Source organism: Microbacterium binotii (genome assembly GCF_021398715.1).
Lineage (GTDB): Bacteria > Actinomycetota > Actinomycetes > Actinomycetales > Microbacteriaceae > Microbacterium > Microbacterium binotii_A.
Genome location: NZ_CP090347.1, coordinates 2,487,139 through 2,544,061 on the forward strand (window position 1 = coordinate 2,487,139; position 56,923 = coordinate 2,544,061).

General features: G+C 70.5%; 50 protein-coding genes and 1 riboswitch (2 of these 51 running past the window's edge). Of the genes, 28 read left to right on the forward strand and 22 right to left on the reverse strand.

What is annotated here, in order from left to right; all coding sequences use genetic code 11:
* From LXM64_RS12300 to trpS, 3 genes are all read left to right on the forward strand, one after another.
* Positions 1–1,180: the 3' portion of a YihY/virulence factor BrkB family protein gene (locus LXM64_RS12300; RefSeq protein WP_234073442.1), read on the forward strand. Its footprint begins 47 nt before the window's first position; only the last 1,180 of its 1,227 coding nucleotides appear in the window; its start codon lies beyond the left edge, outside the window; the stop codon is at positions 1,178–1,180.
* 107 nt (positions 1,181–1,287) lie between these two features.
* Positions 1,288–2,136 (forward strand): exodeoxyribonuclease III, encoded by an 849-nt coding sequence (locus tag LXM64_RS12305; RefSeq protein ID WP_234073443.1) that lies wholly within the window; start codon positions 1,288–1,290, stop codon positions 2,134–2,136.
* Positions 2,137–2,177: 41 nt separating this feature from the next.
* Positions 2,178–3,182 (forward strand): tryptophan--tRNA ligase, encoded by a 1,005-nt coding sequence (trpS, locus tag LXM64_RS12310; protein ID WP_267955102.1) that lies wholly within the window; start codon positions 2,178–2,180, stop codon positions 3,180–3,182.
* Between the two features lie 336 nt (positions 3,183–3,518).
* On the opposite strand, the gene LXM64_RS12315 is transcribed toward trpS, so the two are convergent.
* On the reverse strand, positions 3,519–4,358 hold the full coding sequence (locus tag LXM64_RS12315) for a hypothetical protein (RefSeq protein WP_234073444.1): 840 nt from the start codon (positions 4,356–4,358) through the stop codon (positions 3,519–3,521).
* Positions 4,359–4,765: 407 nt separating this feature from the next.
* Complete coding sequence (locus tag LXM64_RS12320) at positions 4,766–5,497, reverse strand: FadR/GntR family transcriptional regulator (protein ID WP_234073445.1); 732 nt, start codon at positions 5,495–5,497, stop codon at positions 4,766–4,768.
* A gap of 134 nt (positions 5,498–5,631) precedes the next feature.
* Here LXM64_RS12320 and LXM64_RS12325 point away from each other — a divergent pair, with 134 nt between their 5' ends.
* The 10 genes from LXM64_RS12325 (at position 5,632) to LXM64_RS12370 (ending at position 16,194) form a co-directional block, all read left to right on the forward strand.
* Positions 5,632–6,888 carry an alpha-hydroxy acid oxidase gene (locus LXM64_RS12325; RefSeq protein ID WP_137416313.1) on the forward strand — a complete coding sequence of 419 codons (1,257 nt, stop codon included), beginning with the start codon at positions 5,632–5,634 and terminating at the stop codon, positions 6,886–6,888.
* 21 nt (positions 6,889–6,909) lie between these two features.
* Positions 6,910–7,476 (forward strand): GNAT family N-acetyltransferase, encoded by a 567-nt coding sequence (locus LXM64_RS12330; protein WP_234073446.1) that lies wholly within the window; start codon positions 6,910–6,912, stop codon positions 7,474–7,476.
* A 31-nt stretch (positions 7,477–7,507) separates the two neighbouring features.
* The gene (locus LXM64_RS12335; protein WP_234073447.1) at positions 7,508–8,371 is read left to right on the forward strand and encodes an Fpg/Nei family DNA glycosylase; all 864 of its coding nucleotides are present in this window, start codon (positions 7,508–7,510) and stop codon (positions 8,369–8,371) included.
* 279 nt (positions 8,372–8,650) lie between these two features.
* Positions 8,651–9,706: a bifunctional diaminohydroxyphosphoribosylaminopyrimidine deaminase/5-amino-6-(5-phosphoribosylamino)uracil reductase RibD gene (gene ribD, locus LXM64_RS12340; RefSeq protein WP_234073448.1), complete on the forward strand. Its 1,056-nt coding sequence runs from the start codon at positions 8,651–8,653 to the stop codon at positions 9,704–9,706.
* Positions 9,706–10,335 carry a riboflavin synthase gene (locus LXM64_RS12345; protein ID WP_234073449.1) on the forward strand — a complete coding sequence of 210 codons (630 nt, stop codon included), beginning with the start codon at positions 9,706–9,708 and terminating at the stop codon, positions 10,333–10,335. The genes ribD and LXM64_RS12345 overlap by 1 nt, the downstream gene beginning before the upstream one ends.
* Positions 10,332–11,603 (forward strand): GTP cyclohydrolase II, encoded by a 1,272-nt coding sequence (ribA, locus tag LXM64_RS12350; RefSeq protein ID WP_234073450.1) that lies wholly within the window; start codon positions 10,332–10,334, stop codon positions 11,601–11,603. Before LXM64_RS12345 ends, ribA begins: the two co-directional genes overlap by 4 nt.
* On the forward strand, positions 11,600–12,073 hold the full coding sequence (gene ribH / locus LXM64_RS12355) for a 6,7-dimethyl-8-ribityllumazine synthase (RefSeq protein WP_234073451.1): 474 nt from the start codon (positions 11,600–11,602) through the stop codon (positions 12,071–12,073). The genes ribA and ribH overlap by 4 nt, the downstream gene beginning before the upstream one ends.
* A 50-nt stretch (positions 12,074–12,123) precedes the next feature.
* Entirely contained in the window at positions 12,124–12,477 is a 354-nt protein-coding gene (locus LXM64_RS12360; protein WP_234073452.1) for a Fe-S protein, read from the forward strand.
* Between the two features lie 197 nt (positions 12,478–12,674).
* The gene (locus tag LXM64_RS12365) at positions 12,675–14,114 is read left to right on the forward strand and encodes an MFS transporter (RefSeq protein WP_234073453.1); all 1,440 of its coding nucleotides are present in this window, start codon (positions 12,675–12,677) and stop codon (positions 14,112–14,114) included.
* Positions 14,115–14,298: 184 nt separating this feature from the next.
* The gene (locus tag LXM64_RS12370; protein WP_234073454.1) at positions 14,299–16,194 is read left to right on the forward strand and encodes an ABC transporter ATP-binding protein; all 1,896 of its coding nucleotides are present in this window, start codon (positions 14,299–14,301) and stop codon (positions 16,192–16,194) included.
* 18 nt (positions 16,195–16,212) lie between these two features.
* On the opposite strand, the gene LXM64_RS12375 is transcribed toward LXM64_RS12370, so the two are convergent.
* Positions 16,213–18,093, reverse strand: coding sequence for a phosphoenolpyruvate carboxykinase (GTP) (locus tag LXM64_RS12375; protein WP_234073455.1), 1,881 nt, complete (start codon positions 18,091–18,093; stop codon positions 16,213–16,215).
* A gap of 124 nt (positions 18,094–18,217) precedes the next feature.
* On the opposite strand from LXM64_RS12375, the gene LXM64_RS12380 reads away from it, so the two are divergent.
* The gene (locus LXM64_RS12380) at positions 18,218–19,654 is read left to right on the forward strand and encodes a helix-turn-helix domain-containing protein (protein ID WP_234073456.1); all 1,437 of its coding nucleotides are present in this window, start codon (positions 18,218–18,220) and stop codon (positions 19,652–19,654) included.
* Between the two features lie 70 nt (positions 19,655–19,724).
* On the opposite strand, the gene LXM64_RS12385 is transcribed toward LXM64_RS12380, so the two are convergent.
* From LXM64_RS12385 to LXM64_RS12395, 3 genes are read right to left on the reverse strand one after another with little or no spacing between them, the layout of a single operon-like run.
* Positions 19,725–21,011 carry an acyl-CoA dehydrogenase family protein gene (locus tag LXM64_RS12385; protein ID WP_234073457.1) on the reverse strand — a complete coding sequence of 429 codons (1,287 nt, stop codon included), beginning with the start codon at positions 21,009–21,011 and terminating at the stop codon, positions 19,725–19,727.
* A complete protein-coding gene (locus LXM64_RS12390; protein ID WP_234073458.1) occupies positions 21,008–22,234 on the reverse strand; it encodes an acyl-CoA dehydrogenase family protein in 1,227 nt (408 codons plus the stop codon). The genes LXM64_RS12385 and LXM64_RS12390 overlap by 4 nt, the downstream gene beginning before the upstream one ends.
* Before the next feature lie 12 nt (positions 22,235–22,246).
* Positions 22,247–23,668 carry an LLM class flavin-dependent oxidoreductase gene (locus LXM64_RS12395; protein ID WP_234073459.1) on the reverse strand — a complete coding sequence of 474 codons (1,422 nt, stop codon included), beginning with the start codon at positions 23,666–23,668 and terminating at the stop codon, positions 22,247–22,249.
* A 209-nt stretch (positions 23,669–23,877) separates the two neighbouring features.
* Here LXM64_RS12395 and LXM64_RS12400 point away from each other — a divergent pair, with 209 nt between their 5' ends.
* The 4 genes from LXM64_RS12400 (at position 23,878) to LXM64_RS12415 (ending at position 28,150) form a co-directional block, all read left to right on the forward strand.
* Positions 23,878–25,191: an ABC transporter substrate-binding protein gene (locus LXM64_RS12400; protein ID WP_234073460.1), complete on the forward strand. Its 1,314-nt coding sequence runs from the start codon at positions 23,878–23,880 to the stop codon at positions 25,189–25,191.
* Positions 25,184–26,101 (forward strand): carbohydrate ABC transporter permease, encoded by a 918-nt coding sequence (locus LXM64_RS12405; protein ID WP_234073461.1) that lies wholly within the window; start codon positions 25,184–25,186, stop codon positions 26,099–26,101. Before LXM64_RS12400 ends, LXM64_RS12405 begins: the two co-directional genes overlap by 8 nt.
* Entirely contained in the window at positions 26,094–26,936 is an 843-nt protein-coding gene (locus tag LXM64_RS12410; RefSeq protein ID WP_234073462.1) for a carbohydrate ABC transporter permease, read from the forward strand. The genes LXM64_RS12405 and LXM64_RS12410 overlap by 8 nt, the downstream gene beginning before the upstream one ends.
* A 242-nt stretch (positions 26,937–27,178) precedes the next feature.
* The gene (locus LXM64_RS12415; protein WP_234073463.1) at positions 27,179–28,150 is read left to right on the forward strand and encodes a type IV toxin-antitoxin system AbiEi family antitoxin domain-containing protein; all 972 of its coding nucleotides are present in this window, start codon (positions 27,179–27,181) and stop codon (positions 28,148–28,150) included.
* 155 nt (positions 28,151–28,305) lie between these two features.
* Here LXM64_RS12415 and LXM64_RS12420 read toward each other — a convergent pair whose 3' ends face one another.
* Entirely contained in the window at positions 28,306–29,778 is a 1,473-nt protein-coding gene (locus LXM64_RS12420; RefSeq protein WP_234073464.1) for an NAD-dependent succinate-semialdehyde dehydrogenase, read from the reverse strand.
* Between the two features lie 289 nt (positions 29,779–30,067).
* On the opposite strand from LXM64_RS12420, the gene LXM64_RS12425 reads away from it, so the two are divergent.
* On the forward strand, positions 30,068–30,505 hold the full coding sequence (locus tag LXM64_RS12425) for a MarR family winged helix-turn-helix transcriptional regulator (protein ID WP_234073465.1): 438 nt from the start codon (positions 30,068–30,070) through the stop codon (positions 30,503–30,505).
* A complete protein-coding gene (locus tag LXM64_RS12430) occupies positions 30,502–31,170 on the forward strand; it encodes an NAD(P)H-dependent oxidoreductase (protein ID WP_234073466.1) in 669 nt (222 codons plus the stop codon). The genes LXM64_RS12425 and LXM64_RS12430 overlap by 4 nt, the downstream gene beginning before the upstream one ends.
* 135 nt (positions 31,171–31,305) lie before the next feature.
* Here LXM64_RS12430 and LXM64_RS12435 read toward each other — a convergent pair whose 3' ends face one another.
* The 4 genes from LXM64_RS12435 to LXM64_RS12450 form a co-directional block, all read right to left on the reverse strand.
* The gene (locus LXM64_RS12435; protein ID WP_234073467.1) at positions 31,306–31,950 is read right to left on the reverse strand and encodes a pyridoxamine 5'-phosphate oxidase family protein; all 645 of its coding nucleotides are present in this window, start codon (positions 31,948–31,950) and stop codon (positions 31,306–31,308) included.
* Positions 31,947–32,732 carry a creatininase family protein gene (locus LXM64_RS12440; protein WP_234073468.1) on the reverse strand — a complete coding sequence of 262 codons (786 nt, stop codon included), beginning with the start codon at positions 32,730–32,732 and terminating at the stop codon, positions 31,947–31,949. The genes LXM64_RS12435 and LXM64_RS12440 overlap by 4 nt, the downstream gene beginning before the upstream one ends.
* Positions 32,729–34,051 carry an FAD-binding oxidoreductase gene (locus LXM64_RS12445; RefSeq protein ID WP_234073469.1) on the reverse strand — a complete coding sequence of 441 codons (1,323 nt, stop codon included), beginning with the start codon at positions 34,049–34,051 and terminating at the stop codon, positions 32,729–32,731. Before LXM64_RS12445 ends, LXM64_RS12440 begins: the two co-directional genes overlap by 4 nt.
* Before the next feature lie 136 nt (positions 34,052–34,187).
* Positions 34,188–35,402 (reverse strand): amidohydrolase family protein, encoded by a 1,215-nt coding sequence (locus LXM64_RS12450; RefSeq protein ID WP_234073470.1) that lies wholly within the window; start codon positions 35,400–35,402, stop codon positions 34,188–34,190.
* A 118-nt stretch (positions 35,403–35,520) separates the two neighbouring features.
* Between LXM64_RS12450 and LXM64_RS12455 the strand changes: the two genes are divergently transcribed.
* A complete protein-coding gene (locus tag LXM64_RS12455) occupies positions 35,521–36,498 on the forward strand; it encodes a PDR/VanB family oxidoreductase (protein WP_234073471.1) in 978 nt (325 codons plus the stop codon).
* Positions 36,499–36,513: 15 nt separating this feature from the next.
* Here the strand turns inward: LXM64_RS12455 and LXM64_RS12460 are convergent, their stop codons facing one another.
* The 3 genes from LXM64_RS12460 to glyA form a co-directional block, all read right to left on the reverse strand.
* A complete protein-coding gene (locus LXM64_RS12460; protein ID WP_234073472.1) occupies positions 36,514–37,824 on the reverse strand; it encodes an amidohydrolase family protein in 1,311 nt (436 codons plus the stop codon).
* 153 nt (positions 37,825–37,977) lie between these two features.
* Positions 37,978–38,862 (reverse strand): bifunctional methylenetetrahydrofolate dehydrogenase/methenyltetrahydrofolate cyclohydrolase, encoded by an 885-nt coding sequence (locus tag LXM64_RS12465; protein WP_234073473.1) that lies wholly within the window; start codon positions 38,860–38,862, stop codon positions 37,978–37,980.
* Positions 38,863–39,000: 138 nt separating this feature from the next.
* Positions 39,001–40,275 (reverse strand): serine hydroxymethyltransferase, encoded by a 1,275-nt coding sequence (gene glyA / locus LXM64_RS12470; RefSeq protein WP_234073474.1) that lies wholly within the window; start codon positions 40,273–40,275, stop codon positions 39,001–39,003.
* A gap of 36 nt (positions 40,276–40,311) precedes the next feature.
* Positions 40,312–40,395: riboswitch (ZMP/ZTP riboswitch) on the reverse strand.
* Between the two features lie 95 nt (positions 40,396–40,490).
* Between glyA and LXM64_RS12475 the strand changes: the two genes are divergently transcribed.
* From LXM64_RS12475 to LXM64_RS12490, 4 genes are read left to right on the forward strand one after another with little or no spacing between them, the layout of a single operon-like run.
* Positions 40,491–41,984: a beta-N-acetylhexosaminidase gene (locus LXM64_RS12475; RefSeq protein WP_234073475.1), complete on the forward strand. Its 1,494-nt coding sequence runs from the start codon at positions 40,491–40,493 to the stop codon at positions 41,982–41,984.
* Positions 41,981–43,129 carry an N-acetylglucosamine-6-phosphate deacetylase gene (gene nagA / locus LXM64_RS12480; protein ID WP_234073476.1) on the forward strand — a complete coding sequence of 383 codons (1,149 nt, stop codon included), beginning with the start codon at positions 41,981–41,983 and terminating at the stop codon, positions 43,127–43,129. Before LXM64_RS12475 ends, nagA begins: the two co-directional genes overlap by 4 nt.
* Before the next feature lie 41 nt (positions 43,130–43,170).
* A complete protein-coding gene (locus tag LXM64_RS12485) occupies positions 43,171–43,545 on the forward strand; it encodes a YrdB family protein (RefSeq protein ID WP_234073477.1) in 375 nt (124 codons plus the stop codon).
* Positions 43,542–44,906: an FAD-binding oxidoreductase gene (locus tag LXM64_RS12490; RefSeq protein WP_419144838.1), complete on the forward strand. Its 1,365-nt coding sequence runs from the start codon at positions 43,542–43,544 to the stop codon at positions 44,904–44,906. Before LXM64_RS12485 ends, LXM64_RS12490 begins: the two co-directional genes overlap by 4 nt.
* 66 nt (positions 44,907–44,972) lie before the next feature.
* Here LXM64_RS12490 and nagB read toward each other — a convergent pair whose 3' ends face one another.
* From nagB to LXM64_RS12520, 6 genes are all read right to left on the reverse strand, one after another.
* Positions 44,973–45,752 (reverse strand): glucosamine-6-phosphate deaminase, encoded by a 780-nt coding sequence (gene nagB / locus LXM64_RS12495; RefSeq protein ID WP_234073478.1) that lies wholly within the window; start codon positions 45,750–45,752, stop codon positions 44,973–44,975.
* A complete protein-coding gene (locus tag LXM64_RS12500; RefSeq protein ID WP_234073479.1) occupies positions 45,745–46,671 on the reverse strand; it encodes an ROK family protein in 927 nt (308 codons plus the stop codon). The genes nagB and LXM64_RS12500 overlap by 8 nt, the downstream gene beginning before the upstream one ends.
* Positions 46,668–47,510: a carbohydrate ABC transporter permease gene (locus LXM64_RS12505; RefSeq protein ID WP_234073480.1), complete on the reverse strand. Its 843-nt coding sequence runs from the start codon at positions 47,508–47,510 to the stop codon at positions 46,668–46,670. The genes LXM64_RS12500 and LXM64_RS12505 overlap by 4 nt, the downstream gene beginning before the upstream one ends.
* Complete coding sequence (locus tag LXM64_RS12510) at positions 47,507–48,472, reverse strand: carbohydrate ABC transporter permease (protein ID WP_234073481.1); 966 nt, start codon at positions 48,470–48,472, stop codon at positions 47,507–47,509. Before LXM64_RS12510 ends, LXM64_RS12505 begins: the two co-directional genes overlap by 4 nt.
* Before the next feature lie 124 nt (positions 48,473–48,596).
* Positions 48,597–49,865 carry an extracellular solute-binding protein gene (locus LXM64_RS12515; protein ID WP_234073482.1) on the reverse strand — a complete coding sequence of 423 codons (1,269 nt, stop codon included), beginning with the start codon at positions 49,863–49,865 and terminating at the stop codon, positions 48,597–48,599.
* A gap of 63 nt (positions 49,866–49,928) precedes the next feature.
* A complete protein-coding gene (locus LXM64_RS12520) occupies positions 49,929–51,125 on the reverse strand; it encodes an ROK family transcriptional regulator (protein ID WP_234073483.1) in 1,197 nt (398 codons plus the stop codon).
* A 176-nt stretch (positions 51,126–51,301) separates the two neighbouring features.
* On the opposite strand from LXM64_RS12520, the gene LXM64_RS12525 reads away from it, so the two are divergent.
* Positions 51,302–52,753, forward strand: a complete 1,452-nt coding sequence (locus tag LXM64_RS12525; RefSeq protein WP_234073484.1) for a L,D-transpeptidase family protein — start codon at positions 51,302–51,304, stop codon at positions 52,751–52,753.
* A 59-nt stretch (positions 52,754–52,812) separates the two neighbouring features.
* On the opposite strand, the gene LXM64_RS12530 is transcribed toward LXM64_RS12525, so the two are convergent.
* Positions 52,813–55,029: an NADP-dependent isocitrate dehydrogenase gene (locus LXM64_RS12530; protein ID WP_234073485.1), complete on the reverse strand. Its 2,217-nt coding sequence runs from the start codon at positions 55,027–55,029 to the stop codon at positions 52,813–52,815.
* Between the two features lie 180 nt (positions 55,030–55,209).
* On the opposite strand from LXM64_RS12530, the gene LXM64_RS12535 reads away from it, so the two are divergent.
* Together LXM64_RS12535 and LXM64_RS12540 are read left to right on the forward strand one after the other, a co-directional pair.
* Positions 55,210–55,662 carry a GNAT family N-acetyltransferase gene (locus tag LXM64_RS12535; protein WP_234073486.1) on the forward strand — a complete coding sequence of 151 codons (453 nt, stop codon included), beginning with the start codon at positions 55,210–55,212 and terminating at the stop codon, positions 55,660–55,662.
* 234 nt (positions 55,663–55,896) lie between these two features.
* Positions 55,897–56,739, forward strand: coding sequence for an endonuclease domain-containing protein (locus LXM64_RS12540; protein WP_234073487.1), 843 nt, complete (start codon positions 55,897–55,899; stop codon positions 56,737–56,739).
* A 103-nt stretch (positions 56,740–56,842) separates the two neighbouring features.
* On the opposite strand, the gene LXM64_RS12545 is transcribed toward LXM64_RS12540, so the two are convergent.
* On the reverse strand, positions 56,843–56,923 hold the end of the coding sequence (locus tag LXM64_RS12545; protein WP_419144839.1) for a cation-translocating P-type ATPase. Its footprint extends 2,634 nt past the window's final position; the window shows 81 of its 2,715 coding nt (coding positions 2,635–2,715); its start codon lies off the right edge, out of view; it ends in the stop codon at positions 56,843–56,845.

A 56,923-nucleotide genomic window follows, 5' to 3' on the forward strand; every position in this document is an offset into this window, starting at 1 on the left:
TCAAGACGAGAGCTCCCTGCGGGAGCGGTGGGATTCGGCGCAGGCGAACCTGCGCGAACGTCTGGATGAACCGATCGAGAAGGCAACGGCGCTGACCCGTCGCACCCTCGCCTGGTTCCCCATCCGCGTCTGGCGGCACTTCCTCCAGCACAACGGGTTCCTGCTGGCCGCGGGCGTCAGCTACCAGTCGCTGTTCGCGATCTTCGCCGGCATCTATCTCGCTGCCGCTGCGGTCGGGCTCTGGTTGGGCGGCGACGACGCGGCGGTGCACCAGCTGATCGACATCGTCAACAGCTACATCCCCGCCCTCATCAGCGAGAACGGTCTCGTCAAGCCGAGCCAGGTGGAGGCCGTCGCCTCGCAGAGCAGCGGCGGCCTGCTGCCGGTGACCGGAGCCATTGCACTCGTGGTGGTCATCTGGACGGCCATCGGGTTCATCACCTACACCCGCCGCGCGGTGCGCGACACGTTCGGCCTGCCCTTCGACTCCCGCAGCTACCTGGTGCTCAAGGCCCGCGATCTCCTGGCGGCCGCACTGTTCGGCATCGCACTGCTGGCCGGCTGGGTGCTCGTGCAGATCACGACGTGGGCACTGGATCTGCTGGCGAGCATCCTCCAGTGGCAGCCGGACTCCTCGTGGTCGACGATCCTCGCGCGGGCGCTCAGCCTCGTGGTCGCGTTCCTCGTCAACGCCGTCGCGCTCGCCCTGCTCTTCCGTTTCCTGACCGGCACGTCGCTGCGCTGGCGGCGGATCTGGCCCGGGTCGATCCTCGGCGGCGCGGCACTCGCCCTGCTGCAGGTGGGCGCGGGGCTCCTCCTGCGCTACACGCCGAGCAACCCGCTCATCGCGACCTTCGCCATCTTCATCGGCTTCCTCCTGTGGTTCCGCATCACCGGCATCGTGATCCTCGTGGCGGCGGCGTGGATCGCGGTCTCCACCTCCGACCGCGACCTGCCGCTGGTCGAGCTCAGCGACGCCGAGCGGGAACGGCTCGAACGGCGCGCGCTGCGTATCGCCGCCCACGTGCGTCTGCGCGAGGCGAAGAAGGCCCTCGCCTCGGCGCCGTGGTGGCGCAGGCCACGTCTGGCGCGTGCCGTGAAACAGGCCCGACGGGATGTGGCGGCGCTCGGCCGCGACGAGACCGACACCGCCGCCCGCCTGCGCGACCTGCTCGACTGACCGGCGTGTGGCCGACGTCGCCACGCACGTCACCTCGAGCAGGTTCGCGGGGCGGTACGGCTGCGCAGACCGGTCGCATGTCGGTGGTGCCGGATACGCTGAAAGGCGTGTCACGAACCCTCCGCATCGCCTCTGTCAACGTCAATGGAATCCGCGCCGCGGTCAGAAACGGCATGGCCGGCTGGCTCGACAGTGCGGGGGTCGATGTCCTGACGCTCCAGGAGGTGCGCGCCGAGCTCACCCACCTCGAGAGCGCGCTGCCGGGCTGGGAGCTCGTGCACGACGAGTCGCTGAGCAAGGGGCGCTCCGGGGTGGCGGTGGCCAGCCGCATCCCGATCACCGCATCCCGCATCGAGCTCGGTGACGAGGGCGTCGACTCGCGCGGCCGCTGGATCGAGGCCGACGTCGAGGTCGACGGCGAGCAGCTCACGGTTGTCAGCGCCTACGTGCACTCCGGCGAAGACGGCACGCCCCGCCAGGACGCGAAGTACGGATTCCTCGACGCGATGAGTGTCCGTCTCGGCGAGCTGGCGCAGGACGATGCGCTGGCGCTGGTGACCGGCGATCTCAACGTCGGGCACCGCCCGCTCGACATCAAGAACTGGCGCGGCAATCAGAAGAAGGCGGGATTCCTCCCCCGCGAGCGCTCGTACTTCGACCGCTTCTTCGGCGATGCCGGGGCTCTCGTGACAGGCGTCGACGGAGTCGAAGGCATCGGGCTCGGCTGGGTGGATGTCGGGCGCCGTTTCGCCGGTGAGGTCGACGGCCCGTACACGTGGTGGTCCAACCGCGGACAGGCGTTCGACAACGACACGGGCTGGCGCATCGACTACCACATGGCCACTCCCGCCCTCGCGACGCGCGTCGCCGACTACCGGGTCGCGCGGGCCGCATCCTATGCCGAACGGTGGAGCGACCACGCGCCCGTGGTGGCCGACTACCGTCTGGGCGTCTGAGAGGCGACGGCGCACCGCATCCGGGTCCGTAGAATCGACGGGTGAGCAAAGCGCGCCTGTACTCCGGAATGCAGCCTTCGGCCGACTCCCTCCAGATCGGCAACTACATCGGGGCCCTGCTGCAGTGGCGCGACCTGCAGGAGTCCTACGACGCGTTCTTCTCCGTCGTCGACCTCCATGCGCTCACGCAGCCGAACGACCCGGCAGAGCTCCGTGCGAAGACCCGGCGCACCGCCGCCCAGTACATCGCCGCCGGTATCGAGCCGTCGAAGTCGGCGCTGTACGTGCAGTCGCACGTTCCCGCGCACGCCGAGCTGGCATGGGTCCTGTCGACGATCACCGGCTTCGGTGAGGCGGGGCGCATGACGCAGTTCAAGGACAAGTCGCAGCGGTACGGCAGCGACGCGACCAACGTGGGCCTTTTCACCTACCCCGTGCTGATGGCGGCCGACATCCTGCTGTACCAGACCAACGTGGTGCCCGTCGGCGACGACCAGAAGCAGCACGTCGAGCTGACCCGCGACCTGGCCGAGCGCTTCAACGCGCGGTACGGCGAGACCTTCACCGTGCCGACCCCCGTGATCCGACAGGACACGGCCCGCATCTACGACCTGCAGAATCCGACCTCGAAGATGTCGAAGTCGGCGGAGTCCGACGCGGGTGTGCTGTGGCTGCTCGACGACCCGGCGGTCAACGCGAAGAAGATCATGCGCGCGGTGACCGACTCCGAAGGCGTCGTGCGGTACGACCGCGAGACCAAGCCCGGCGTGTCGAACCTGCTCGTGATCTTCGCCGCCCTCACGGGCCGGCAGATCCCCTCGATCGAGGACGAGTTCGCGGGCCGCGGCTACGGCGACTTCAAGAAGGCGCTGGCGGAGGTCGTCGTGTCGGAGTTCGGCCCGGTGCGCGAGCGCGCCCTGGCCATGCTCGACGACCCCGCCGAACTCGACCGCGCCCTGGCCGTCAATGCGCAGAAGGCCTCGGCCGTCGCTGAGCAGACCCTCGGCGACGTCTACGACCGCATCGGCCTCCTCCGCCGCAGCTGACCCCTGCCGCCCCACCCGGGCGGCCGTGTGGTCCGCTGGCCCGAACTCCTGCAGAACCGCCCCGCAGGCCCGGCCCGACCGGCGAAAGCGACGGATTGCAGGAGTTCGGGCCGACGGCGGCGAGCCCCGGGTAACCGGAGTGGGCACGCGCTCGTCGCCGCATGCCCAGCGCCGTGATGGCCGCATCCGGTCCGAACTCCTGCAGAACGGCGCCGCGGGCCCGGCTGGACCGGCGAAAGCGACGGATTGCAGGAGTTCGGACACCTCACGCCGTCGAGCGGCGGATGCGGGCGACGACACAGTCACCCGCGGCCACCGCACCACGAGGAATGGCGTTCAGTCGCTCGCTCTGCTGCGACCCCCGCCCCGCCGACGAGCGAGTACCGCGCGGAGGGCGGCGCGCACCGCATCCGGACGGTGGAAGATGTCCTCCGCCAGGATGCGGATCGTCACGTAACCCAGCTCGGCCGCAGCGAGGTCGCGGCGCCGGTCTCTGATCTGTTGCGAGAGGTCGCCGTGGAACGCGCGGCTGTCACACTCCACGATGAGCCAACCGTCGACGAGCAGATCCACCCTCCCCACGCCCGGAAGGCTGACCTGCAGCGCAGGACGGTATCCCAAACTCCGCAGCATCAACCGCACGAGCGTCTCTGAGCCCGCTTCGGCCCGCGCGTCGATGAGCTTGCGCAGTGATCGGTAGCGCCGCGGAAGTCGGTCGAAGACGGCGTCGAGATCGACCGCGTCGATCAAGCCCAGGTGCAACGCGCTGTCGAGACTCGCGACGGCGACCCGGGGCGACTGACAGCGACACGCCTGAGCGAGCGCCTCCACCAGATCGGCTTGGAGATCCCCGCGGGCGCACGTGGACTCACGCCAATGCGCCCGGATACCGCGGTGACGACGCGGCAGGCGCGAGTCCGTACGGTCGAACTGCAAATGGGTTTCATCAGGAGACAGGGTGAAAACACCCAGAGCGCCCAGCAGTGACACGCAGTCGAGACGGCCGCCCCAGCGGGCAGCGAGGAGGTGCGACTCATGCAGACCGCCCCAGACGTACCGACCCCGTCGCACCCGGATGAGGTCGCCGCAGTCGAGCGCGTGCCGAATCGTCGCACGGGTGTAGCCACGGAGGCGAAGCTCCGCGGTGCGCAGGTATGACGGCGAGGCCAGCAGCATGCCGACAGCCTCACGGAGCTGACAGACCCATCCGCGAGAAGAGGAGCCGGCGCGAGCAACTCGCCGTGAGCCTCGGCCGGTGGAGGACTCTCCCAGCGCGGAGCCGAATCGATCGCAGAGCCCGCTCGGCCCGAACTCCTGCAAAACCCTCCGCGCGGGGCCGGCGGGAGCAGCGGACGCCCGATGTGCAGGAGTCCGGTACGCAGCAGTGGAGCGGAAGGAACGGCGGCACCGAACGCGCACCCGTTAGGAGCCCGCTGGGCCCGAACTCCTGCAAAACCCTCCGCGCGGGGCCGGCGGGAGGAGCCGACGCCCGATGTGCAGGAGTTCGGGTCGCGATCCGGCGCCGCGAGCGATGCGTGCCCGACCAGGCCGGTAGACGTGGCGGGGGTAGGACGTGGCGGGGGTCAGCCGCCGGCGAGGGCGTCGACGGCGAAGCGGATGTGGCGCTCTGCGAGGTCGGCGGCGGCGGCACCGTCGTGCCGCTCGATGGCGTCGAGCAGCTCGACGTGCTGCGTGTGCAGGATCGCGGCCAGTCCCTCCCAGTCCCGGTAGTCCCGGAGGGCATCGAGGATGCGGCTGCTCAGCGACTCCCGGATCGCCACGGTCATCGAGGCGACGAGCCTGTTACCGCCGGCCTGTGCGATCGCGACGTGGAAGGCCGTGTCGGTGTCGTTGTACTCCGCAGGGCCGAGCCCGGCGACGGCGCCCGCGTCGAGCGCCGTGCGGATCGCGGCGATGGCCTCGGCATCCGCGTTCCGCGCGGCGAGTTCGGCGCTCGATCGTTCGAGCACGATGCGTGCCTCGATGACGTCGGGATAGGGGTAGTTCGCGAGAGCGGCGTGCAGCCGAAGGAATCGGGTCAGCGCGGCGTCCGGCAGCGCAGCCACGAACGTGCCCGCGTCTGCGCCCGCACCGACCTGGGCGCGCAGAACGCCCTGCCCCTCGAGGACGCGCACGGCCTCGCGGACGCCCGCGCGGCTCACGCCCAGACGTGCGGCGAGCTCGCGCTCCGAGGGGAGCGGGTCATCGACCTGCAGCGACCCCGACATGATCTGGTCCTCGATGGCCTGGATGACGAGTTCGTGCGCGCGACTGCGCTGCACGGGTGCCCATTCCGGGGTGCGCTGATCTGTCACCGGAGTATCCTCTCGCCTTCGAGCCGAACGCACCCGGCGGGTTGACGTCGCCGAGGCCGGGGTCTACTGTACCGCAGAGGTCAGACCAATCGATACGCCCTCTGCGCCGCGTACTCCCACCTCGAAGGACGATCATGAGTCCCGTCAGCCGACAGCTCCCCGATCCGCGCGAACTGCTCGAGCTCATGCAGTTCAAGACACCCGATCTGAACGCCAAGCGTCGCCGCCTCTCCGCAGCGCTGACGATCGACGACCTGCGCCGCATCGCGAAGCGCCGCACCCCGAAGGCCGCCTTCGACTACACCGACGGTGCGGCGGATGCCGAGATCTCGCTGCAGAGGGCTCGCCAGGCGTTCCGCGACATCGAGTTCCACCCCTCGATCCTGCGCGACGTGTCGCGGGTCGACACCAGCACGATGATCTTCGGCGGTCCCTCCGCGCTCCCGTTCGGCATCGCACCGACCGGCTTCACGCGCCTCATGCAGACCGAGGGCGAATACGCCGGCGCCGCTGCCGCCGGTGCCGCCGGCATCCCCTTCACCCTCTCGACGCTCGGAACGACCTCGATCGAGAACGTGAAGGCCACCAACCCGAACGGCCGCAACTGGTTCCAGCTCTACGTCATGCGCGACCGGGACATCTCCTATGGCCTCGTCGAACGGGCGGCCAAGGCGGGCTTCGACACCCTGTTCTTCACCGTCGACACCCCCGTCGCGGGTGCGCGTCTGCGCGACAAGCGCAACGGGTTCTCCATCCCGCCGCAGCTGAGCATCGGCACGATCGTCAATGCGATCCCCCGCCCCTGGTGGTGGTTCGACTTCCTCACCACGCCCAAGCTCGAGTTCGCGTCGCTGACCACCACGGGCGGCACCGTCGGCGAACTGCTCAACAACGCGATGGACCCGTCCATCTCCTTCGAGGACCTCGACATCATCCGTTCGCTCTGGCCCGGGAAGATCGTCATCAAGGGCGTGCAGAACGTCCCGGATGCGCGCAAACTCGTCGATCTGGGCGTCGACGGCCTCGTTCTGTCCAACCACGGCGGGCGCCAGCTCGACCGCGCCCCGATTCCCTTCCATCTGCTGCCTGACGTCGTGCGCGAGGTCGGACGGGACACCGAGATCGCGATCGACACGGGCATCATGGACGGCGCCGACATCGTCGCCTCGATTGCGATGGGGGCGAAGTTCACCCTCATCGGCCGCGCGTACCTCTACGGCCTCATGGCCGGCGGGCGGGCGGGCGTCGACCGGGCGATCGCCATCCTCGCCGAACAGGTCGAGCGCACGATGAAGCTGCTCCAGGTGAGCGAGCTCGCCGAGCTGACACCGGCTCACGTGACCCAGTTGCAGCGTCTCGCACCGCGCGCGACAAGCGACGTAAGGGTCTGACGCGCACGGTAGCGTGACGGAATGCTGCCCGTCACCCTTCGCACCGCGCGGCTCGAGCTGTCGGTGCCGACCGCATCCGACGCTCCGGCCATCTACGACGCGTGCCAGGATCCTGCCATCGGGCACTTCACGACCGTCCCCTCGCCGTACCTGCGCGCGTACGCCGACGAGTTCGTGGCGCAGACGGCCGAGCGCTGGGACGACTTTTCGGACGCCACGTGGGCCATCCGTCGCGACGGCGCACTGTCGGGGATGATCGGCCTGCACCATCTGCAGGAGACCGGATCGGCGGAGCTCGGTTTCTGGGTGGCGGCCGAGGCGCGCGGTCAGGGCATCGTGCGGGAGGCGTCGGAGGCCGTCATCGACTGGGGCTTCTCGACCGACGCGCTCGCGCTCGAGCGTCTGGAGTGGCGCGCCGCCGTGGGGAACACGGCATCCGCTCGGGCGGCTCGGGCACTGGGCTTCCGGTTCGAGGGGACTCTGCGCCGAGCTCTGCGCAACGGCCACGGCGAGCGCAGCGACGGCTGGATCGCGAGCCTGCTCGCGACGGATGATCGCACGCCGCAGGAGTGGCCGATAGCCCTCTGACGCCGTCGGCGGTGCGTGGCAGGATGTCGCCATGCCCGAGATGCCGGAGGTCCAGGGACTCGTCGACTTCCTCGGCGCGCGCCTGACCGCTCTGGAGATCACTCAGGCACGGGTCAGCGCGATCTCGGCGCTGAAGACCTACGACCCGCCGATCGACGCCCTCGTCGGTGCCCACGTCGCATCGGTCGCCCGCCGCGGCAAGTTCGTCGACATCGCGACGGATGCCGGAGCGCACCTCGTGTTCCATCTCGCGAAGGCGGGCTGGCTGCGCTGGCACGACACCCTGCCGACGACAGTGATCAAACCGGGCCGCTCCCCCATCGCACTGCGGGTGGGCTTCGCCGACGGTTCGGGGTTCGATCTGACCGAAGCGGGAACCAAGAAGTCGCTCGCCGTGTGGGTGGTGCGCGACCCCGCTGATGTCCCCGGCGTCGCCCGGCTCGGTCCGGACCCGCTGGAGCCCGCCTTCACGCGCGACGCCCTGGCGGCGCTTCTCGCGGGACGCCGCACGCAGATCAAGGGGGTCCTGCGGGATCAATCGATCATCGCCGGGATCGGCAACGCCTACTCCGACGAGATTCTCCATGTCGCCCGGCTCTCGCCGTACGCGTTGGCAGCCACGCTCGACGCCGCCGAGATCGACACCCTGCACACCGCGACGATCGACACGCTGCGCGATGCGGTCGAGGCCGCATCCGGCAGGCCTCCCGCCGAGCTGAAAGACGCGAAGCGGCGCGGGATGCGGGTGCACGGCCGCAAGGGCGAGGCGTGCCCCGTGTGCGGCGACATCGTGCGGTCGGTGTTCTTCGCCGACAACTCGCTCGAGTACTGCGCCACGTGCCAGACCGGCGGCAAGGTACTGGCGGATCGGCGGCTGTCGCGTCTGCTGAAATGAGCGGCGTGACGGTGCATGTCCGGGAATGAAACGGACCATCCGGCGTTGACTAGACTCAGTGCAGAACGTGCTCCGGGGTCGGTGAGAATCCGAACCGGCGGTGACAGTCCGCGAGCGTGATCCTCCGTGAGGAGGGGATCGCCGATCCGGTGGAACTCCGGGACCGACGGTGATGCGACGCAGGTCGCGAGTCCGGATGGGAGGCGCACGAGCGCTCAGCGGTGTGTCCGCGAGCGCCGCGACGGCTACCCGGAGCCCGCCGATCAGGAGGCCCGAGACATGCCGGTGAGCGAGACCGAGGAACGCGCGATGGCGCGAGCGCTGGAGCTTGCCCGGCGAGGCCCCGTCGGCGTGAACCCGCAGGTGGGCGCTGTGCTCCTCTCCCCCGACGGCGACGTGATCGCCGAGGGCTGGCACCACGGCGCCGGAACGGCCCACGCCGAGGTCGACGCGCTGTCTCAGGCGGACCCGGATGCGGTGCGCGGCGCGACCGCCGTGGTCACCCTGGAGCCGTGCAACCACACCGGCCGGACCGGCCCGTGCGCACTCGCGCTCATCGAGGCGGGTGTCGCCCGGGTCGTCTACGCGATGAGCGATCCCACCCCGACCGCATCCGGCGGCGCCGAGCGCTTGCGCGCGGCCGGCGTCGAGACCGAGTCCGGCGTGCTCGCGGACGAGGCGCAGGAACTGCTCGCCTCGTGGGCGGAAGCGCAGCGACTGGGGCGGCCGCACGTCACCCTGAAGTGGGCGCAGAGTCTCGACGGCCGCGCGGCGGCAGCAGACGGCTCCAGCCAGTGGATCACCGGCCCCGAGGCTCGCGAGGACGTGCATCGTCGGCGCGCGGGTGCCGACGCGATCATGGCCGGCACCGGCACCGTCCTCGCGGACGACCCGGCGCTGACCGCACGCACACCCGACGGCGAACTACGGCCGACGCAGCCGCGACCCGTCGTGGTCGGCGAACGCGACATCCCCGCCGACGCCGCCGTGCGCCACCATCCGAAAGAGCCCTGGCATCTGCGCACGCGCGATCTGCACGAGGTCCTGGCCACCCTGCACGAACGCGGTATCCAACGGGTGTTCGTGGAAGGTGGCCCCCACCTGCAGAGCGCTCTGCTGCGGGAGGGCCTCGTGGACGAACTGCTCACCTACGTCGCCCCGGTGCTCCTCGGCGGCGACCGCGTCGCCCTCGACGACCTCGGCGTCGCCGACATCTCCCAGGCGCGCCGCCTGCAGCTGATCGAGACCCGCCGGCTCGGCGACGATCTGCTGCTCATCTCGCGGCCCGCCGCATCCGCAGAAGAATCCGCCTCCGATCGAGAAGGAGCCCACTGATGTTCACCGGGATCGTGGAAGAGATCGGCACCGTCACGCACACGGAGCCCTCGGGCGACGGCGTGCGCCTGACGGTCACCGCCCCTCGAGCGGTATCGGATGCGGCGCATGGCGACTCGATCTCCGTCTCGGGCGTGTGCCTCACGGTCATCGATCAGGGCGAGGACTGGTTCACCGCCGACGTCATGCGCCAGACGCTCGACGTCACCGCGATCGGCGGTGTCGTCGCGGGAACGCCCGTCAACATCGAGCGCGCGACGGCCGCCGGCGGACGCCTGGGCGGCCACATCGTGCAGGGCCACGTCGACGGCACGGGCCGCGTGCTGGAGGTGCGCCCCGGCACCGAGTGGCGGGTCATCCGTATCTCGCTGCCCCGAGACCTGGCCCCGCTCGTGGTCGACAAGGGATCGATCGCCCTCGACGGCGTCTCCCTCACGGTCAGCGCCGCGAGCGACCCGTCGGCCGAAGACGCCTGGTTCGAGGTGTCGCTGATCCCCGAGACCCTCGCCGCCACCACCCTCGGCGAGCGTGTCGCGGGCGACGTCGTCAACCTGGAGACCGACATCCTCGCGCGCCACGTGCAGCGACTGCTGGCCTTCGCCCCCGCAACGGAAGGTGGCTCGCGATGAGTCTGAGTTCCATTCCCGAGGCCCTGCAGGCCCTCGCCGCCGGTCGCCCGGTGATCGTCGCCGACGACGAGAACCGTGAGAACGAGGGCGACGTGATCCTCTCCGCCCAGCTCGCGACCCCCGAGTGGATCGCGTGGACGGTGCGCTGGTCGAGCGGCTTCATCTGCGCGCCCATGCCCGCGGAGTGGGCGGACCGGCTCGATCTTCCCCCCATGGTCGAGGTGAACCAGGATGCGCGCGGCACCGCGTACACCGTGAGCGTCGACGCCGCATCCGGCGTCACGACGGGTATCAGCGCCGCAGACCGGGCGCACACGCTGAACGTGCTGGCGGATCCCGCCTCCGCCCCCTCCTCGGTGAACCGGCCGGGCCACATCCTGCCGCTGCGCGCGGTGGACGGCGGTGTGCGCGAGCGCGGCGGCCACACCGAGGCGGCTGTCGACCTCATGCGCCTGGCGGGGCTCGAGCCCGTCGGCGCGATCGCGGAGATCGTCGACGAGGACGGCAGCATGATGCGCCTTCCCGGTCTCATGGCCCTCGGCGAGCGCGATGGCATCCCCGTCATCACGATCGAACAGCTCGTCGGCTACCTCGACGAGGTGGACCCGCGCGAGGAGCCCTCGGCCGCTGCGTCGCACCGTCGGCGCGTGAGCCTGCGCGCCGAGGCGACGGTGCCCACCTCGCACGGCGAGTTCCGCTTCCTGGCCTACAAGGACCGCGTGACGGGCACCGATCACCTGGCCGTCGTCAAGGGAGAGCTGGACGACGCGCCCCTCGTGCGCGTGCACTCCGAGTGCTTGACCGGCGAGGCGTTCGGTTCGCTCAAGTGCGAGTGCGGCCCGCAACTGGATGCGGCGCTCGACCGCATCGAGAAGGACGGCGGCGTCGTGGTGTACATGCGCGGCCACGAGGGCCGCGGCATCGGTCTCATCAACAAGCTGCGCGCGTACAACCTGCAGGAGCGGGGCCTCGACACGGTCGATGCCAACCTGGCGCTCGGCCTGCCCGCCGATGCGCGCGACTACGCCGCGGCCGCCGGCATCCTGGCCGACCTCGGCGTCGAGCGCGTGCGGCTGCTGACCAACAACACCGACAAGGTCACGCAGCTTCGCGCCCTCGGCCTCGACGTCGTCGAGCAGGTTCCGCTGCTCGTGGGCGTCGGCCCCAACAACCACCAGTACCTCGCCACCAAGCGCGACCGGATGGGACACATCATCGCGGACGAGGACCTCACCGAAGCGCTCGCGCAGATGAAGGAGAACCGATGAGCGGCCACGGCGCCCCCCAGCAGACCGAGATCGACGCCCGGGGCCTTCGTGTCGTCATCGTCGCCGGCACCTGGCACGAGACGATCAGCGACGGACTGATCGCCGGCGCGGAGCGGGTGCTCGCGGCATCCGGCGCCGACTACTCGCTCGTGCGGGTCGCGGGCTCCTTCGAGCTCCCCGTCGTCGCCAAGGCGGCGTTGGAGTCCGGCGCCGACGGGGTCATCGCCCTCGGCGTCATCATCCGCGGCGGCACGCCCCACTTCGAGTTCGTCTCCTCCGCGGCCACCGACGGCCTGACCCGCGTCGCTCTCGACACCGGCAAGCCGGTCGGCTTCGGGGTGCTGACCCTCGACGACGAGAAGCAGGGACTCGATCGCGCGGGGCTCTCGGGCTCGAAGGAGGACAAGGGCGCGGAGGCGGCGGATGCGGCGCTGCGCACGGCCCTCACGCTGCGCGAGATCCGCGGCTGAACGACCGCGGAGCACCAACCTTCAGTAATACATAAGGTATGGTGGCGGGCATGGAGATCCTGCGTCACATCGTCGTCCTCGTGCACCTCGTCGGCTTCGCCATCCTCTTCGGAGCATGGGTCGTGGAAGCTGCCAGCCGCCGCATCCGCGTCACCCGGCTCATGAGCCTGGGCATGACCATCGCCGCGGTCGCCGGCCTCGCCCTCGCCGCACCGTGGGGCATCGAGTACGAGCTGAACTACGTCAAGATCGGCGTGAAGCTCGTCGTGCTGCTGGTCATCGCCGCGCTTCTGGGCATCGGTTCGGCCCGTCAGCGCCGCACCGGCTCGCTGCCCGCCGCGATCTTCTGGCCGATCGGCATCCTCACCCTGGCCAACGCCGCCATCGCCGTCCTCTGGCGCTGAGAGGTTCGCGTCCCGGCCCGCCACGGCGCCGGGACGCGAACCTGGGCGTAAGCTGGATGTTCGTGCGCCGGCCACACCGCCGACGCCCCGGTGACCCAGCGATGTGACGCCCGGTGCACCACCCCCGCCCGAGCACTCGCCGCCGGCGCGTTCCCACGAGGACGCCTCTCGCTCTTCCGACAGGTCTGTCCTCCCCCATGTCTTCTGCCACCGCAACGGCTCCCGCGAACTCCCGCGCCCGCGTCATCACCGCGAGCCTCGTGGGAACCACCATCGAGTTCTACGACTTCTACGCCTACGCGACCGCTGCCGTCCTCGTCTTCCCGATCCTCTTCTTCCCGACCGGAGACGACACCACCTCGCTGCTCGCCTCGTTCGGTGTCTTCGGCGCGGCGATGGTCGCACGCCCGATCGGGGCGTTCGTCTTCGGCCACTTCGGCGACCGCTTCGGCCGCAAGGCGACGCTCGTCGCCTCGCTGCTCACGATGGGTGTGGCGACCTTCCTCATCGGATGCCTGCCGACGTATCAGGTGGTCGGGTGGTGGGCGGCGCTGCTGCTGCTCGTGCTGCGTCTGGCGCAGGGCTTCGCGCTCGGCGGCGAGTGGTCGGGGGCGGCGCTGGTCGCGACGGAGAACGCTCCGAAGGGCAAGCGGGCCTGGTACGGCACCTTCCCGCAGCTCGGTGCGCCGATCGGCTTCATCATCGCGAACACCATCTTCCTCGCGATCAACTTCGCACTCCCGCATCCCGACGGGACCGCGCAGCGCTCCGAGGCGTTCCTGGCCTGGGGATGGCGCGTGCCGTTCCTGTTCTCGGCCGTCATGGTGATCATCGGCCTCTGGGTGCGCCTGCGCCTGGTCGAGTCCGACACGTTCCAGAAGGCGGAGAAGAAGGGCGCGCTGCGCAAGTTCCCCCTCGGCGAGGTCATCCGCGGCCACTGGCGTCCCCTCATCCTGGGCACGTTCATCATGCTCGCGACCTACGTGCTGTTCTATCTCATGACGAACTTCACCCTGACCTACGGCACCAAGCCGACCCTCGCGGGGGCGGAGGCGGCCGCACAGGCATCGGGCACGGCGTTCGACGCCGGCGTGTACGTCGCGGGTCAGGGCTTCGGGTACATCGACTTCGTGATCATGCAGATCATCGGCGTCGTCTTCTTCGGCATCTTCACGCTCCTGTCGGGACCGGTCGCCGATGCCATCGGACGCCGGAAGCTCCTCATCTGGATCACGGCGGCCATCATCGTGTTCGGGCTCACGTTCAACCTGTTCCTGCTGCCCATGACCGACCCGAAGTTCACGGGCGCGCTCACGCAGGCCTTCCTCGTGTTCGGGTTCATGCTCATGGGCGCGACCTTCGGGCCGATGGGGGCGCTGCTGCCGGAGCTGTTCCCGACGAACGTGCGCTACACCGGCTCCGCGATCTCGTACAACGTCGCCTCGATCCTCGGTGCGGCCGTCGCACCGTCGATCGCGCTCGGGCTGTGGACCGCCGCCGGTGGTCAGCCCTGGCTCGTGGGCCTGTACCTGTCGGGGTCGGCGGTGCTGACGCTGATCGCCCTGATCCTGTCCAAGGAGACACGCGACATCGACTACGACGAGAACCTCGGTCTCGGAGAGACCGCTTCGCTGTAGCCGCCGCATCCGGGTCCCTCTCCCTCCGCTTTCCTTCCCGCGAGACTGCACTTCCGTCACGAGATCACGGGTAAACCCCGTGACCTCGTTCGAGAGATGCAGTCTCGCGGTGCTTGCGGCGGCGACCAGGGTTGGCGAGCGGAGGTACGGTCGAGGGAGGAACTCCCGCCGATCGAGGTCACCCATGTCCAGCCCCGCTCCCGCCCGCCGCAGTCCCTTCGCGCGTCCCAAGAAGGACGACGGACCGCGCGCCAGCCTGCGCCAGTTGCTCCCGTTCCTCTTCGAGCACAAACGGGTGCTGGTGGTGGTCACCGTGCTGAGCATCGTGGCCGCGGTCACGACGCTCGGTCAGCCGCTGCTGGTGGGCGAGCTGATCGCCCGCGTGCAGGCGAACGAAGGCCTCGGGCTGCTCGTCTGGGGACTGGTCGCGCTCGTCGTCGGCTCGTCGCTGGTGTCCGGCTATCAGCATTACCTGCTGCAGCGCACCGGAACCGCGGTCGTCTTCTCGAGCCGGCGACGGCTGATCGCCCGCATCCTTCACCTGCCGATCCGCGAGTTCGACGCCCGGCGCACCGGCGACCTCGTCTCGCGAGTCGGAACCGACACCACGCTGCTTTACGCGGTGCTCACGCAGGGACTCGCCGATTCGGTGGGCAACGTGCTGATCTTCGTCGGCGCGGTCATCGCCATGCTGCTGATCGACCCGCTGCTGCTCCTGCTCATCCTCGTCGTCATCGGCGCCTCGATCGCGGTGGTCGGTGTGCTCAGCGGACGCATCCGGCGCGCGACCCGCGAGCAGCAGGAGACGGTGGGCGAGCTCGCCTCCGGCGTGGAGCGAGCCGTCGGGTCGATCCGCACCGTGCGCGCCGCCGGTGCCGGCGACCGCGAGCAGGCAAGTCTCGAAGGCGTCGCCGAGCGCGCGTACGGCAGCGGCGTGCGCGTTGCGAAGGCCTCGGCGCTCGTGGTGCCCGTCGCCGGTGTCGCGCTCCAGCTCTCGCTTCTCGTCGTCCTGGGCGTCGGCGGCTTCCGTGTCGCCTCGGGCGCGATCACGATCGCGAGCCTCGTCACCTTCGTGATGTTCCTCTTCTTCCTCGTGCAGCCGTTGGGCTCCTTCTTCGGCGCGATCACATCCGTCAGCCAGGCACTGGGCGCGCTCGGCCGCATCCAGGAGGTCCTTGACCTGCCGACCGAGACGCAGGACGACGCGCAGATCGCCGCCCACGCCACCCCGACGACGGATGCGGACGCCGCCGACATCGCGGTGGAGTTCCGCGATGTGCACTTCCGTTATCCGGCGGCCGTCGCCGCCGCGCGCGCCAAGACCGAGGCGGAGGCGCGAGCGCTTCTCGAGGTGGCCCGCGTGGACACGTCGGCCCTGGAGGCCGGCGCGGACGAAGCCGGCGACGTGCTGCGCGGCGTCTCGCTGCGCGTGCCGCGGGGCTCGCGGGTCGCCCTGGTGGGCCCGTCGGGCGCGGGCAAGAGCACGACGCTCGCCCTCATCGAGCGCTTCTACGACCCGACCGCGGGCGCCATCCTGCTCGGCGGTCGCGACATCCGGACTCTCGATCGCGGGGAACTGCGCGCGCAACTGGGCTACGTGGAGCAGGATGCCCCGACGCTCGCGGGCACGCTCGGCGACAACCTGCGTCTGGCGTCCCCCGATGCGAGCGACGAGGCGTGCGAGGCCGTGCTGCGCGCGGTGAACCTCGGCGAGGTGCTGGACCGTTCCCCCGAGGGCCTCGCCGCGCCGGTAGGTGAAGGCGGTGTGATGCTCTCCGGCGGTGAGCGTCAGCGCCTGGCGATCGCCCGCGCGCTGCTGGCGGCTCCCCCCATCCTGCTCCTGGACGAATCGACCTCATCGCTGGACGGATTGAACGAGCAGCGGATGCGGGAGGCGATCGACGCCGTCGCCGAGGGGCGTACCCTCATCGTGATCGCGCACCGGCTGTCGACCGTCGTCGACAGCGACCTCATCGTCGTGATGGATCACGGCCGGGTCGTCGGCGCGGGCACGCATTCCGAGCTCGTCGCCGAGGTGCCGCTGTATCGCGACCTCGCCAAGCACCAGCTCCTGGTCTGACGTCCGCGGGATGGGTCGTCAGACCCGTGCGAGGCGGTAGCGCAGGGAGGCGAGCTCGGCGCGCAGAGCCGAGGGGATGCGGTCACCGAAGGTGTCGAAGAACTCCTCCGTCAGCTTCGCCTCCGCGAGCCACGACTCGGCGTCGATCGCGAACAGCTCCGCCAGATCCGCATCCGTGACGTCGGTCCCCTTGAGGTTGAGGTCCTCGGGGCGCGGCAGCCGGCCGATCGGGCTGGGCTCGGCCGGCACCTCGGACTCCAGGCGACGCACGATCCACTCCAGCACCCGCACGTTGTCACCGAAGCCGGGCCAGAGGAACCGGCCGTCGGCGCCGCGGCGGAACCAGTTCACCTGGAACACGCGGGGCGCACGGTCGAAGCGCAGTGACCCGCCGACCTTGATCCAGTGGGCGAAGTAGTCGGCCATGTTGTAGCCACAGAACGGCAGCATCGCGAAGGGGTCGCGGCGCAGCTCTCCGACGGTCCCCTCGGCGGCGGCCGTCCGCTCGGAGGAGATCGTCGCGCCGAGGAACACACCGTGCGCCCAGTCCGTGGCCTCGACGACGAGCGGCACGTTGGTGGCGCGGCGACCACCGAACAGGATGGCGTCCAGCGGCACGCCCTCCGGCGTCTCCCAGTCATCCGCGACCTGCGGGCACTGTGCGGCAGCGACGGTGAAGCGCGAGTTCGGATGCGCGGCGGGTCGACCCGAGGCGGGGGTCCAGGGGTTCCCCTCCCAGTCGATGAGCTCGGCGGGGGCCTCGTCGGTCAGGCCCTCCCACCACACGTCGCCATCGGGGCGCAGCGCCACGTTCGTGAAGATCGTGTTGCCCCACAGCGTCTCCACCGCCGTGGCGTTGGTCGACTCGCCCGTGCCCGGCGCGACGCCGAAGAAGCCTGCTTCGGGGTTGATCGCCCACAGGCGTCCGTCTTCGCCCGGCCGCAGCCACGCGATGTCGTCGCCGAGGGTCTCGACGCGCCATCCCGGGATGGTGGGGCGCAGCATCGCGAGGTTCGTCTTACCGCACGCCGACGGGAACGCCGCGGCGACGTGGTAGCGCTTGCCCTCGGGGCTGATGACTCGGATGAGCAGCATGTGCTCGGCGAGCCAGCCCTCGTTGCGTCCGATGACCGAGGCGATGCGCAGCGCGAAGCACTTCTTCGCGAGGATCGCGTTGCCGCCGTAGCCCGACCCGTACGAGTAGACCTCGAGCGTGTCCGGGAAGTGGACGATGTACTTGTCGTCGTTGCAGGGCCACGCGACGTCGGCCTGGCCGGGCGCCAGCGGAGCGCCCACGGAGTGCACGGTGCGCACCCAGTCGGCGCCGTCCGCGATCTGCTGCAGGACGGCGGATCCGACGCGCGTCATGATGTTGATCGACACGACAGCGTAGGGCGAGTCCGTCACCTGCACGCCGATGTGCGAGAGCGGGCCGCCGACGGTGCCCATCGAGAACGGCACGACGTACATCGTCCGGCCGCGCATGGAGCCCGCGAACAACGCGTCGAGCCGGGTGCGCATCGCGTCGGGCTCCGCCCAGTTGTTCGTGGGGCCCGCGTCCTCCTCCTTCTCGGAGGCGATGAACGTCCGCCCCTCGGTGCGGGCGACGTCGCTCGGGTGGGAGCGAGCGAGGTACGAGCCCGGACGCCATTCGGGGTTGAGCTTGATGAGAGAGCCCGCATCCACCATCGATCGCAGCAGCATGTCGTTCTCGGCCTGCGATCCGTCGACCCAGTGGATGCGGTCGGGCTGGGTGAGGGCGGCGATCTCGTCGACCCACCGGGTCAGCGCGGCCATACCGGGTCCGGATGCGGTCGGCTGAGCACCGTAGGACGTCGCCGTGCGTGCGGTGGTAGGGCGCGTGGGGGCGCTCGAGGTGTAGCTCTCAGCAAGGGCCATGATCACTCCAGTCGACATCAGCGGCGTTCAGAACGTGGGTTCCCTGCAAGAATGACGCCCCGGCATCCTCGTTTTCAGAGATCGAATCTCGAAAGAGTTCGATTTCTTTCGCTATTCTCAAAACATGCCTTCGACGACCATCGAGCTGGCCACGCTCGGCCACCGCATCCGTCACTTCCGCACGGCGGCGGGGCTCACTCTCGACGAGCTCGGGGCTGCGGTGGGGGTGGCCGGCAGCCACCTCAGCCTCATCGAGAACGGCAAGCGCGAGCCGAAGCTTTCGCTGCTCCAGGAGATCGCGGCGGCCACAGGCACCCAGCTGGCGGAGCTGCTGTCCACCGAGCCGCCGAACCGGCGTGCGGCGCTGGAGATCGAGCTCGAGCGCGCACAGAGCTCCCACGCGTTCCGGCAGCTGGGTCTGCCGCCGATCCGGGTCACGAAGGCGTTGAGCGACGAGACGATCGAGACCGTGCTGGGCCTGCACCGCGAGTTGCAGCGCCGAGAACGCGAGGCCATCGCGACGCCCGAGGAGGCCCGGCGCGCCAACACGGACATGCGGCTGCGCATGCGGGAGATGAACAACCACCTCCCCGACATCGAGAAGCTCGCCGAGAAGCAGCTCAAGTCGGCGGGGCACACCTCGGGCGCCCTGACGCACCGCACGGTGAGCATCATGGCCGAGCAGCTGGGCTTCGAGCTGATCTACGCGGGCGACCTGCCCGCATCCACGCGGTCGATCACCGACCTCGAGAACGGGCGCATCTACCTGCCGCCGGCGTCCATTCCCGGCGGCCACGGCCTGCGCTCGATGGCGCTGCAGGCGATGGCGCACCGGCTGCTGGGGCACCAGCCACCCCGTGACTACGCCGAGTTCCTGCAGCAGCGCCTGGAGATCAACTACTACGCAGCGGCCTGCCTCATGCCGCCGGCACCCGCCGTGGCCTTCCTGCAGCAGGCGAAGAAGGACCGCAACCTCGCCGTGGAGGACTTCCGCGACGCGTTCGGGGTGACGCACGAGGCCGCCGGGATGCGGATGACGAACCTGCTGACCGAGCACATCGGCATCCGTCTGCACTTCCTGCGGGTCGCCGGCGACGGCGCCATCTCACGCGTCTACGAGAACGACGGCCTCCCGCTGCCGATGGATGTGACGGGAGCGGTCGAAGGACAGATCGTGTGCCGCAAGTTCGCCGCCCGTGCGGCGTTCGCGGAGCAGAACCGCACGACCGAGCACTACCAGTACACCGACACCCCCTCGGGCACCTTCTGGTGCTCGACGCAGACCGGCACGACCCAGGACGGCGAGTTCTCGATCACGGTGGGCGTGCCGTTCGACGACGCGAAGTGGTTCCGCGGCCGGGAGACGGCGAAGCGGGCGAGTTCGCAGTGCCCCGACGAGTCGTGCTGCCGCCGCCCGTCGAGCCAGGCCGCCGAACGCTGGCAGGGTCGCGCGTGGCCCAGCGCCCGCGTGCACATGCAGATGTTCACGCCGCTGCCGCGCGGCGCCTTCCCGGGCGTCGACGATAGCGAGGTCTACGACTTCCTCGACCGGCACGCCTGACCCACCGCGCGAGCGAGTATCCGTTCGCCGAGCGCGCACTCAATGGGGTGCTCGCTCGGCGAACGGGTGCTCACTCGGCCGGGGACGGCGTGCCGACCGCCCAGAGCGCCTGCGGCAACCGATCGTGCAGCACCCACTCACCCACCCAGCGGTTCTTGTACAGCACCGGATTGTGGCTGGAGACGGTGCGGGCGTTTCGCCAGTGCCGGTCGAGGTGCGCGCCGCGCGCCGTGGCCGAGGCGCCGAGGGTGTCGAACAGGCGTGAGGTGAGCTGCTGCACCCCGCCGGTCGCGAAGGACTGCGCCTGCGCGGCTCGGATCTCCGCGAGCCCCGCGAGCCGACGCGCACGGTCGAGGGCCACCTCGTCGTCGGGCGAATCGCGCGCGGCGAGCGCGGCCCCGTAGGCGTCCTCGACCGCCTCGGCGACGGCTGCGACACTCGCATCCACGGCGAACGCGGATGCGGCGAGCTCCCCCAGCAGGGCCTGGATCTGCGCGTCGTCCTGCACCCGGGCGGCGGTGCCGTGGCTGTAGACGCGGGACCGCGCGCGCACCGCGGCGGCCGCGTCGGCGACGGATGCGTGCGCGATGCCGGCGAGCACGGCCAGCAGCACGAGCTGGTACAGACCGGTCTGGTACGCGAACCGTTCGGCGACCGGCAGGACGTCCGCGGGATCCACGATGGCGTCCTCGAAGATGATCGTCCCCGTTCCGGTGAGGCGCTGGCCGAATCCGTCCCAGTCGTCGATCACCGTGACACCCGGCTGGTCGAGTCGCACGAGCGCGGCGACGTCCACGCCGTCGGAGAGGCGGTGGGCGACGGTGTCGGTCCACTCGGCGAAGATGCTGCCGGTCGTGTAGAACTTGCGGCCGTTCAGCCGCAGGATGCCGTTCGCGTCCGTCGAGAGCTCCGCGCTCGCCCGTGACGTGGTCGAGCCGGCGGCCTCGCTCCAGGAGTTGCCGCTGATCTCACCCGCCGCGATGCGGTCGACCCACCGCGTGGCGAAACCCGCATCGGTCGTCGTCAGCGCCTGCTCGACGAGCGCGACATGACCGCGCAGGATCTGCGGGATGTTGGCGTCGGCCGCGGCGACGGCCACGAGCAGCCGTGTGAAGGCGGGCCAGTCCAGCCCCAGTCCGCCGTCGGCGAGGGGGAGGCGGGCACGTCCGAGCCCCGCCTCGCGAAGGGCGGCCACGGCGTCGCGGGGAAGCTCGCGCGCGAGATCGCGCTCTCCGGCGCCGTCGGCCACGGCGTCGAGGATCGGACGGAAGCGCGCCTCGATGTCTGCGGGCAACCGCGCCCAGAGCTGGTCGTCGATGTGGGTGCGGACCTGGGCCGCCACGGATGCGGTGCTCATGTGTAGAGGGAGATCGGCTGGACGACGCCGGTGAGGAAGTGCGCCCCCACCTCGAGCTTCTTGTAGTCGACCGGGTCGTGGAGGGAGTGGGTGCGGATGTTGCGCCAGTGCAGGTCGAGGCCGACGCGGTTGGCCGTCGAGCTCGTTCCCGTGGCCTCGAAGGCGCGGTGGGCGACGTCGGTCGCGGTGTCGCTGGCGACGACCTTCAGCTGCGCGATCTCGATCGCGATCTCCGCGCGGTCCTCGGCCGTGACGTCGGCACCCCGGGAGATGACCTCGTCGAAGCGGCGGTTCACGCGGTCGGCCAACGCCTCGACCGCTGCGGTGCGCGAGACGAGCTCGCCGTACAGCCGCCGTACGAAGGGATCGTCGCTGTAGGTCTGAACACCCGAGAGGAACCAGGAGTTGGGCCTGGCGTTGGTCAGCTCGCGCGCCTGCGCCAGAGCCCCCTGCGCGATCCCGAGGTAGAGGTTTCCGAACACGAGCTGGATGGCGGGTGTCACGAAGCTCTGGATCGGTTCGTCCGTCCCGAAGCCGAGCACGTGCTCGGGCTCCACCCGCACATCCCGGTAGGTGACGGTGTTGCTCGCCGACAGACGCTGGCCGAGGTTGTCCCAGTCGTCGACGAGCTCGACACCGGGGTGCCCGTAGGGCAGCACGAGGAACGCGAAAGCGCCCGCATCCGGGCCGTCCTCGACGACGGCATTGATCAGGAGCGCCTCTCCGACGCCCGACCCGGTCGAGTACCGCTTGAAGCCGTTGAGTCGGTAGCCGTCGCCATCGACCGTCAGAGTGAGATTCGGGTCGACGGGGTTCACCGAGTCGCCCCAGACCCAGCGTCCGGCGATCGTGGCACGGAACCAGCGCTCACGCTCGTCCGCGGGCGCGACGAGGGCGATGTTGGCCTCGTTCACGTAGTGGTATCCGAGCACCTGCGCGATGGAGGCATCGGCGCGCGCGAGGATGCGCACCGCGCGGAACGCGCTCTCCCAGTGCGCTCCGCCGCCCCCGTACTCCGCGGGGTCGAGCAGGGTCGTCAGGCCCGCGTCCTTGAGAAGCCGCGCTTCGGCGAAGGGCTGGGCGTTCGCGCGGTCGCGGGCGAGCGCGTCGAGGGCGAGTCGCTCGGCGACGGATGCGGCGACCGCATCCCAGTGCGCGAGCTCGGCCGCATCCGCGGTGCCGTGGAAATGGGTGCGGCCGGGGGCCAGAGTCTGTGTCGTCATGGCTGTTCCTGTTCAGACGGGAGTGGAGACGAGGGATGCGGGGCTGTCGGCGGCGCTCGGCGCGCCGACGTATGCGCCGCGGTATGCGTGGGCGGGATGCCACGGTGCGATGACGGCGTCGCCCGTGAGCCGCTCGCGGAGTGTTCCGCCGACCCGGCCGCCGTCGTCGAGGCGTCCGCGCCGGCGCAGCTCCGGGACGAGCAGTTCGACGATGTCCTCGAAGGTGCCCGGCGTCACGACGTACGCGAGGTTGAACCCGTCGACACCGCCCACCTCGATCCATCGCTCCAGCTCGTCGGCGACGGTTGCGGGGCTTCCCACGATCACGGCGCCGATGCCTCCGATGCCGACGTACTCGGCGATGTCACGCGGCGTCCACGCACGGGTGGGGTCCGCTTTCGTGAAGATCGACAGAGCGGAGCGCGCCGCATCCGTGTCGACGTACGTGAGCGGCTCGTCCGGGTCCAGCGTCGACAGGTCGATACCCGACCAGCCGCCGTAGAGGGCGAGTGCTCCTTCGAGCGAGACATAGGAGCGGTAGTCGGCGTACTTCTGCTGGGCGAGCTCGTCGGTCTCGGCGACGACCACGGTGGCGAGGGTGAGGATCTTCACCGAGTCGCGAGGGCGTCCGATCGCCGCAGCCTTGTCGCGGATGCTGTCGGTCGTGCGACGGGTCAGCTCGGGCGCGAGGCCGTTGATGAAGATCGCCTCCCCGTGCCGCGCAGCGAACTCCTGTCCGCGCGGTGACGCGCCCGCCTGGAAGATCACGGGTGTCCGTTGCGGCGAGGGCTCACCGAGGTGGATGCCGGGAACGTCGAAGTGCGTGCCGTGATGCCCGATCGGGTGGACCTTTTCGGGGTCGGTGAAGACACCGGCCGCGCGGTCACGGAGCACGGCGCCGTCCTCCCACGATCCTTCCCACAGCTTGTAGGCGACGTCGAGGAACTCGTCGGCGATGCCGTAGCGGTCGTCGTGGGCGATCTGGTCGCCGAGCCCGAGGTTTCGCGCGGCGCTGTTGAGGTACGAGGTCACGACGTTCCAGCCGACCCGCCCTCCCGTGAAGTGATCGAGGGTCGTCAGCGTGCGCGCGAGGGCGTACGGCTGCTCGTAGGTCGAGGCGATCGTGACGCCGAACCCCAGCCGCTCGGTGACGGCAGCCATCGCGGGGATCTGCAGCAGGGGGTCTCCCACCGGTATCTGCGCGGCGTCGCGCAGCGCGGGGGCGGCCGAATCGCGGTAGACGTCGTAGACGCCGAGCACATCGGCGAGGAAGATCGCGTGGAAACCGCCGCGCTCGAGAAGCCGAGCGAGCTCGATCCAGTACTCGAGCCGGTTGTACTCGTCGGCTCGGTTGTCCGGGTGACGCCAGAGCCCCGGGGCCTGGTGCGTGACGCAGCTCATCTCGAACGCGTTGAGGATGAGGGGCTTGCTCATCGTCCGTCCTTCCTGCCGGCGAGCGCCGTACGGCCGGAAAGCTAGCAGCGCGGATCGGGGCCGCCCGCACCCATCCGACACACGCGTTCATGCAGCCGCGGCGGATGACGTTTCCTTACGACCCGCGGTGCGCGAGCCTCCGGTCCCCGTGCAGGATGACGGACCGTGCGGTCCACAGCCCGCACTCTCCCCCACCCGAGAGGCCCGCCATGTCCGCTTCCTCCCGTCGCATCCTGCGCCGGCTCGCCGTCCCCGCAACGCTCGCGGTCACCGCCCTCGCCCTCGCTTCCTGCGCGAGCGGCTCCGCTTCCGCGGATGGCGACGACCAGGAGCTCACCGTCCTGCTGATCTCGTCCCACGAGGGCGCGTCGAAGCTGCTCGCCGAGCGCTACGAGGCCGAGACCGGTGTCAAGATCAACCCGGTCATCGTCCCCTACGACGAGATCGGCAACACCCTCGCGCTCGATCAGCAGTCGGGCGCGAACACGATCGACGTCGCCGCACCCTGGTACGTATCGATCGGCGATCTGGCCGATGCCGGCGCCATCCAGGATCTGACCGACTGGATCGAGAGCGACGCCGACCTGCAGACGGACGATTTCATCCCGTCGATCTACGACCCGTACAGCCTCGTCGACGGGCGCCGGTACGGGCTGCCGTTCGACGGCGACACGCACGTGCTGTTCTACAACAAGGAGATCCTGGCGCGGAACGGCTTCGCCCAGCCGCCCGCCACGTGGGACGAGTACGTCGAGCAGTCCCGCACGATCACCGCGAACGAGAGCGCGAACGGGGTCTACGGCAACGTGATCTTCGGTCAGAAGTCGCCGCTCATCCTCGGCGCGAGCTTCGCGAACCGTCTCGCCGGCTTCGGCGGCGAGTTCGTCGACGCCGACGGCAAGCCGGTCATCAACTCGCCCGAGGCGATCGAGGCCGCGCAGTCGCTCGCCGACTCCCTGGCCTCCGCCTACCCGACGCCCGCAGAGACCGCCTTCGGCGAGGGCAACTCGGCCTGGTATGCCGGCAACGCGGCCTTCATCGAGAACTGGACCGACCTCGGCGTGGGCTCGCAGACCAATCCCGACTCGACGGTCAAGGACAAGTGGGGCGTGACACTCCTGCCGGTCGGCGGCGAGAACACCACCTCACGGGCCTCCCTCGTCGCGGGCTTCACCTGGGTCGTCGCAGCCAACACCGCGAAGACCGATCTCGCGCGCGACTTCATCGCCTGGGCGTCCTCGAGCGAGGTGAACGAGGAGCTCCTCGTCGCCGACCCGCAGACCGGGATCGACCCCAACCGGATCTCCTCGCTGGAGAGCGAAGCCTACGGCACGGCGTACCCCGATCTGCAGCGTGTGAACCGTGCGACGCTCGACGGCGCACTGGCCTGGCCAACGGGCAAGAACGCCACCCAGGCGGCCGAGGTGCTCACGGACGAGCTGGCGAAGCTGGTCGCCGGCGAGGTCACGGCGAAGGAGGCCCTCGACGCCACGCAGACGGAATGGGAAGAGCTCCTTGGCTGACGCCCTCACGCGCGTGCGCCCGCGCCGTGCCCCTCGGGGACCGGCGTGGGCGCACCGCGCGTTCGTCGCTCCGAGCGTGCTTGCGCTCATCGTGCTGGGGGTCTACCCGCTGCTGTTCATCGTGGGCGCGGCGTTCACCGAGTCCTCGCTCGGTCGCCCCTTCCAGGAGTGGGTCGGCACCGCGACCATCGAGAAGGTGCTCGGGGATGCGGATGCGGTCGCCACCCTCGCACGCACCCTCGTCTACGCCCTCGGGGTGTCGGCGGCGAGCCTCGCGCTCGGCGTCGTCGCCGCCCTCGCGCTTCACGGAGCCGTTCGCAGCGGTTCCTTCGTGCGCACGCTCCTGCTGTTGCCGCTGATCACGCCCCCGGTCATCGTCGGAACGCTGTGGAAGCTCGTGTACAACCCCGGCGGCGGGCTCCTCGCGACCGTGCTCGGATTCTTCGGAGCACCCCGCGACGCGATCGCACCGCTCTCCTCCACCGCGTGGGCACTGCCCGGCATCGCGCTCGCAGACGTGTGGGAGTGGACGCCTCTGGTCGCCCTTCTCGTGTTCACGGCGCTGCTCGCGCAGGACGCGCAGACCCTCGAGGCGGCCCGCCTGGATGGCGCGCACGGGTTCGGTCTCTTCCGGCACATCACCCTGCCGGCGATCTCCGGCGTGGTCGCGGCGGCCTTCTTCATCCGTCTCGTGCTGGCGTTCAAGGTGTTCGATCTCGTCTTCATGATGACCTCGGGCGGTCCGGGGCAGGCGACGACCACGACCTCGTACCTGATCTACCAGGCGGCGCTGCGCGAGTTCGACCTCGGCAAGGCCGCCGTCATCACCCTGCTGCTGGCCGTGCTCGTCACGGTCGCGACCCTTCCCTTCGCCCTCGCGGCGCGCAGATTGCAGGCCAACCATGAGTGAGCTCCTCGCCCTTCGGCGACCACGTGCGTCGCGTCGCAGCATCCTGTCCACCATCGTGCTCGCAGCTCTCGTGCTGTTCTTCGTCGTGCCGCTGCTGTACCTCGTGTCGGTGTCGTTCATGGGCCGCAACGAGACGGGTCAGGGAGTGCTGATACCCACGGTGCCGCAGTTCTCGAACTGGACCGAGGTGCTGACGCAGTCGGATCTCCTGCGCGGCATCGCCAACTCCCTGATCGCCGCGATCGGCGGCGCGCTCGTCTCCCTGTTGATCGCGCTGCCGGGTGCCTGGGCGATGGTGCGCTTCCGCACCGGCGGCGCGACGCTCGCGGGCACGATCATGAGCCCGTGGCTGCTGCCGCCGATCGTCGCCGTCGTGCCACTGTTCACCCTGCTGCGCCTGCTCGGCGCGAACAACACGCTGTGGGGCCTGACCCTGGTCTACGCGCTGGTCAACGTGCCCGTGGCGATCTGGCTGCTGGAGGGATTCTTGCGCAAGCTCCCGATCGAGATCGAGGAGGCGGCGAGGATCGACGGCGCCGGCTCCCTCCGCGTCCTGGTCTCGGTCGTCGCCCCGCTGGTCGCGCCCGCGCTGGTCGCGGTGGGCATCATCGCCGGTGTCCTGAACTACAACGAGTTCCTGCTGGCGACCTTCCTCACCCAGTCCCCCGATGCCCGCACGTTGCCCGTGGTGCTCTCGCTGTTCTACGGCGAGCGCACCCCCCACATGGGCAAGATCGCGGCCGCATCCGTCATCGGCGTGATCCCCGTGTTCGCGGCAGCCGTGTTCCTGCAGCGGTGGCTCGTCGGGGGCCTCACCTCCGGCGCGGTGCGCTGAGCCGCCGAGCCGCCGAGCCGCCGAGCCGCCGAGCGAGCATCCCTTTGTCGAGTGAGCACCAGATCAGGTGCTCACTCGATGATCGGATGCTCACTCGGCCATCTGGGTGCACCCGGGAGGCGCCGAAGCGACGGCGGATGCAGGGACGCATCGACCCTCCCCCATCCCTCGACGGCGGCGAGCTGTGCACACAGCGGGCAGCGACCGGTACAGCGCGCCGTCTCACCACCGAGGGTGGACGGATGCTGCCATCATTCGACGACGCCGTCTTCACCCGCCGAGACGCGCTCGCGCGCGGCGCCTCGGACACGACGCTTCGCGCGGACCGCGATCGGGGCAGGCTCGACCGTGTGCGGCCGGGCGTCTACGCCGCCGCCTCGGCATGGAAGGACCTCGCATCCGAGGAGCGCGCGCGTTGGGCGGCCGCGGCCGCGCACGAAGCGGGCAGAGGCGCTCCGATCGTGTTCTCGCACCTGAGTGCCGCCGCGCTCTGGGGCCTGCCGCTCTTCCGTGTCCGCGCCACGCGTGCGCACGTCACGGTCGACGGCCCGGCGAGGTCCACGCCGCAGGTCTTCCGTCATCGACTGCCACTCCCGTCCGCGGACGTGGTGTGGCTCGAGTCCGGTCGACTCGGTGTGACCACGCTGGCTCGGACGGTCGCGGATGTCATCGCCACGGTACCGCTCGAGGCGGGCGTGTCCCTCGCGGATGCGGCTCTGCGCACAGTCGCGACGGACGCGACTGGCGCGATCGATCTCGAGCGCGCTGAAGGTCTTCGTGAGGAGATCACCGACCACCTGCGTCGTCGAACAGGACGACGCGGGATCCGTGCGGCCCGCTTCGTGACGGAGTTCGCGGATGCACGCGCACAGCTTCCCGGCGAGAGCGTCAGCCGGCTCCTGCTGCGACAGCTCGGCTTCGCCGACCCGGAGCTCCAGGTCCCCGTCAGCGGTCCACGCGGTGCGGACTATCTCATCGACTTCGACCTCGGGACGGTGTGGGGCGAGTTCGACGGTGCCGCGAAGTACACCGATCCCCGCTTCTTGAACGGCCGCACGCCCGCTCGAGCACTCGCCGACGAGAAGGAACGAGAGGACTGGATCCGCGGGGTGACCGGTAAGCGGATCGTGCGCTGGCAGATGCCGCACCTCGCCACGACCTCGACCTTCCGCCGCCACCTCGCGGCCTGCGGCGTCTACCCCAGACACACCTGACACCGGCGCACTCACCCCGACGCTCGCCGAGGGAGCATCCCTTCATCGAACGAGCACCCAATTCGATGCTCACTCGGCAACCGGATGCTCGCTCGGCGGCAGACGAAGGAGCAGACGCGGGAGGGCGGGGCGACGTGACGGCGGGGCGCGGTGCCTCAGGCGAAGGGGTTGGGCGTCAGCGTGTACTTGGTCTGCAGGTACTCGTGGATGCCCTCGGCGCCGCCCTCGCGGCCGAGACCGGAGGACTTCCACCCGCCGAAGGGCCCTGCCGCATTGGACACGACACCCACGTTGAGCCCCATCATCCCGGTCTCGAGGCGCTCGATCATGCGCTGGCCGCGCGCGAGGTTCTCGGTGAAGACATACGACACCAGTCCGTATTCGGTCGCGTTGGCGAGGGCGACCGCCTCGTCCTCGGTCTCGAAGGGGACGATCGCCAACACGGGGCCGAAGATCTCCTCCCGCAGGATGTCGCTCCCCGCCGCGACGTCGGAGACGACGGTGGGCTCGAAGAACGTCCCCTCGCCCGGGATCGCCGCGCCGCCGGTGCGCACGCTCGCGCCGCGCGCGACCGCATCCGAAACCAGTGCCTCCGCCTTCGCGACCGCGCGGTCGTCGATGAGCGGGCCGATCGCCACGCCGTCCTCGGTGCCGCGACCGACGCGCAGCGCCTGCACCCGTTCGGTGACGCGATGCGCGAACTCCTCCGCGACGCTGCGATGCACGAGGAAGCGGTTGGCGGCGGTGCACGCCTGGCCGATGTTGCGGAACTTCGCCAGCATCGCCCCCTCCACGGCCTTGTCGAGATCGGCGTCGTCGAACACGACGAAGGGGGCGTTGCCACCGAGCTCCATCGAGGTGCGAAGCACTCCGCCGGCAGCCTGTTCCAGCAGCTTCACGCCGACCGGCGTCGAGCCTGTGAACGACAGCTTGCGCAGGCGCGGGTCGCGGATGATCGGCTCCGACACGGCACCCGACTGCGACGTGGTGATCACGTTGACCACGCCGTCCGGCAGTCCCGCATCCTGCAGCAGCTGGGCGAAGTAGAGCGTCGTCAGCGGCGTGAGCTCCGCCGGCTTGATGACCACCGTGCAGCCCGCGGCGAGCGCCGGGGCGATCTTGCGGGTGGCCATCGCGAGCGGGAAGTTCCAGGGGGTGATGAGGTAGCAGGGACCGACGGGATGCTGCGAGACGATCATGCGACCGGTGCCCTCGGGGTTGGCGCCGTACCGCCCCTGCACGTGAGCGGCCTCTTCGCTGAACCACCGCAGGAACTCGCCGCCGTAGACGACCTCGCCACGGGCCTCCGCGAGCGGCTTGCCCATCTCGATCGTCATGAGCAGCGCGAACTCCTCCTTGCGCTCCTGGAGCAGATCGAACGCCCGGCGCAGCAGTTCCGCCCGCTCGCGCGCCGGGGTCCGCGACCACGACGCGAACGCGTCGACGGCCGCATCCAGCGCGGCGGCACCGTCGGCGACCGTGGCGCTCGCGATCGTCTTCACGACGGCGTTGGTGGCGGGGTCGCGCACGTCCAACGTCTGGGCGTCGGATGCGTCGCGCCACTCGCCGCCGATGAACAGCTGCGAGCGGACGCGGGCGAGCAGGTCGGTCTCGGTGAGTGCGGTCATCTCGGCTCTCCTCGGTCGGGTCATCCCGCCATCGGGACGTGCCCATTCTCATCCGCTGCGCAGCGCCAAGCATTCGCCCGCGCGGCGCGCCCGCGCATCCCGCTTCGCCGTCGCGTACAACGTGCGACTTCTCGGAAGCGCGGTTGCCGCTGCGCAACCGGTCGGACATTCGTGCCGCGGTCGGAGGATTCGGCGCGCATCCTCTGACCCGGCCCGCGTTCTCCGACGCCGCATGCGCAACGCGTGTCAACTGGTTGACTCGTCACGTGTCAACTGGTTTACTCGAACTGTGGCCGAACGGATCTCCTTCACCCTGCACGAGCTCGTCGCGACCGTGGATGCGTTCGCGGACGCGCGGCTGCGCGATGCCTACGGCATCTCGATCGGCGACTTCATCTACCTCGCCACGATCGCGGATCAGCAGCCGCTCGATCTGACCTCGCTGGCGCGGTGCCTCATGGTCACGAAGGCCGCCGTCAGCAAGCGGATGCCGCATCTCGCCGAGGCGGGGTGGGTGCGCACCTCGAACGGTCCGGGGCGCCGCATCCTCGTCGGTCTGACGGATGCGGGCGCAAGCCTCGTTCAGCGCGCCGGCGGCGAGCTCGACGCCGAGTTCATGGGCCTCTTCGACGATCCGCGCCTGATCGACACCGGAGTCGATCGCGCTGTGCTCGCCCGTCAGCTGGAGGTGCTGACGGAGCTCGTCCGAGAGAAGGAGACCCCGTGAGCACCAGGATCGTCGTCATCGTCGGCACTCCGCTGCCCGACACCCTCAACCACGCCCTCGCCGCGTCGTACACGGACGCTGCCCGCGCCGCCGGCGCCGAGGTGCGCGTGATCGACCTCGCCACCGAAGAGGCCCCCGCTCATCCGCGAACCACGGGCGAGGTGCGGATGCCCCGCACCTCCGACGACGCGCCGCTGGATGCGGTCGCGGCGCGAGCGATCGAGGACATCGCGTGGGCGGAGCACCTCGTGTTCTTCTTCCCCCAGTGGTGGGGCACCTATCCCGGGGCCCTCAAAGTCTTCATCGACCGCGTGTTCCTGTCGGGATTCGCGTTCCGCTATCGCCCGACCGGACCCCTGTGGGACAAGCTCCTCACCGGCCGCACCGCCCGCCTCGTCATGACCATGGACTCGCCGCGCGTGTGGAACGCGGTCGTGTACCGCCACGCGGCTGAGACGAGTCTGCGCAATGCGGTGCTCGGCTACTGCGGTGTACGCACGATCGGCGTGACCCGTTTCGATCAGGTCCGCCACCGCAGCGACGAGACCCGCCGAGCGTGGATCGCCGAGACGGCCCGCCTGGGCGCGAGGGATGCGGGGCGTCCCGCCCGGCGCCGCACGCCCGCAGGAGCGGGCGCAGGGGCGGGGGCGGGAGCCGGCGTCTGACGCACAGCCGGACTCCCTCGGTCGGAGATTCGCACGGATGTCGGAGGTTACGGCGCGGATCCTCCGACATTTCGCGCTTTCTCCGACTTCTCCGACCGGCGTGACCGGCGGGACCCGCCGACCCGGGCGGCCGGCTCAGCCCGGCAGGTGCCGACAGATCCAGCCGCCGTCCTCGCGCACGTACTCGAGGCGGCGGCTCGCCGCGGCGGGATGCGACGTCCAGAAGAGCATGCGCCGCGGCCGCACCGCGTATCCGATCCAGCCGTCGGGCTGCGCCGGATGCGGGTTCGCCGCGGCGAACGCGGCCCACTGCCGCTCGCGGCGCGAACGCGGCTGGCGGGCGTATTCGGCGGTGTTGAGCCAGGCGAGCTGGCGCAGGTAGTCGGAGCGACCGGCGTAGGCGCGCGCGATCTCCTCTTCCTCCGCCACGGCCGCGGTCCCCTGCACGACGAGCTGGTGCGTGAATCCGGGCCAGAGAACGGTCAGCGCGACACGCGGATTGAGGCTCAGCTCCCGCACCTTCCGGCTCGCCGCATCCGTGTGGAAGAAGAAGCGCTCCCCGTCGAACTCGGTCAGCATGACGGTACGCGCGCGGGGGAATCCCTCCTCGTCGACCGTGGACAACGTCATGAGGGCGCGTTCCTCGCCCTCCCCGGGCAGCCAGGAAGCCGCGAGGGCGAGGGGATCGCGCGGCGGGTCGTCGGCGTGCACCGGGTCGGTGGCCACGTCGATGCGCGGCACTCGGAGGGCGACGACGTCGGATGCGGGAGGGCCGGTCATGCGAACTCGAATCCGTCGATTTCGATGAGAGCGTCGGCGACGAACGCGACGCCGGCCTCGAAGATCCGCCGCCCGTCCTCCGCATTGGCACCGGTGGGGTCCCCGATGACACCGTCGGGACCGAAGTCGTCGCTCGTCCAGCCGAACATCACGGGCTTCGCGTTGAAGCCGATGTGGGTCAGTCCCGCGATGCGCTCGGGCACATTGCGCGGCGGCAGCTCCTGCGCCACCAGGTGCGGCGCCAGGTGCATGAGGACCGAGGTCTCGCCCCATCCGGCGTGGATGCCCTGTCCGAGCTCGTCGGGCCGACCGTCGCGCCCGTCGCCCGCGACACCCGCGCCCGAGCCCATCGAGAACGAGCGCAGCCCGAATCGGCGCCGGAGCTCCCGGTTGACCCAGCCGAGGAGCATGACGTTGCCGCCGTGGCCGTTGACGAAGGCGACGGTGCGCACGGGCGTCTGAGCGATGGCGCGGCCGATCTCGACGAGCTGCTGCAGCAAGGTCGTGCCCTCCATCCAGAGCGTTCCCGGGGCCCAGTAGTGCTCATCGGACTTGGCGTACGCGAGGGTCGGGAGAAGCCACGCATCCACGCCCTGCGCCACGACGCGCTCGACGGCCGCGGTGGCGACCGCCTCCGCGATCAGTGTGTCGGTGCGCAGCGGCAGATGCGGACCGTGGTGCTCGATCGCCCCGATCGGCACGACGGCGATCGACCGGTCGCTCGTGGCGGCGACCAGCGCGGGTCCCGAGAGATCGTCCCATCGCCTCGTGGTCGCCGTCATCGGATCGCCCCCTTGGTCGGGCCGGCGTAGTCGGGGTTGAGCTTGCCCGGATTCAGCAGTCCCTGCGGGTCGGTGCGCCGCGCCAGCGCCACCGTCTCGTCGAGGCGGAAATCGACGTTCCACTGGTGGGGGTTGTGCACGCCGACGCCCAGCTCGCCGAGCCGCTCGATGCCGGCGTAGACGGCCTCCGGGCTCTCGTAGACACCCGCCAGCATCCCGATCGGAACGGTGTGACCCGCCTCGATGTGCAACTGGCCGCCGGGGTAGACGGCGTGGACATCGTCGATGCGCTCGACCAGTGCGTCACCGGAGACCTCGACGTGGAAGTACACGCCCGGCTCGGACTTCTGCAGCCACTCGATCGGGTGGTTGTAGCTGAGCACGGAGATGGCGGCGCTGACGCCCGGCCCCTCCCGCACGTCCTCGATCCTTCCGCCGGCCTGCTCGATGACGGCGATCGCGTCCTCGAGGATGCGGGCATCCGCGATCATGCGCAGCGAGCTGCGACCGGTGGGGAACGCCTCGTCCGGCGGCAGCTGCGCGGTGATGTGCGGGGTGTCGGCCGACACGAGCCGCGGCGCCGGCGTCATCCGGCCGAGCGTTCGCAGCACGGACAGGGCTCCGGAGAAGTCGGGGAACGACGCGTAGAGGCCTCGCCAGTCCTGCAGCGGTTCGAGACGCACGGTGGCCCGCGCGATGATGCCCGCGGTGCCGTAGTTGTGCACGTAGCCCTGCGCTTCGTCGCCCTCCACGTGCCGCAGCGCGCCCTCGGATGCGGGCGTCACGACGTCGAGCGCGACGACGAAGCCTGCATCGTTCGAGCCGTGCGCGATCGTTCCCGTCCCACCGGATCCGCCCGCGAGGAACCCGCCGATCGTGGTGTGCACGGTCGACGGGTACATCCACAGCTGCTGACCGGTGGCGCGGGCGGCGGCCTCGAGGGCGTTCATCGGCGTACCCGCATCCGCCGTGATCCAGCCGTCACCCACCTCCACGATCGTGCGGGCGCGCGAGGTGTCGAGGACGAGTCCGCCCGGCATGGGGATGGCCTGCCCGTAGTTGCCCGTCCCCTTGCCGCGTGGCGTGATGGCCACGCCGTGACGGGCGGCCAGGCCGACGACGTCCGCGATCTCCTGTGCGGTCGTGGGGAACGCGACGAGGTCGGCGATCCCCAGCGGCAGCATCTCGGCGATGATCGGCGACATCCGCGCACCGTCGACGGATGCCTTCTCGCGCTGGCGCATGTCGCTGGAGACGCCGCGGGGGCCCAGCAGGTCGCGCAGTTCCCCCTCGAGGGCGGCGTAATCGGGTGCGGTCATCGGAATCCTCCTTCGCGTGCATCTCCCGACGAAGGAGCGCGACGAGCCGGGTGATGAGTCACTCGCCGCGCAGAGGCCGTGGCCCGCGATCATCATGCGCCGTTCATGTTTCGCGCACGCAACACGCGGTTTGCGATCAGGGGGCGGCGACCCAGCCCTCGGTCGTCGTGGCCGCCACGAGCCGACCACCGCGCATCACCAGGCGGTCCGCCGGCGCCTCGGCGATCGCCTGCACCAGCGACTCCGCCCGCACCGCGAGCAGGTCGGCGCGCGCACCGACGGCGACACCCGCCTCCGGCAGCCCCATGACCTCGCGTGCACCGGTGGAGACCGCGGTGTACGCCTCTTCCGCCGTGAGGTGCGCGGCGACGACGAGGAGCATCGCGGTCTCGAGCGCGTCTCCGCGGCCGAGCGGATTGAACGGGTCGCGTACGTTGTCGGCACCGGCGGCGAACCGCGCGCCCGCCGTGAGGAGCGCTCGGGCCGGAGCGATGCCGCGGGGCGTCGCGACGGGGACGCTCCACCCCTGCAGCGACAGATTCGTGATCGGGTTGGCGATGATGCCCACCCCCGACGCGACGACCTCCGCGATGACCTCATCGCGCGCCGGCTCGTCGAGGGTGCCGAGACGCACGCAGTGCCCCGCGGAGCGGTTCTGCGACCAGCCGCGGGTGCGTCGCGCGTAGGCGTCGAGGGTCACGGCTGCCGCAAGCCCCTCATCCGTGTGCAGATCGACGGGCACGCCACGACGCTCGGCGACATCGAGCAGCCGATGGAGGTCCGCGACCGGGTCGTCCGCGAGGTGGGATGCTCCCCCGACGGCGTCGGCGCCCGCATCCAGCGCCGCTTCCAGGTGCGCGGTCGGCACGTCGGGCCCGGCGAGGGCGACGATCTCGATGTCGACGAGTGCGGCCAGCTCCTCCCGGAGCGACACGAGCGCCTCGACTCCGCGCAGCGGCGCGTCGCCCAGCAGCACGTCGACGTGCGTACGGATGGCGGTGGTGCCGTTGCGCAGCATCCGGAGCACCTGCGTGCGAGCCCGCTCGGTCACATCGGCGACGGTCATCCTCTCGGCGTAGACGCGCCAGGCGGCGATCGCCGCGCGGAGATCCCCCATCGGCGAGCGGATGGCATCCCAGCTCAGCGCCTTGTCGAGATGCGCGTGCGGCTCGGCCGCAGCGGCGAGCAGCAGGAAGCCGGACAGATCGTGCGCACCGGGTGCGGGGACGGAGGCCGCCGGCGTCACGGCGGCGATCCGGCCGTCCTCGATCACGACGTCCACGCGGGAACCGTCCGCGAGCGCGGCCCCCGCGATCCGATCGATCATCGTGGCCTGCGGCGACTCGGTCATGGCGCTCCCTCTCCGGCACCGTCGGGCGCCAGCGCCGACCGTATCCGCCGCGCATTTCCCGCCGGTAACGCACCCGTCGTCATCTGCTCGTCACACGGGCCGATTAGCGTGGCGCGCTGTGAGTTACTTCAGCGACGTCGAACGCGATCTGGTCGTGGTGGAGCGCACCGCGCTCACCGGCGACATCGTCGCCTTCGATCTGGCGTCTCCGAACGGGCGCGATCTGCCCGCCTGGACCCCCGGTTCCCACCTCGACGTGATCCTTCCGGATGCCGACGGCACCGGACCGGTGGAACGCCAGTACTCGCTGTGCGGCGACACCGCGGAGCGCGGGCGATGGCGCATCACGGTGCTGCGCGAGACGGGCGGGCGCGGCGGATCCGTGCGCGTACACGACGAGCTCGCGGTCGGCACGCGGGTGCGCGTGCGCGGCCCCCGCAACCACTTCCCGTTCGAGGTCTCCCCCGGTACGCGCTATCGGTTCGTGGCGGGCGGGATCGGCATCACGGCGATCCGGGCGATGGCGGCCGCAGCCGAAGCCGCCGGTGCCGAGTGGGAGCTGGACTACGCCGGGCGCACGCGCGCCGGCATGGCCTTCGCGGCGGAGCTCGCCGAGACGTACGGCGACCGCGTACGCATCCACGCCCGCGACGAGGGCGCCCGCCTCGACATCGACGCGCTGGCCGCATCCGTGGACGAGCGCACGGCCGTGTTCGCATGCGGACCGAAGCGGATGCTGGACGCGCTGGAGGCGGGCATCGACGAGCGCGCGCTGCACGTGGAGCGCTTCGAGGCGAAGGAGTTCGGGGAGCCGGTGTGGCCGGGGCCGTTCGAGGTGGAACTGTCGATGAGCGGCGACGTCGTCGTGGTCTCGCCGGAGCAGTCGGTTCTCGACGCGATCCGCGAGCAATCCCCCGATACGCTCGTGCTCTCGAGCTGCCGCCGCGGCACATGCGGCACGTGCGAGGTCCCGGTGCTCGAGGGCGATATCGAGCACCGCGACTCGGTGCTCACACCGATCGAGCAGCGTGATTCGACCGTCATGATGGTCTGCGTCTCGCGCGCGGCCTGCGGACGGATCGTGCTCGATCTCTGAGGGCGCGGGCGCTGGTCAGCGACCGACCCGCGTACGCAGTCGTTCGACGATCGCGCGCTCGTCGGCACGCACGAGACGGTAGTCGCGCACGACCACACGCCCCGCGACGATCACGTGGCGTGGCCTGCGCCCGGGGGCGGTCCAGAGCAGTCCCGCCACGGGATCCGCGACACCCGCATCCGCCACCGAGTCCACGTCCCACACGCACACGTCCGCGGCCGCTCCCGGCCTCAGGTGGCCGAGCTCGGGCCGGCCGAGCCCCGCAGCGGAGCCGGCGGTCGCCATCTCCAGCACGTCGCGCGCGTCGAGTTGCGGACCCACGAGTGCCGACACCTGCAGGGCCAGCCGCGCGTCGGCCAGCAGATGGCCGGCATCGTTGGATCCCCCTCCGGACGTGCCGAGTCCCACCGCGATGCCGGCTTCGCGCATCCGTGCGACCGGCGCGATCCCCCATCCCATCGGCACGTCGCACCCGGGGGCGTGGGTCGCGGTGACTCCTGCCGCGGCCAGACGGTCGATCTCGGCATCCGTCACATCGCAGAGGTGGGCGATCGTGACATCGGGAGCGAGCCACCCCCACTCCTCCAGCAGGTCCAGGGGGCGCCGGCCGTAGCGATCGAGCGCGATCTGCGTGTCGACCTGCTCGTTCGCCTGCGTCCGACGGCGGAGTCCGTACTCGCGCGCCACGGCTCCGAGCGCACGGAAGGTGTCCTCCCCGTCGGAATGCACGCCCGCCGGGCCCACCGCGAGCTGCAGCATCCCGTCGGCGCTCACCCCGCCCGCACCCGGCGCGAAGAGCGCGGCGGCGATGGCGCGCGCGCTCGCTTCGGCCGCCTCGGGGGCGTCCCGGGCAGAGCCGCGCACGAAGACGAGCCTGGCACCGAGCTCGGCGGCCGCATCCGCGACGGACCGGGCGATCTCGACGGTGTCGTCGACCGGATGCGGCGAGCCCACGGGGTCGGGCCAGTTCAGCTGGTGGTCGGCCACCGTCGTCACCCCGCTCAGCAGCGACTCGGCGATGCCCGCTGAGGCCGTGGCGCCGGTGAGCGAGGCGTCGATGCCGGCGCCCGCGTAGGCCGCGGCCATCGCCGGCAGCCAGTCCCGCATCGGCACTCCCCGGGTTGCGGGCAAGGTGCGAAAGCCGGTCTGCAGGAGGTGGTGGTGCGCATTGATGAGCCCCGGCGTCACGACACAGCCGGACACATCGAGCGTCTCGCCGGGTGCCTCCCCCGACGATGACACCACGGCGCCGTCGAGCACGAGGTCGCCGTCCCGCTCGGTGCGACGGTCGACGAGGATGCGGCGCGCGCCGCGCAGGGTCAGCATGATCCGATCGTCTCAGCCCGAGATCACGGGCGCGTTACCGCGGGCCAGCGTGCACGACTCAGCCGGGAACCGCGCTTGGACGGTCCCCGCCAGACGGAATCCGCGGTATCGGCTGAGGTGCGTCACGACGAGCCGTGCCGCGGCGCCGGCGTGTCAGAGACCTGCGGCGCGCTCCGCGGCCTCGACGACGTTCGTGAGCAGCAGGGCCACGGTCATGGGCCCCACACCGCCGGGGTTCGGCGACACGTAGCCGGCGACCTCCACGACATCCGGATGCACGTCGCCGTAGACGATGCTCTTGCCGGTCTCCGGATGCGTCTCACGCGTGACGCCGACATCCAGCACGGCGACGCCCGCGCGCAGGTGCTCTGCGCGTACGAGGTGCTTGACGCCGGCGGCCGCGACCACGACGTCGGCCTGCGCGAGGTGGAACGGGAGGTCCGCGGTACCGGTGTGGGTCAGGGTGACCGTGGCGTTGATGTCGCGGCGCGTGAGCAGGAGCCCGATCGAGCGGCCGATCGTGACGCCGCGGCCGACGACCACGACGTGTTTGCCCGCCAGGTCGTAGCCGTTGCGCTGCAACAGCTCGATCACACCGCGCGGCGTGCACGGCAGCGGCGAGGTGATCGGCGTGTTCACGTTCAGCACGAGACGGCCGAGGTTGGTGGGGTGCAGCCCGTCGGCGTCCTTGTCTGGGTCGATCCGCTCCAGGATGCGGTCCGTGTCGAGGTGCTTCGGCAGCGGCAGCTGCACGATGTACCCGTGGCAGGTCGGGTCGGCGTTGAGCTCGTCGATCAGCGCCTCGACGTCCTCCTGCGTGGCATCCGCGGGCAGCTCCCGTTGGATCGAGTTCATCCCGATCGCGACGGACTGCTTGTGCTTCATGCCCACGTACAGCTGCGAGGCGGGATCCGCCCCCACCAGCACCGTGGCGATGCCGGGAACCACCCCGCGCTCGGCGAGTGCCGCCACGCGCGCGGTGAGTTCTTCCTTGATCGCGGCCGCGGTGCGGACGCCGTCGAGTGTGATCGCGGTCATTGTCGTCTCCTCTTCGAGCCCGCCCCGAGCACACGCCGATCTGCGCGGTGAGCGCAGGGTCGCGACCGAGGGTACTCAATCACTATGCACGTAGGGATACGGATGCGGCAACACCCGGTGCTGCCGCATCCGCTCCGATCACTGCTGGAGGTCGGGGTACAGCGGGAACGCCGCGGTCAGCGCCGCGACGCGGGTGCGCAGCGCTTCGACGTCGGCGCCGGGCAGCAGCGCGAGCGCGATGATGTCGGCGACCTCGGTGAACTCCGCGTCGCCGAACCCGCGCGTCGCCAGCGCCGGCGTACCGATGCGCAGACCCGAGGTGACCATCGGCGGACGCGGGTCGTTGGGCACCGCGTTGCGGTTGACCGTGATGTGGATGTCGTGGAGGAGATCCTCGGCCTGCTTGCCGTCGATGGCCGCCTCCCGGAGGTCGACGAGCACGAGGTGCACGTCGGTGCCGCCCGAGCGCACCGCGATGCCGGCATCCTTCACGTCCTGCTGGGCGAGCCGATCGGCGAGGATCGCCGCACCGCGGACCGTGCGCTCCTGGCGCTCCTTGAACTCGGGGGTCGCCGCAAGCTTGAACGCGGTCGCCTTGGCGGCGATCACGTGCATGAGCGGACCGCCCTGCTGGCCGGGGAAGACCGCGGTGTTGATCTTCTTGGCGAGGTCCTCGTCGTTCGTGAGGATGAAGCCCGAACGGGGGCCGCCGATCGTCTTGTGCACGGTCGAGGAGACGACGTGCGCGTGCGGGACCGGGTTCGGGTGCACGCCCGCGGCGACGAGGCCCGCGAAGTGCGCCATGTCGACCCAGAGGTAAGCGCCGACCTCGTCGGCGATCTCGCGGAAGCGCGCGAAGTCGAGCTGGCGGGGATACGCGGACCAGCCGGCGATGATGACCTTCGGCTTGTGCTCGACGGCGAGGCGGTGCACCTCGTCCATGTCGATGACGCTGGTCTCCGGGTCGACGCCGTACGCGACGATGTTGTAGAGACGGCCGGAGAAGTTGATCTTCATACCGTGCGTCAGGTGACCGCCCTGGTCGAGCGAGAGGCCGAGCAGCGTGTCGCCGGGGCGGGCGATCGCGTGCAGCACCGCGGCGTTGGCGGACGCACCGGAGTGCGGCTGCACGTTGGCGAAACCGGCGCCGAACAGCGACTTGGCGCGGGCGATCGCCAGCTCCTCGGCGACGTCCACCTCTTCGCAGCCGCCGTAGTAGCGGCGACCCGGGTAGCCCTCGGCGTACTTGTTCGTGAGCACGGAGCCCTGCGACTGCAGCACCGAGACGGGTACGAAGTTCTCGGACGCGATCATCTCGAGATACCCGCGCTGACGCTCGAGCTCGCGCTCGAGAACCTGAGCGATCTCGGGGTCGACCTCTGCGAGGGGGGCGTTGAAGTACGGGTCGGTCATGACTCTCCCTGACGACGGTTTCGGACAGAAGGGTTCCGTATCGGCCCAGGCGTACGGCCGAATACCGTGTCGGTCGCTCCCCGGTGGTCATCCACCTCAACGCCAGTCGCGACGCGATCGAGCATACCGGAAGCGGACACCGGGCACACCTGAACGCACGGTGACGGCGGACGAACGCATGGTGCGCCGGGAACAGGTTTGTTAAGGTTCCTTACATGTCAACCGGCCTCGTCCCGCGACCGACGTCCGTGGCCCTCCGCGACGGCGCCTTCGCGCTGACGGATGCGGTCTCGATCACCGGCGAGGCGGAGGCGGTCGCCCTCCTGATCGCGCGGCTGCACCGGCGCACCGGCCTCTCACTCCCCGCTGCCTCGGACGCGCCGATCCGCCTGCGCATCGACGGCGAGGGCGCCGCGGAGTCCTACCGGCTGACGATCGATGCGCACACGGTCGAGCTCACCGCATCCGATGCCGCAGGCCTCCAGCACGGCGTGCATACGCTGCTCCAACTGGTGGCGCCCACGAGGCAGGGATGGGTGTGGCCCGCCGTCGTGATCGATGACGCACCCCGCTTCGCCCACCGCGGGCTGATGCTCGACGTCGCCCGGCACTTCTTCGGTGTCGACGTCGTCGAACGCCTGCTCGAGCGGATGGCGGAGCTCAAGCTCAACGTGCTGCACCTTCACCTCAGCGACGACCAGGGCTGGCGGCTCGCGCTGGATTCACGGCCCCGTCTGGCGGAGGCCGCCTCGGGCTCGGCGGCCCTGGGTGATGCGGGCGGCTGCTACTCACGCGCCGACTGGGGACGCATCCTGGATGCGGCGGCCTCGCATCACATCACGGTGATCCCCGAGTTCGACGTCCCGGGCCACACGCACGCCGTGGGGCTCGCGTACCCCGAGGTCGCCCGGCCTCCCGTCGTCACGCCCGAGCTCGAGGAGACGGCCGCGGAGTTCGGGGGCGGCCTGCCCGTCGCCGGGCAGGCGTACACCGGCTTCGGCGTGGGCTTCTCGTCGTTGCGGATCGGCGAGGCGGCGACGAGCGCGTTCCTGCGCGATGTCTTCACCGAACTGGCCGAGCTGACGCCGGGACCGTACCTGCACATCGGCGGGGACGAAGCCCTCGGCACCTCGCGCGACGACTACGCCGCGGCGATCGCGGAGGTCACCACGCTCGTGGCCTCGCGGCAGAAGACGCCCATCGCCTGGCACGAGGCCGGCACCGCGGCGAACCTCGCGGCCGGCACGATCGGCCAGTACTGGGGCTTCGTGCGCCCCGTCGACGGCGCCGACGAGAAGGCCCGCGGCTTCCTCGAGCGCGGCGGACGCCTCATCCTGTCGCCCGCCGATGCGGTCTATCTCGACATGAAGGACAGTGCGGAGTCCGCACTGGGCCTCACGTGGGCGAACGGGCCGACGCCGCTGCACCGCGCGTACGACTGGGAACCCGTCGAGGTCGTCTCCGGCATCCGCGAAGAGCAGATCCTCGGTGTCGAAGCGGCGCTGTGGACCGAGACGATCCGCACCGAGGACGACATTCAGCAGATGGTGTTCCCCCGTCTCGCCGCCGCCGCCGAGGTGGCCTGGTCGGCGCGCGCATCCCGATCGTGGGAGAGCTTCCGCGAGCGCCTGGCGGATCTCGCGACGCGGTGGGATGCCGACGGGCTCACTTATCGCCGGATCGACGACGTTCCGTGGCGCCGACCATGAGCGTGATCGTCCACTCGGCACGGATCGTCGACGGCGGCCGCGAGACGCCGGACGGCTGGGCGCGTTGGGACGACGGGCGCATCACGCACCGCGGCACGGGCACCGGCTGGTGCGACCACGACGGCGACACGATCGTCGATGCGCGTGCCCTGGCGGGCCCGGACGCGGTCCTCAGCCCGGGGTTCATCGACTTGCACGGGCACGGGGGCGGCGGCCGCTCCTACGAAGACGGACCGGATGCGGTGCGCGCCGCCCGCGCGCTGCATCTCGCGCACGGCACCACACGCGCCGTCCTGTCGCTCGCGACCTCGACCCTCGACGACCTCGTCGACCGACTGAGGATGATCGCGGCCCTGACCCGCACCGCCCCCGACATCCTCGGCTCCCATCTGGAGGGTCCCTTCCTCGCACCGGGTCACCGGGGCGCGCACGCCGGAGACCTGCTGCGCGCACCCGACCCCGAGACGCTGGACGCCCTGCTTGCCGCCGGCGGCGGCACCGTGCGCCAGGTGACGCTCGCCCCGGAGCTTCCGGGCGGCCTCGACGCCGTCCGCCGCATCGTCGAGGCGGGCGTCGTCGCAGCCGTCGGACACACCTCCGCCGACGCCCGGATCGCAACCGCGGCCTTCGACGCAGGGGCGACGGTGCTGACGCACGCGTTCAACGCGATGCCCGGGCTCCACCACCGCTTCCCGGGGCCGGTCGGGGCGGCGCTCGCGGACGACCGTGTCGTGCTGGAGATCATCGCCGACGGCGTGCACCTGCATCCCGATGTCGTGCGGATCGCCGCATCCGCCGCCGTAGGCCGCTTCGCCCTCGTGACCGACGCTATGGCCGCGGCGGGCGCCGCCGACGGCGTGTATCGCCTGGGCGCGCTCGATGTGGAGGTCACGAGCGGCGTCGCGCACGTGGCCGGCACCGACACGATCGCCGGGTCCACGTTGACGCAGGATGCGGCCCTGCGCGTCGCCGTCGCGGCGGGGGTGCCACTGGTCGCCGCCGTGCAGGCCCTCACCGAGACCCCCGCGCGCGTGCTCGGCCGGGAGGATCTCGGAACCCTCGAGCCGGGGCGCCTCGCCGACGCGGTGCTGCTGAGCGCCGACCTGCGCGTCGCCCGAGTATGGCTGGGCGGCGAGCCGGTCTGACCCCGCCGGGCCGCGCCCGCGCGCCCGCGTAGAATGGGCGGGTGAGCACCCCCTCGTCCGCGCCCCTGCCCGCCGGCACGCGCCCCGCACTGTCCGCCCTCGACGTGGTGGCGTTCCTGTGCGAGATCGGCGGCATCGTCGCCCTGGCGATCTGGGGCTTCGCGACGTGGCCGTTCCCGTGGAACCTCGTCGTCGGCATCCTCACCCCCGCCGCCGCCATCGTGCTGTGGGCGCTGTTCGTCTCCCCCCGCGCCGTCTTCGCCGTGCACCCCTTCGTGCGCGCCATCGCCGAACTCCTGGTCTACGCCGCAGCGACGGCCGCCCTGTGGTCGCTCGGTCTCACCTGGATCGGCATCGCCTACGCCGTGGTCGCGGTCACGGTGGGCCTGGTCGTCGGACGCCGCCGTTTCGCATGATCGCGTCGGTCGTCGACCTGCTGCGTGAGGCGCTCGGCGACCGGATCGACACGACCGGGGCGATGCTCGAGGCCGTCCGCGCCGACAAGTCGGGTCACGCCGCCGACGGCCGCGCCCTGGCCGTCGTGCACGCCGAGAGCGTCGAGGACGTCCAGGTCGCGCTGCGCATCGCCCATGCGACGGGTACGCCCGTGGTCCCGCGCGGTGCCGGCACCGGGCTCGCGGGAGGCGCGAACGTCGGCACCGGCCGGATCGCGCTCTCGCTCGCGCGGATGAGCCGCATCATCGAGATCCGCCCCGACGACCTGCTCGCCGTCGTGCAACCCGGCATCATCAACGCCGAGCTGAACGCCGAGCTCGCCCGCCACGGGGTGTGGTGGGCGCCCGACCCCGCGAGCCGCGCCATCTCGACCGTCGGCGGCAACATCGCGACCGGTGCGGGCGGGCTGCTGTGCGCGAAGTACGGCGTCGTGCGCGACGCGGTCCTCGGCGTCGACGTCGTCCTCGCCGACGGTGAGCTGGTCCGCCTCGGCCATCGCAGCGTGAAGGGCGTGACCGGCCTCGATCTGACGTCGCTCATGATCGGGTCCGAGGGCACACTCGGGGTCGTCGTGGGGGCGACGCTCAAGCTGCGCCGCCTCGTCGCCGGGCAGCCGCGCACGCTCATCGCATCCTTCAGCGACGTGCGCGCCGCGGCTGCGGGCGCCGCAGCCGTGACCGCATCGGGTGTGCAGCCGGCGATCATGGAGCTCATGGATGCGGCGAGCCTCGCCGCAGTCCACGTGCTCCTCTCCCTGCCCGCGCCCACCGGTGGCGAGAGTCTGCTGACCGTGCAGACCGACGGACCGACGGCCGCAGACGACGCCGCGCTCATCGCGCAGGTGCTCGAGCACGCGGGCGGGCGGGTGCGCCTCGCCGCGCACGAGACGGAGGGCGAGGCGCTGCTTCAGCTGCGGCGCTCGCTGCATCCGGCCATGGAGCGACTCGGCACGACGCTCATCGAGGACGTCTCGGTGCCGCGATCGGCACTGCCTGCGATGTTCGACGAGGTCATGCGTATCGAGCGCGACTACGGACTCACGATCCCCACGGTGGCCCACGCGGGTGACGGGAACCTCCACCCGAACTTCGTCTTCGACGGCCCCGAGGTGCCGGACGTCGTCTGGCGCGCGGCCGACGACCTGTTCCGCTCCGCACTGCGCCTCGGCGGCACACTGACCGGCGAACACGGCATCGGTGTGCTCAAGCGCCGGTGGCTGCGCGACGAACTCGGCGCACGTCAGTGGCAGCTGCAGCGCGACATCAAGCGCGTCTTCGATCCCACCGGCATCCTCAATCCCGGCGTCGTCTTCGCCGACTGATCGCCGTCGTGTCCCCCTCGCCGCAACGATCGAGGGGTGCGATGCGGCACGCGGCACACGGAGGGGTCAGAGCCCCTGCCAGTCGGGCTTTCCCTCCCAGCTGGCGCGGTAGTAGTCCGCCAGGCGCAGACGGGATGCGGCCGCCTCGTCCACCACGACCGTCACATGCGGATGCAGCTGCACCGCGGAGCCGGGGAGCATCGCGGTGACCGGCCCCTCGAGGGCCCCGGCGACCGCATCCGCCTTCTCCTGCCCGAAGGCGAGCAGCACGAGATGCCGGGCCTCGAGGATCGTGCCGAGGCCCTGGGTGATGCAGTGACGCGGCACCTCGGAGGCGGCGGCGAAGAAGCGGGCGTTGTCCTCCCGGGTCTGCGCGGTCAGGGTCTTCACGCGCGTGCGCGATGCGAACGACGAGCCGGGTTCGTTGAACCCGATGTGCCCGTCGGTGCCGATCCCCAGGATCTGCAGGTCGATACCGCCCGCTTCCCGGATCGCACGCTCGTACTCCTCGCCCGCCGTGGCGATGCCCGCCTCACGGCCGTCCGGCACGCGGATGCGGGCCGGGTCCAGGCCCAACGGACCGACCACCTCGCGCGCGATCACCGAGCGGTAGCTCTCGGGGTGCGAGGGATCCAGCCCGACGTACTCGTCGAGCGCGAACCCGCGCACCCGCGAGACGTCGAGGTCCCCGATGCGCTCCCGCAACGCCTCGTACACGGGCAGCGGCGTCGAGCCCGTGGCGAGTCCCAGAACGGTGTCCTCCCGCTTCCGGATCAGCCGGACGATCTCGTCGGCGACGATCGCGCCGCCCTCCTGCTCCGATGCGACGATGACCACTTCAGCCACGTGCGCTCACCTCCTGCTCGATTGCCGTTCCTCCCACGATCGCCGCCCCGACCGCCGCGACCGGCGACCCGGTCGGCAGCACGCGCATCCGGTCCGCGAGCCGCAGCGATCGCAGGAACGGGGATGCGGCGGCGCTGCGCTCCAGTTCGACGCGCACCTCGGGGAGCATGCGATCGGCGAGCGCGGTGAGGCCTCCCCCGATCACGACCCGTTCCACGTCGGCCGTCAGCACCAGGATGCGCACGGCCGCCGCGACCGAGCGCGCAAGATCGCGGCGGATGAGGGTGGCGAGCGCATCGCCCGCGTCCGCGGCGTCGAAGACGTCGCGCACCGGGAGGGCTGCGGGGCGTCCCCAGCGGTCGGCGATCGCCGCTCCCCCGGCGAGCGCCTCGATGCATCCGCGACCCCCGCAGCGGCACGGCGGTCCGGCGGGATCGATACTGATGTGTCCCACCTCGCCGGCTGACCCGCCGGCACCGCGCCAGAGACGCCCGCCGAGCACGATGCCGGCCGCGACGCCGGTACCGAGGTTCAAGAACGCGAGGCTCGCGCCGGGCCGCTCCAGCGCCGCGGCTCCGAGCGCGGCCGCCTTCACATCGTTCTCGACGTGCACGGGCAGTCCCAGCCGAGGCGCAACGGCGGCGGCGACATCGAGGTCGGCGACGCCGAGGTTGAGCGCGTGGGTCACACGACCCGACCCCGGATGCACCTGGCCCGGCATCCCGATCCCGACCGACGAGAACTGCGCGGCGTCGATGCCCGCCATGGCGCCGAGTGCGGCCACGGCATCTGCGACGGTCTCCACCACACCCACCGGCCCCCAGAGCGTCGCGAGCCGCACCGAGGCGAGCACCCGATCCCGGGCGTCGACGACCACCGCATCCGTCTTGGTGCCACCGACGTCGAGCCCGACCCTCATCCCTTCACCGCGCCCGAGACCAGTCCCCCGGTCATGCGGTGCTGCACGATCAGGAAGAACGCGACGACAGGCAACGCCATCAGGGTGGATGCGGCCATGACCACCGACCAGTCGGTGGCCTTCGTCACCTGCACGAACGCGCGCAGCCAGATGGGCAGGGTCTGCGGGTCGGGACGGGTGAGGATGACGAGCGCGAACACGAACTCGTTCCAGGCCTGGATGAACGCGAACACGCCGGTGGCGACGAGCCCCGGGGCGAGCAGGGGGAAGGTGACCCGCCAGAAGGCGCCCGTACGGCTGCAGCCGTCGATCATCGCCGCCTCCTCCAGCTCCGCGGGCACGCCCGCGACGAAGCCGCGCAGCGTCCAGATCGTGAAGGGGAGCACGATCGCGATGTAGACGAGGCTGAGGCCGGCGATCGTGTTGACGAGGGCCCAGCCGTCGAGCACGCGGAAGGTGGAGATGATCATGGCCTCCGCGGGGATCATCTGCACGACGAGGATCGCGACGACGATGCTCTTACGGCTGCGGAACCGGAAGCGCGAGAGCGCGACGGCCGCGAGGAACGCGAACAGCAGCGCCGCGACGAGGGTGATGCCGGTCACCGTCACCGAGGTGCCGAGAGCGCCGAGGAAGCCGCCCTCGCCGAGCGCCGTGGCGTAGTTGCGCAGCGTGAACTGGTCGGGCCAGAAGTGCGGCGCCGCACCGCGCACGGCGGATGCGGGCAGCAGCGACGTGTTGATCATCCAGTACACGGGGAACACCGCGCACACGATCACCACCAGGGCGCAGAGATTCAGCAGGACCCGACCGGTACGGGTGCGTGCGCGCGTGGTCATGCCTCCTCCTGACGAAGCATCGAGCGGATGTAGTAGCCGGAGATCACGAGCATGATCACCACGAGGATGACCGAGATCGCACCGCCGGAGCCGAGGTCGCCCGAGGCCATCGAGACGCTGTAGATGTAGACCCCGATGGTGTTGGTGTCCGCGCGGACGCCTCCGATCGTCTGCAGGGCGTAGATCTGTGCGAACACGCGCAGATCCCAGATGACCTGGAGGATCAGGAGCACGATGAGGATCGAGCGCAGGTACGGGAAGACGATGAGGCGGAAGCGCGAGAAGGCGCCCGCACCGTCCAGCTGGGCGGCCTCGAGGACCTCGTCGGGCACCTGGCCGAGCCCCGCGTAGACGGAGAAGGCCACGAACGGGATCGCGCCCCACGTGATGATGATGGCCGCCACGGCGAAGAAGCTGATCGGGTCGATGAGCCAGCTGTGTCCGGTCCAGTCGCTGCCGGTCAGCTGGGTGAGCGCGTAGTTGACGAGGCCGTACTGGGTGTCGAAGATCCAGCCCCACACGATCGTCGCGGTCAGCGCGGGCATCGCCCAGGCCAGCAGCAGCGCGACCGAGACGGCGGTGCGCATGACGCGGCCGAGCTTCGTCATGAGCAGCGCGACGAGCACGCCGAGCACCATGGTCGCCGCGACGCAGACCACGCACAACGCCACGCTCCGCGCGAGCACCTGCCAGAATCCCGAGTCCGTCAGGACGGCGATGTAGTTGTCGAGCCCGACGAAGGACGGCGGGGCGCCGAAGATCTGCGCCCGGCCGAACTCCTGGAACGACATGACCACCATCTGCACGAGCGGCCAGCCGATGAACACGGCGAGCATGACGAGAGCGGGCGACAGCAGGAGAAGAGGGGTGAGTCCGCGGCGACGGCGACGGCGGCGCCGCGGGGCGGGGGGAGGCCCGGAGACGGCGACGGTGCCGACGGGCAGCTCGGTGGCGACGGCCACGGTGACTCCTTAGAACGGATGCGGCGCGCTCCCCCGGTGGGATGCCCGGTGACGGGCACCCCACGGCGAGCGCAGCGACGAGCCGAGACGGCGGACGAGTCTCGACTCGTCGCTGAGGGGTGGATCAGCCGTTGAGGATGGACTCGATCTGCTCGTCGGCGGCAGCGGCGAGCGAGGCGACGTCGCCTCCGCCGGCGATGTTGACGAACAGGTCCTGCATGATGCCCTTCGCCTCCACATCCGCCCAGTTCGGCGATGCCGGTGTGAGCTTGGCGTTCGCCGCAGCCGACGCGATGACCGACGCGAGCTCGGGCGTCGCGGCAGCGACCTTGTCACCCAGCGACGTCTTCGCGGGCACGAGACCCGCCTCGGCCAGGATCGTCTGGTACTCGTCGCTCAGCATGATCTCCAGTGCCGACTTCGCCAGCTCCGGGTTCTTCGACTTGGCCGCGATGCCGACATTGGAGCCGCCCGCGAAGACCTGCGCCGCCCCGCCCTTGGCGCCGGGAAGAGCGAACTCGCCGGTCGTCTCGGCGACCGCGGTCGCCTGCTTGTCCTCGTCGGCCACGATCGACCAGTACGCCCAGCTGGGCGCGGAGTAGGTCGCGGACTGCTGCGTACGGAAGGGGACCCATCCCTCGGTCTCATCGCCGTCCTTGGGCGCGAGAGACGCCTTCGTCATCAGCTCCTGCACCTGCTCGAGCCCGGCGACCGACTCGGGGCTGGACAGCTGGGCGTCCCAGCTGCCGTCGCTCGCCTGCACGGCCACCTCGCCGCCGTTCTCCCAGATGAAGGGCAGACCGTTGTACCAGTCCTTGCCGGGGAAGTAGACGCCCGAGACACCCGGGAGGGCCGCCGCGAGGGTCACACCGTTCGACACGTACTCGTCGAGGGTCGTGGGCACCGAGACACCCGCTTGCGCGTACTGCGCCGTGTTGTAGAACACGACGCGGGAGCCCGAGTAGTAGGGGGCGGCGTACAGATCGCCGTCCCAGCTGCCCGCCTCGACGAATCCGGGCAGCAGGTCCGAGCCGCCGAGCTCGTCCTTGATGTCGCCCAGGCTCAGCAGTGCTCCGCTCGAGGTGAACGCCGGAGCCTGGGTGTTGCCCATCTCGACCACGTCGGGGCTGTCGTTGGACGACAGGCTCGTGGTGAGCTTGTCGACGAGCCCCGTCCACTGCTGCTCCTCGATGACCAGCGTGGAACCGGGATTCTGATCCTCGAACGTCTTCACGAGATAGTCGCGGGCATCCTGAGGGGTGTCGGTGCCGACGAGCCAGACACGGATCTCCGCGCTGCCGCCGCTCGACGAGCCGCCTCCTGTCCCCGCGCATCCGGCAAGCGCAATCGCCGATGCGCCCATCAGGGCGACGGCTGGGAGGAACTTCTTCATGTGCTGTCCTCTGTTCTTGATGATGAGACCGTGAGTACCGGCGGCACTGACGGGGAGGTGATGTCAGGAGACGCCGAGCGTCGCCGACAGCACCATGACGGCCGCACCGCGCAGGACGATGTCCTGGCCCTGCTCCGTCATCCGCACTCGGACGCCCTCGTGGAAGGGGGCGAGTGTCCGCGTGCGGAGGGCCTCGGCGGTGGCCTGCGCAAGCACACCGCCGAGGAGTTCAGGGGGGCCGGAGAGAACGATCTCCGACAGATCCAGCGCGCCCACGACGGGGGCGAGCGCGATACCGAGCCGCTCCCCCGCATCCCGCAGGACCGTGTCGCGCTCGACGGGGGCGGCCGCATCCGCTCTGGCCGTCAACGCCGGCACGGACAGCCATGCCTCGAGGCAGCCGACCTTGCCGCACGCGCAGAGCGGACCGCCGTCGGTGCCGACGGTGACGTGACCGATCTCACCGGCGGCGAAGCGGCTGCCGCGCATCGGTTGACCGCCCGCGAGCAGGCCCGAGCCGACACCGCTGCCGACCTTCACCAGCAGCACATCGTCGCCGGAGCCGCCGAACGTGTACTCCGCCAGCACGGCGGCGTTGGCGTCGTTGGCGACGAGCACCTCGAGCCCGAGCGCCTCACTCAGCACACCCTCGAGGTCGAATCCGGCCCACCCCATGTTCGGGGCCGTGAGCACGATGCCGCGGTCGTCGATCACGCCGGGAGTGCCGACGCCGATGCCGAGGACGGGAGCCTTCGCCTCGGCCACGAGGCGCTGCGCGAGCGAGATGACGGCGGCCAGGACCTCGGATGCGGCGGCGGGATGCGGGGTCTCGGCGCGCGCGACGATGTCGCCGTCGAGGGTCAGGACCGCACCGATGAAGACGTCGCTGCCGGACAGGTCCAGTCCGATGATGCGGTGACCGGCGCGGTCGACGTCGACGAGCATGGCGGGCTTGCCGGGGCGGCTGCCCTCGCGCATCCCCTTCTCGACCACGAATCCATCGCCGATCAGCTCGGCCACGAGGTCCGAGATCGTGACGCGGGTGAGCCCGGTCTCCCGCGACAGGTCCGCGCGGCTCATTGCGCCGCGGTGGAAGAGCGTCTGCAGCACGAGCGAGCGGTTGTGTCCGCGTGCGTGCTCGGGCAGGACCTTCACTCCGGCGCGCAGGGCGCGTCCGGGCGCGAAGGCGCCGCGAGAGGTCGTGTGGGTGTGCGTGGGCTCCGAGAGGGAAGAGCCGCGCTGCACTTCCGATGCAGTCATGTTTGTTAGTACACCTTACGAACAAACATGATGCAAGCACTCTGCGCGCTCGTCACACGACTGTTACACGAGGCCGTGATCGGAACGTTGTCGGAGATCGGACTCTGACCACGCCTTTATCAGATTTGCTCGCGTACCCTGGGAAGACACAGCACACGATGCACGGGGGTGATGGTGTGACGGATCTGGCAACCGGACCGCACGCACAGAACGACACGGCGGCGGACGACACCGACGCCGGGTCCGGCGACGGCACGACACCCGTGTACGCGTGGGCCCCCGAAGAGCCCAAGCCTCGCAAGCGCCACCTCGGGCTCTGGATCGGCATCCCCTCGGGCGTCCTCGCGGTGGCCGCCGTCACGGCGTCTCTCGTCCTCATCGCGCCCGGCACGGCCGTCGCCGGCGTTCCGATCGGCGGTATGACGGTGGGCGGTGCGGCCGACGCGCTGTCCTCCCGCCTCGCCGGGGCCACCGTCGTGCTGAACACTCCCGACGGCGACGTCACCGTGACCGGTGCCGACCTCGGCGCTTCGATCGATGCGCGCACGATCGCGGAGCGGGCCTTCGACGCCCACCCGCTGTGGAACGTCACGCAATGGAACTCCGAGCCGCTCGTCGCCGACGTGACGCTCGATCCCGCCGTCGCCACCGACGCGCTCCGCGAGGCGGCCCCCGGCGCCTACACCGACCCCACCGATGCGACGGTGACCTTCGACGCGGCGACCGCCTCGTACGTCTCAACGCCGGCGACGGCCGGGGAGGGCATCGACCTCGACCAGGTGCGCACGGCCCTCACCGAGGCGTTCTCCTCGGGAGGGGGGAGCACCACGATCGACGCCTCCATCGTGCCCGTGGACGCCGCCATCACGACCGCGGATGCCGAGACCTCGGTCACCCGGTTGAACGGCATCCTCGACACGATCGGCTTCTACGTCGGCGACGAGCGCACTGTTCCCGTGGACCGCGCACTGGCCGCATCCTGGCTGAAGCTCGGAACCGAAGACGGCAGGCTGACCCTCTCGGCCGATGCCGACGCCATCCAGAAGACCGTCGACACGCTGGCTCCCCTCGTCGACCGCGCGCCCGTCGACGCCACCGTCGTCACCAACGCCGCAGGCGATGTCCTTCGCGACCTCACGCCGGGCGCGGTGGGTCGCACGCTCGGCGACACTTCGCAGGTGGCCGACGACTTCGCCGCTCAGCTCGCCGCCGGCGACGCCGCCTACCAGCTGCCCGTGACAGAGGCCCCCTTCACGACGACCGCCCTCCACCGCTACTCCGACGTGAACCTCAGCACGCAGCGGGCGACCTTCTACGAGAACGGTCAGGTCGTGAACAGCTGGCCGATCTCGTCGGGCCTCGGCGCGAACGCCACGCCGACGGGCGAGTTCACCGTCTTCGCCCACGTGCGCATGCAGGACATGGGCTGCACGCCCACCTCGACCTACTGCACGAAGGATGTCCCGTGGGTCACGTACTTCGCCCCCGACATCGGCTTCCACGGCACGTACTGGCACAACAACTTCGGCAGCCCGATGAGCCACGGCTGCATCAACATGCCGATCGATCAGGCGGCCTGGGCCTACGAGTTCCTGTCCAAGGGGTCAGAGGTCTCGGTCCACTACTGAGTCGCACACACGAAGAAGGGGCCGGATGCATCCGCATCCGGCCCCTTCTTCGTGTGACGTCAGATCGCGTCGATGATGCGGTTCAGGGTCGCGGACGGACGCATGACCTCTTCGACCAGACGCGGGCTCGGGTGGTAGTAGCCGCCGATCTCGACGGGCTTGCCCTGCACCGCGAGCAGCTCGGCGACGATCGTCTCCTCGGCCGCCGCGAGTTCCTGCGCGACCGGCGCGAACGCTCGGGCCAGCTCCGCATCCGCCGACTGCGCGGCGAGCTCCTGCACCCAGTAGAGCGCCAGGTAGAAGTGGCTGCCGCGGTTGTCGATGGTGCCGAGGGCACGACCGGGCGACTTGTCGTTCTCGAGGAAGGTGCCGGTCGCAGCATCCAGCGTGTCCGCGAGCACCTGCGCGCGGACGTTGCCGGTGAAGGTCGCGAAGTGCTCGAAGGACGCGGCGAGAGCGAAGAACTCACCCAGCGAATCCCAGCGCAGGTAGTCCTCGGCCAGCAGCTGCTGCACGTGCTTGGGCGCGGAGCCGCCGGCGCCCGTCTCGAAGAGTCCACCGCCCGCGAGCAGCGGAACGATCGAGAGCATCTTGGCGCTCGTGCCGACCTCGAGGATCGGGAACAGATCCGTCAGGTAGTCGCGCAGGACGTTGCCGGTCACCGAGATGGTGTCCTGCCCCGCGCGCAGGCGCTCGAGCGAGAACAGCGTCGCGTCGGTCGGCGCGAGGATCTCGATCTGCAGACCCTCGGTGTCGTGCTCGGCGAGGTAGGTGCGCACCTTGGCGATGAGCTGGGCATCGTGCGCGCGGCCCTCGTCGAGCCAGAACACGGCGGGCACGCCGGTCGCGCGGGCGCGGGTGACGGCGAGCTTCACCCAGTCGCGCACGGCGATGTCCTTGGTCTGCGTGGCCCGCCAGATGTCGCCGGCCTCGACCGCACTCTCGAGCACGACCTCACCCGCCGAGGTGACGACCTGGACGACACCGGCGGAGGCGATCTCGAACGTCTTGTCGTGGCTGCCGTATTCCTCGGCAGCCTGCGCCATGAGTCCCACGTTCGGGACGGTGCCGATCGTGGCGGGGTCGAGCGGACCGTGCGCGATGACATCCTCGATCACGGCCTGGTAGACGCCGGCGTAGGACGAGTCGGGGATGACCGCGAGCGTGTCGTCCTCGCCGCCGTCCACGCCCCACAGCTTGCCGCCGTTGCGGATGAGCGCCGGCATGGATGCGTCGACGATCACGTCGGAGGGCACGTGCAGGTTCGTGATGCCCTTGTCGGAGTTGACGTACGACAGGCGCGGACCCGACGCGATCGCCTGTTCGAACGCGGCGGCGATCTCGTCGCCCTTCTCCAGACCCGAGAGGCCGGAGAGGATCGCTCCGAGACCGTCGTTGGGCGTGAGCCCCGCGGCCGCGAGCTGGTCGCCGTAGCGGGCGAACACATCGGCGAAGAACGCCTTCACGACGTGGCCGAAGATGATCGGGTCGCTGACCTTCATCATCGTCGCCTTGAGGTGCACCGAGTACAGCACGTCGTCGGCCTTGGCCGTCTCGAGCGTCTCGGCGAGGAAGGCGTCCAGCGCGGCCGCCGACAGGAACGTGGCGTCCACGATCTCGCCCGGGAGCACCTTGAGGCCGGACTTCAGCACGGTCTCGGCGCCCGCCGCATCCACGTGACGGATGGTGAGGGTGTCGTCATCGGGCGAGACCCAGGAGATCTCGTTCGAGCGGAAGTCGTCGTGCCCCAGGGTCGCGACGCGGGTCTTCGAGCCTTCGGCGAACGCCTTGTTGCGGTGCGGGTGCTTGCGCGCGTAGCTCTTCACCGCGCCGGGGGCACGGCGATCGCTGTTGCCCTCGCGGAGCACCGGGTTGACCGCCGAGCCCTTGATCTTGTCGTAGCGCGCGCGGACGCTCTCCTCCTCGACGCCGTTGGGCTCGTCGGGGTAGTCCGGGATGTCATATCCCTGAGCCTGCAGCTCGGCGATGGCCGCCTTGAGCTGCGGGATCGATGCCGAGATGTTCGGCAGCTTGATGATGTTGGCCTCCGGCAGCGTCGCGAGCGCGCCGAGTTCGGCGAGCGCATCGCCTACGAGCTGCTCGGGGGTGAGCTGCTGCGGGAAGGCTGCGAGGATGCGACCGGCGAGCGAGATGTCGCGCGTCGCGATCTCGACCCCCGCCTGGCCGGCGACGGCGCGGACGATGGGAAGGAAGGATGCGGTGGCGAGCGCCGGAGCCTCGTCGGTGTGCGTGTAGATGATCGTGGAATCAGGCACGGATTTGTCTCTCCATAGAGGCGTCGAGGGTCAGCCGCCAGCCTATCGCACCCGGTCCGATTATCTCGATGTCGAGATATCTCCCCCTCGCGCGGCCCGGTTCTCACGGCATCCGCATCGCCGGGTTCACACGGCCCGCATCCCTCCCCGCAGGCGGGCGCCAGGCATTAGCCTGTGACCATGACCGAACTGCGCCTCGAAGAGCTGTCGGCCGCGACGATCGTCGCCGTGAACAACATGTCGCTCAAACCCGGGCAGGAACAGTTCCTCGCCCCTGTCAGCTACGGGGTCGCGGCGACCGTGATCGATCCACGGACCAGCTGGCAGCGCGTCGTCCTCGCGGGCGACGACGTCGTCGGGTTCGTCAGCGCGAACTTCGACGAGCACGAGACGCAGGAGTGGTTCCGCTCCGTCCTGTGGCGCATCAACGTCGACGCCGACGATCAGGGCCAGGGGATCGGACGCTTCGCGATCAAAGGTCTCATGAACGAGGCGCGCGAGCGCGGCATGGATCACGTCGACGTCATCTATGAGGCAGGCGAGGGCGGCCCCGAGGCGTTCTTCCGCCGCGTCGGCTTCGAGCCCGTCGGCGAGACCGAGTTCGGCGAGGTCGTCGCCCGCATCGCGCTCTGACGCGGCCGCGCGGCCGCCGCCGCTTGAGCTCTCTGCTCATCTGAGCTGCCTGCTCGTCGCGCGGTTCTCGGAGCTCCGCGCACTTCTCGGAGGTTTCAGCCCGAAGCCTCCGAGTTCGGCGCCGATCTCCGAGAACAGTGGCACCTCCTCCCCCGCCCGAGCAGCGCGGCGGGTCTGCCACAGACGTCGCTCCACGGCGCAGCAGGGATGCGGACGTCGACGCAGCATGGCGGGATGTCCCTCACTCCTTGGCTCGCCGCACAGGGCGGGCTCGCCCATCGCGCGGTCGCCGCCGAGGCCGGATTCGGCGTGCGCGCCGTCCGCGCCGAGGCGGCCGCCGGCCGCATCCGCATCGTCCGGAGGTCCTGGATCGCCACATCGTCCGCACCGCCGGACCTGCTGGCGGCAGCGCAGGCGGGAGCACGACTGGCGTGCGTCTCGGTCGCTCGGCATCGCGGCTGGTGGCTGCCGCCCCTGCTCGTCGATCGGCCCCACCTGCATCTACGGCCCCACGCCGCATCCGACGGCGTGCCCGCGGATGCGGTCGCCCACTGGAGCATTCCACTCGCCCCACCGGCGGCGCATAGTCTGCTCGAGTCGACCGAGGACGCGCTGCGCCATATCGCACGCTGCCTGTCTCCCGAGGCCGCGCGGGTCGTATGGGAGTCGGCGGTCCGCACGGAAGGGATCTCGCCGGACGCGCTGCGACGGGTGCGCTGGCGTTCCCCCGAGGCCGTCGCGCTCGCGCTCGAGGTCCGCGGCCTTTCCGACTCCGGCCTCGAAACGCAGGTCATCGTGCGGCTGAGTCCTTGGGGCGTACCCATGATGCAGCAGGCGGTCGTGGCGGGCCGCCGCGTCGACATCCTGATCGGCGAGCGCCTGGTCGTGCAGATCGACGGCTACACCCATCACCGTACGTCCGCGCAGCGGGGCAAGGACATCGCCCACGATGCCGAACTGCGCCTGCGCGGGTTCACCGTGCTGCGCTTCGACTATGCGCAGGTGGTGTACGACTGGCCGAGCGTCGAGCGCACGATCGCGCGCGCCATCGCCGCCGGCCTCCACCTCGCTCCTTGACAGCATCCTGGTCTCGGAAATGCGCGCGAATCTCGGAGGTTTACAGCCGCATCCTCCGAGAAACGCGCCGATCTCCGAGAAAGGTGCATGGGAACCACGCGAGTCAGGAGCGCCGGGCGCGGGCACGACGCAGGGCCTTGTCCGCCTCCACCACGACGGCGGGGATCACCGAGAGCGCGAGCGC

What these genes read in the sequence shown, in the direction of transcription:
- LXM64_RS12315 (WP_234073444.1), bottom strand. Translation starts at nt 4,358, where the DNA reads ATGCTGCTGGCCTCGCCGTCATACCTGCGCACCGCGGAGCTTCGCCTC.
- LXM64_RS12325 (WP_137416313.1), top strand. Translation starts at nt 5,632, where the DNA reads ATGAGTCCCGTCAGCCGACAGCTCCCCGATCCGCGCGAACTGCTCGAG.
- LXM64_RS12330 (WP_234073446.1), top strand. Translation starts at nt 6,910, where the DNA reads ATGCTGCCCGTCACCCTTCGCACCGCGCGGCTCGAGCTGTCGGTGCCG.
- LXM64_RS12335 (WP_234073447.1), top strand. Translation starts at nt 7,508, where the DNA reads ATGCCCGAGATGCCGGAGGTCCAGGGACTCGTCGACTTCCTCGGCGCG.
- ribD (WP_234073448.1), top strand. Translation starts at nt 8,651, where the DNA reads ATGCCGGTGAGCGAGACCGAGGAACGCGCGATGGCGCGAGCGCTGGAG.
- LXM64_RS12345 (WP_234073449.1), top strand. Translation starts at nt 9,706, where the DNA reads ATGTTCACCGGGATCGTGGAAGAGATCGGCACCGTCACGCACACGGAG.
- ribA (WP_234073450.1), top strand. Translation starts at nt 10,332, where the DNA reads ATGAGTCTGAGTTCCATTCCCGAGGCCCTGCAGGCCCTCGCCGCCGGT.
- ribH (WP_234073451.1), top strand. Translation starts at nt 11,600, where the DNA reads ATGAGCGGCCACGGCGCCCCCCAGCAGACCGAGATCGACGCCCGGGGC.
- LXM64_RS12360 (WP_234073452.1), top strand. Translation starts at nt 12,124, where the DNA reads ATGGAGATCCTGCGTCACATCGTCGTCCTCGTGCACCTCGTCGGCTTC.
- LXM64_RS12365 (WP_234073453.1), top strand. Translation starts at nt 12,675, where the DNA reads ATGTCTTCTGCCACCGCAACGGCTCCCGCGAACTCCCGCGCCCGCGTC.
- LXM64_RS12370 (WP_234073454.1), top strand. Translation starts at nt 14,299, where the DNA reads ATGTCCAGCCCCGCTCCCGCCCGCCGCAGTCCCTTCGCGCGTCCCAAG.
- LXM64_RS12375 (WP_234073455.1), bottom strand. Translation starts at nt 18,093, where the DNA reads ATGGCCCTTGCTGAGAGCTACACCTCGAGCGCCCCCACGCGCCCTACC.
- LXM64_RS12380 (WP_234073456.1), top strand. Translation starts at nt 18,218, where the DNA reads ATGCCTTCGACGACCATCGAGCTGGCCACGCTCGGCCACCGCATCCGT.
- LXM64_RS12385 (WP_234073457.1), bottom strand. Translation starts at nt 21,011, where the DNA reads ATGAGCACCGCATCCGTGGCGGCCCAGGTCCGCACCCACATCGACGAC.
- LXM64_RS12390 (WP_234073458.1), bottom strand. Translation starts at nt 22,234, where the DNA reads ATGACGACACAGACTCTGGCCCCCGGCCGCACCCATTTCCACGGCACC.
- LXM64_RS12395 (WP_234073459.1), bottom strand. Translation starts at nt 23,668, where the DNA reads ATGAGCAAGCCCCTCATCCTCAACGCGTTCGAGATGAGCTGCGTCACG.
- LXM64_RS12400 (WP_234073460.1), top strand. Translation starts at nt 23,878, where the DNA reads ATGTCCGCTTCCTCCCGTCGCATCCTGCGCCGGCTCGCCGTCCCCGCA.
- LXM64_RS12410 (WP_234073462.1), top strand. Translation starts at nt 26,094, where the DNA reads ATGAGTGAGCTCCTCGCCCTTCGGCGACCACGTGCGTCGCGTCGCAGC.
- LXM64_RS12415 (WP_234073463.1), top strand. Translation starts at nt 27,179, where the DNA reads ATGCTGCCATCATTCGACGACGCCGTCTTCACCCGCCGAGACGCGCTC.
- LXM64_RS12420 (WP_234073464.1), bottom strand. Translation starts at nt 29,778, where the DNA reads ATGACCGCACTCACCGAGACCGACCTGCTCGCCCGCGTCCGCTCGCAG.
- LXM64_RS12435 (WP_234073467.1), bottom strand. Translation starts at nt 31,950, where the DNA reads ATGACCGGCCCTCCCGCATCCGACGTCGTCGCCCTCCGAGTGCCGCGC.
- LXM64_RS12440 (WP_234073468.1), bottom strand. Translation starts at nt 32,732, where the DNA reads ATGACGGCGACCACGAGGCGATGGGACGATCTCTCGGGACCCGCGCTG.
- LXM64_RS12445 (WP_234073469.1), bottom strand. Translation starts at nt 34,051, where the DNA reads ATGACCGCACCCGATTACGCCGCCCTCGAGGGGGAACTGCGCGACCTG.
- LXM64_RS12450 (WP_234073470.1), bottom strand. Translation starts at nt 35,402, where the DNA reads ATGACCGAGTCGCCGCAGGCCACGATGATCGATCGGATCGCGGGGGCC.
- LXM64_RS12460 (WP_234073472.1), bottom strand. Translation starts at nt 37,824, where the DNA reads ATGCTGACCCTGCGCGGCGCGCGCCGCATCCTCGTCGACCGTCGCACC.
- LXM64_RS12465 (WP_234073473.1), bottom strand. Translation starts at nt 38,862, where the DNA reads ATGACCGCGATCACACTCGACGGCGTCCGCACCGCGGCCGCGATCAAG.
- glyA (WP_234073474.1), bottom strand. Translation starts at nt 40,275, where the DNA reads ATGACCGACCCGTACTTCAACGCCCCCCTCGCAGAGGTCGACCCCGAG.
- LXM64_RS12475 (WP_234073475.1), top strand. Translation starts at nt 40,491, where the DNA reads ATGTCAACCGGCCTCGTCCCGCGACCGACGTCCGTGGCCCTCCGCGAC.
- nagA (WP_234073476.1), top strand. Translation starts at nt 41,981, where the DNA reads ATGAGCGTGATCGTCCACTCGGCACGGATCGTCGACGGCGGCCGCGAG.
- LXM64_RS12490 (WP_419144838.1), top strand. Translation starts at nt 43,542, where the DNA reads ATGATCGCGTCGGTCGTCGACCTGCTGCGTGAGGCGCTCGGCGACCGG.
- LXM64_RS12500 (WP_234073479.1), bottom strand. Translation starts at nt 46,671, where the DNA reads ATGAGGGTCGGGCTCGACGTCGGTGGCACCAAGACGGATGCGGTGGTC.
- LXM64_RS12505 (WP_234073480.1), bottom strand. Translation starts at nt 47,510, where the DNA reads ATGACCACGCGCGCACGCACCCGTACCGGTCGGGTCCTGCTGAATCTC.
- LXM64_RS12515 (WP_234073482.1), bottom strand. Translation starts at nt 49,865, where the DNA reads ATGAAGAAGTTCCTCCCAGCCGTCGCCCTGATGGGCGCATCGGCGATT.
- LXM64_RS12520 (WP_234073483.1), bottom strand. Translation starts at nt 51,125, where the DNA reads ATGACTGCATCGGAAGTGCAGCGCGGCTCTTCCCTCTCGGAGCCCACG.
- LXM64_RS12535 (WP_234073486.1), top strand. Translation starts at nt 55,210, where the DNA reads ATGACCGAACTGCGCCTCGAAGAGCTGTCGGCCGCGACGATCGTCGCC.
- LXM64_RS12540 (WP_234073487.1), top strand. Translation starts at nt 55,897, where the DNA reads ATGTCCCTCACTCCTTGGCTCGCCGCACAGGGCGGGCTCGCCCATCGC.